Genomic DNA, 57,671 nt, shown 5'->3' with positions numbered 1-57,671 from the left:
GACGGGATCGTTCAATCTCGCGCTGCATGCGATGATCCTCGCGTTTGTCGGCGCGGCGGCCCTCGTCGCGTCGCTCGGCCGCTATCCGGAAGAGCCTGCTGCGGACGCTCCTGGAGCCGCCGCATGACCGTCAGCCGCGCCATGGTCCAGACCGCCGTGCGCCATATGGAAATGGCGCACTTCCCGGTGCCGGAAGCAATCGCACCTGGCCAGATCTTGCTGCGGGTCGAGGCGAATGGAGTCTGCGGCAGCGATGTCAGCCACTATGCCGGATCGTTCGGCGCCGGAAGCGACCGGGAATATCCGGTGGTGCGCGGTCACGAGGCGGTAGGCCATGTCGCGGCGATCACGCCCGAAGCGGTGGCGCGATGGGGTGTCGCCACGGGCGATCGCATCGTCGTCGAACCGGTCGCCCCCTGCCGCCGCTGCGGCCGATGTGCGCGAGAGGCTCCAGAGCTGTGTGAGCGCCGTTTCGTCTACGGGCGCCGGCCGATCGATGCGGATGGTGCGCTATGGGGCGCGTTCTCGGAATATATGCTTGTCCACCCCGGGTCGCGGGTCCACCTGATCCCCGACTCCATCCCGATTGCCGAGGCGGCCCTGCACAATGCGCTGGCGGGCGGCTTTGAATGGACCGTGCGCGCGGCCGGCACCGAACCGGGCGATGATGTCGTCATCCTCGGCCCCGGCCTGCGCGGGATCGCCGGTGCGATGGCCGCGCAGGAAGCGGGCGCCCGCAACATTGTGATGATCGGGCGCGGGGATCCCCGCAAGGCCGAACTGGCCCGTGCATTCGGCGCGACGCACGTGCTCGATTCCCGGACCACGGACATCGTCGCCAGCGTGCGGGAAATCTGCGGCGGTGGCGCGCAGCGGATCGTTGATCTTACGCCCCACGCACCATGGGCGATGAACGCCGCGATCGACATGGCGGCGCTAGGCGCGACCATCGTCGTCGTCGGGGTGAAGGGAGCGCAGGTCCCGATCGCCTCCGATCAGCTTTTGCACAAGGCACTGACCGTCCGGGGCGTGAACGGGCCTGGCGACTGGGGCTATGACCGGGCGATCGAAACGATCGTGGCGCGGCGGCGCCCGCTGCACCTGCTGCATACCCATCGCTTCAGCCTCGACCAGGCCGATCGCGCAATCACAACATTGGAAGGGGGCGGCGCCGATGAGCTCGCGCTTGGCGTCTGTGTCACCGCCTGAGCCGCAACCCGACGATCAGGGATACAAGATGCCGGTCACCGACTATCTCGCTGGACCCGAATGGCGCGAACTCGAACGGACAATGGCGCACGGCCGGCCGATCCTCGCGTGGAAACAGCGCCTGCGCCACGTTCTCGACCTGTGCGATCTGGCGCCCGATCGCGACGATCTCGACCTGATCGTGCAGGGCGACCGGCGGATCAGCTTCTCGGCCTTTCATCGCGCGGTGGCCGCCGCCGCCGAGCGGCTCTCGCGTCTCGGGGTCGCACGTGGCGAGCGGGTGATGATGATCCTCTACAATTGCCCTGAAATCCTGCTGCTCCAATGGGCGGCGTTCCGGATCGGTGCGGTCCCGGTCTTTGGCAATCGCTGGTGGAGCGAACGAGAGGCCGCGGGCGCGATCGCGCGGATCCGGCCGGCGCTGGTGGTGACCGACCTCGACCTGTCCGAATCGATGACGGGCGCGGAGGCGCCGACGCGGCTGCACCCCGCCGACCTTTCGGGCTGGTGGCATGCGCGCGTCGAAGGGCCGGTCGATGATCCGCGCCCGCACACACATGAAGACGATCTTGCCGCGATCGTGTTCACTGCCGGCAGCACAGGTGCGCCCAAGGGGGTCCAGCTTTCGCACCGCATCCTCATCTGGTCGCAACAGACGTTTCACATCCTCCAGAACGGCCGCGCGCCGATCCCGGACGGACCCGGTGGGCAGCGGGTGTCGCTGATGACGACACCAATGTTCCACAACGGCGCGCTCGTCACCGGTATCGCGAACCTGATCGACGGCAACCGCATGGTACTGCTCGAAGGAAAATTCCGGCCCGAAGAGGCGCTCGCCCTGATCGAGCGCGAACGCATTACCGCGTGGCAGGCGGTGCCGACGATGTTCATGCGGTTGATGCAGCATCCCGACTTCGACCGCTACGATACCGACAGTCTCGTTGCGCCGAGTTCGGGCGGGATGCACATCTCCGACACGCTGCTCGCCCAGGTTCGCGCGCGGCTTCCCGCCGCCGCCGACCGTTTCGCCAGCGGCTACGGCATGACGGAGCATGCGTTCATCACGCTCACCACGCTGCCCCAGATCGTCGAGAAGGGCGGCACGGTGGGCAAGGCGATCCCCGGAGTGGAGGTTCGCATCGCAGACCCCGATGCCACGGGGCAGGGGGAATTGCACGTTCGTTCGGCGGCGCTGATGATCGGCTATTGGGAAACCGGCGTGCAACCGATCGACGCCGAGGGCTGGTACGCGACCGGCGACCTGGCCCGGATCGATCCGGACGGATTCATCTTCATCACCGGCCGGGCGAAGGACATGATCATCCGGGGCGGCGAGAACATCTCGTGCGCGCATGTCGAGGCGGCGATGCTGGAACATCCCTGCGTCGCCGAGATCGCGGTCGTCGGCACGCCCGACGAACAGCTTGGCGAAACCGTGGTCGCGTTCGTCCGGCTGCGACCGGATACCGTCGCGACGGCGGACGAACTCTCTACCTTCGCGCGTGAACGTCTCGCCTATTTCTGCGTGCCGCGTGAATGGCGGTTCGAGCGCGAACCGCTTCCGGTGCTCGCAACCGGCAAGCTCGACAAGGTCGCGCTGACCGCGCGCGCCGCATCGGTGCGCTGAGGTCGCTCGGCAATCCGGCGATTGCGGCGGTCGCCGCGCGGACCTAGGGTCGGGCGCGCCGGCGGCGGGCCGGTATCGCGGGATTGCAACAGAGGTGAAGACGCGGCCGCCCACATCGTTCGACGTCGCGGCGCTGGCGGGCGTTTCGCAGCCGACCGTGTCGCTCGCGGTGCGCGATTCGCCGCGGGTCAGCGCGGAGACGCGCGCGCGCATCCTGCGCATCGCACGGGAAATCGGCTATGTTCCCGACCGGCGCGCAATGCGGCTTCGCGGTGCGCGGACGCGGTGCATCGCGCTGGTGATCCTGTTGCCGGACGATCTGAAGCCGCGCGAGGTCAATCCGCTCTATTGGGATCTGATCGCCGCGATCGAGACGGCGGCCGCCGCGCGCGGCTATCGCATCCTGTTGTCGCTTCAGCCCAACGGATCGGACCGCAACTGCGATTTCGAGGCGGAGCGTGACGCGGACGGCACCATCGTTCTCGGCAGTGTCAGCGCCGAACAGGGGTGGGCGCGCTTCGCGGCGCTGAACGCTGAGGGCAGGCGGATCGTCGCCTGGGGCGCGCCGGACATGCGCATTCCCAGCATCCGTTGCGACAACCGCGCCGCCGGCGCACTCGCGGCCGGCCACCTGATCGCCGGTGGGTGTCGCCGTGTCGCGTTCATCGGGCCGGGTCATGCGCACCATGTCGCCTATCAGGATCGGCGAACGGGCTGTGCCGTGCGGCTGGCGGAGGCGGGGCTGGAGCTGATCGACGTCGATCAGGCAGCGACCGGCCCGCGCGAGGCGCAGGGGCGCGCGGCGATCGAGGGCCTGCTCGAGTCCGGAACCCGTTTCGACGGCGTGTTCGCGGCGGGCGACCTGCTCGCCATCGGCGCGCTTTCGGCGTTGCGCGATCGCGGTCTGGCGGTGCCAGAGGATGTCGCGGTGATCGGCTTCGACGGCATCCGCAGCAGCGCGCATGCACGTCCGTCCCTGTCGACCGTCGAACAGGATACCGAAGCCGCCGGCCGCATGCTCGTCGCCGCATTGCTCAGGCGCATCGACGATCAGCCGGCGGAGGACGCCGACGTGCCGGTCAACCTGCGCCAGCGGGCGAGCAGCAGGTCGCCGGGCTGACCCCGGTCAGGCCAGCGCCTCGAACCGGAAATCGGTGAAGCGCGCTTCACCCGCACCCGCCGAATACAGGCCGGGGCGCAGCATCAGGAATCCGCCGCGCACATTGTGGTGGTAGCCGGAAACCTCCATCCCCCGGTCGAAACGCGTCCATGTCCTGCCGCCATCGCCGCTGGTGTCATAGGTGACGATGTGCCGATCGTTGGTCACGCGCATCCGCATCCGGCGGCCATGGGGATTGGCCGGGCGCGCCCGTTCGATGCCATATTGATGGGTCACGAAGCGATCGGCGTCAAAGCCGAGGCCGCAATAGAGCCGGTCGTCATAGAACAGGATCAGACCCGCCGTGCCGCCCGCCGCGACCTCGATCTCGCATTCGAAGCGATAGGCCTGATCCCCCGCGATCAGCAGCAGCGGCGAGGATGAGGAGGGCGCGGTGCCGCGCGCGGCGAGGAACAGCGAACCGTCGGCGACACGCGCGCGCCCGGCCTCGTCAGGCGCCGGTCGGAAGAAATTCCATTTGCGGCCAAGTTCGAGCGTTTGGAACGGGTCCGACAGTGCCATGCCGTGCGGCCCCGAGCGGCTGCCCCCGCGCGGGGCGGGGATCGGCCGGGACAGGTCGCCGCCGCGCATCGCGAACCAGCCGTCCGCCGTCCATTCGACCGGGTCGAGCAGCGTCTGCCGGCCAAGCGTCCAATAGCCATTTTCATAGCCATGATACACGCTCCACCAGTCGCCCGCTGGCCCCTCCACCAACGTGGCGTGGCCGCGCGACCACCATTTCTCCTGCGACGAGGTGGTGCGGACCAGCGGGTTGTGCGGGCAATTCTCCCACGGGCCGTGGAGCGAGCGCGACCGTGCGGCGATCACCATATGGCCGGTCGGCGGCCCCGCGGTGCCGCCGACCGCCGTGACGAGATAGAACCAGCCATTGTGCCGGGTGATCTTGGGTCCCTCGGGCGAAAACCCCTCGACGATCGCGCCGGCGGGATAGCGCCATGGGTCATGGACATGTTCGGGTTCGCCGATCCGGCGCAGACCGTCATCGGACAGCCGCACCCGATCGCCGCCGGACAGGAACAGCCAGCGCGATCCGTCCTCGCCCACTGCATGGCCGGGATCGATATGGTTGGGCAGGTTGAGATCGACCGGATCGCTCCACGGCCCCTCGATCCGGTCGGCCCAGATCACCCAGCTGGTGTTCGGCCCCTTGGTCGGCACGTAGAGGAAATAGCGCCCGCCATGCTTGCACAGTTCGGGCGCCCAGACCGATCCGATATTGCGGGTCAGTGCCGCGCCCACGGGTTGCCAGTTCAACAGGTCGCGCGAATGCCAGATGACCAGACCCGGATAGGAATCAAAGGTCGAGAAGGTCATGTAATAGTCCTTCCCGTCCTTCAGGATCGTCGGGTCGGGATGGTCGCCCGCCATCAGCGGGTTGAGGAAGCGGCCGTCGCCAAGGTCGGGAATGCGCTGATTGTCGAACCCCCGGCGCCGCTGCGGTGCGGCGTCCGCCGTCCTGGCACGGGCAGGTGCGAGTGCCGCGCTGCCACCCGCCAGCGCCGCCCCGATCATGCCGCGTCGGTCGATCCGCATGTCCGCCCCTAAAGGATGAGGCCGCTCGCCCATTCGATGAACAGATCGGGCCATGCCGCGACCGGCTTGCCCAGTGCCTTGCGCAACCCGAAGCCATGGCCGCCATGGGTGAAGAGATGCGTTTCTACCGGTACGCCGCGCGCCCGCAGCGCCGCGCGCAGCATCAGGCTGTTTTCGACCGGAACGACATCGTCGTCCTCGGCATGGACCAGGAAGGTGGGCGGGGCATCGGCCGGCACGTTGAGATCGGGGGAATGCGCCCGTTCGAGCGCCGGAGCCGCATCCGCGCCGACGAGCAGCGCGCGTGAGCCGGGATGGGCATAGGGCGCGCGCATGCTGACGACCGGATAGATCGGCGCTGCCGCCGTCGGGCGGGCCGACAGCCGGTCCGCCGCATCGACCGGCCGATAGGTCGGTGCGGCGAAGCGGGTGAGCAGATCGGCACAGACATGCCCCCCCGCGGAAAAGCCCATCGCCGCGACGCGTGCCGGATCGACGCCATAGTCGCGGGCGCGGTGGCGGATCAGGCGCATCGCGCGCTGCGCGTCGGACAGCGCCACATCCGGTCCCGCCGCCCAGCCTTCGCCGGGCAGTCGATAGAAGAGGACGAAGACGGTGAACCCGCGCGCCGCCAGCCAGCGGCCGAGCTCATATCCTTCCTTGTCGATGACGACCCAGCGATATCCGCCGCCCGGGGTGATCAGCACCGCCGCACCGTTGGGGCGCACCGGGCGGAACACGGTCATGCGCGGGCGGGTGATGCCGAACACCGCGCGATCGGTCAGTTGCTTGTCGGTGCTGCGTTCGTTGACCGTCTCGACCGGGGGGGCGGCCGGCATCCCCGGCGCGCCGCCCGGCCACAGGTCGATCGTTTCGCCCGGTTCGGGCAATCCCGCCGGACCGGGTTTCCCGGCGCCCGGCGGCGGTGTCTGCCCCCGCGCGATCGCGGGCAGCAGCGCGCCCGCGCCGGCGGCGGCAAGGAAGACGCGGCGGCCGGAATCGATCATCGCCCGCTCCCGGTTCGCCATGTCCCCACCTTTCCTCACATCTTGATCCGGGCGCCCAGCAGGAAGGTGCGGCCGAAATGGTTGTTCTCGTAATTGCGCTGGGCGTTGAGGTCGGTCCAGCGCTTGCGATACGCGTCGGTCAGGTTGGTCCCCTCGAGCGAAACCTCGAGATAGTCGGTCACCTTGTACCGCAGCGACGCATCGACGTTGGTGATCGCCTGATACCCCTCGAACACGTTGCCGGTACCCGATCCGCCATCGGTAAAGGGGCTGCGATAGCTGATCGACGCGCGCGCCGAGAACTTGCTGTCCTCATAATAGAGCGTGGCGTTGTACTGGCGCTTCGACAGGCCGTAGAGCGTGTTTTCCACCGTCGTCGATTGCAACGCGCCACCCGCGGTGATCGCGGGCCCCTGCTGCGTATAGTTCGCCGTCGAATCGACGAAGGTCGCGTTCACGATGCCACCGAAATTGGACAGGAAGCCGGGGAGGAACTTGAACGGCGCCTGCAACGCGATCTCGATCCCCTTGAGCGAGGCGCCGGTGCCGTTGCCGGTGGTCGCGATCGTCCAGATCGGCTGCGATTGGAGCGCGGGATTGAGCGCGGCTGGCGACGACGGCACCAGGACCGAGGGCGACAGGCCGGTTTCGGTGAAGGTGCCGGTGCGGGTGATCGACACCGGGAAGCTCGCCACATCCTTCTTGAACAGCGCGACCGAGAAGATCGACTGCGGCGCGAAATACCATTCGAGCGCGACGTCGTAATTGGTGGCGCGGAACGGATCGAGGAACGGGTTACCGCTGGTGACCTTGTAGTTGAAGCCGTCCGCCGACCCGCCCGGCGTCAGATTGCCCAGCGACGGCCGCGTCATCACCTTGGCGATCGCGCCGCGGATGATGATGTCGCGCGAGGGATAGAGCGCGAGGTTGAACGCGGGCAGCCAATCCTCGTAATCGCGCTTCACCGTCACGGTCACGCCGCTGTTGATGCCATAGGATGACTGGTCGGTGCGAACATAGCGGATGCCGGCGTTGACGGCATAGTCGAGGCCGAACAGATCGCCCTTGGCATCGAATTGCAGATAGACGCCCTTGCTCTCCTCCTGAACGCCGCGATTGTTGCCGGTGTCGATCTTCAGCGCGCGGCTGTACAGGTTGGTATAGGCCGCCGCCGCGTCGAGATTGGGGATCAGCCACTGGGTCGTCGTACCGCTGGGCGCGTCCGCCCCCCGGAGCGTGAACAGCTCCGACAGCGCGCTGGTCACCGGGAAGCCATAGACCGCGCTGGGTCCGAACGCCGAAGTCGCCGAACAGGTGATGGTGCCGAGCACCAGGTCGGTGCCGCCATTGCCGCACACCGCCGTGTCGCGGGTATAGGCGACCAGGTCGAAATTGTAGCGCCGCCACACGCCGCCCAGCTTGACCGTAAAGCCGTCGGTCACGTCCCATTCGGTGCGCAGCTGCGCGGTGCGGAACTGGTTCACCACGTTCGAGGGGCGATCGCGGATTTCGGCGAGCTGGAAATTGCCCGGCGTCGTCACGCTGGTCCCGAAGGTCAGCTTGGGGAACCACATGTCGCTATAGTCGAAGCTGTAGCCCTGCGCATCGCGATCGTCGAAGATGATCGTGGTTTCCACCGGCACGTCGGCCTTGGACCGCGAGTAGCCGCCCAGCATGGTGAAACGGAAATTGTCGCCGACTTGCTGGTCCCAGGTGCCGCCGATCTGATAGAATTCGGTCGAGCTCTTCTTCAGATAATGTTCGGTGCGCACCCAGGCGTCGTTGAGCGTCGCCGAGATCATGTTGCCGTTGCTGTCATAGGTCGGATTGACCACGTCGATCGACCGCTCGTTGGAACGCAGCAGCACCTCGCCCCATTTTTCGCGGCGGTCGTCCTTGAACTTGGAATAGAGCGCGTCGATCGACAGCTGGGTCTTGTCGCTTGGCGCCCACTGGATCGAACCCGTCAGGCCCAGACGCTCGCGATAGTGCGACACCTCGCCATAGCGCGGGATACGCGGGTGAAAGGCGAGAGCTGCGGTATCGCACGCGGCGACCCGACCGGGCGTGTAGACGCCGCCCGAATTGGCGACGCCGATGCCGCTGGTCGCGGTGGTGGTCCAGCAGGGCGTGCCGTTCACCGAATCGAACCGCGCCTGCGCCCAGCGGACAGTGTTGTTGCCGATCTCCCGCGTGGTCGTCTTCTGATAGGCGGCCGACACCGATGCGCCAAGCGTGCCGTCGGGCGACTTCCAGCCCAGCAGGCCGGCGACGCGCGGCCCCCAGGTCTTGGCGAGATCGTTATAGGACCCCTGGGCCGATGCGGCAAAGGTGAAGCCTTCCTTGCCCTTCAGCGGGTTGCCGGTGTTGAGATCGACCACCGCGCCGAGCGAGCCTTCGTCCAGATCGGCGGAGGCGGTCTTGTGGACGACGATCGAGCTGAACAGCTCAGACGCGAAGACGTTGAAATCGAACGCGCGGTCGCGATTGGCAGAGGCGCCGTCGGAGCTGGTGGTGATCGTTTCCAGTCCGTTCACGCGAACCCGGGTGAATTGCGAGCCAAGGCCGCGAACGGTGATCGCGCGTCCTTCGCCGCCGTCGCGCTGGATCGCGATGCCGGGAATGCGCTGGAGCGATTCGGCCAGATTCTGGTCGGGAAACTTCGCGATGTCTTCGGCGACGATCGCATCGACCGCAGCTACCGAATCGCGCTTCACGTTGAGCGCGGCGTCGAGCGACGCGCGAAATCCGGTGACGACGATGCCGCCATCTTCGGCCCCCTGGTCCGCAGCGGCGGGATCCTGCGTCGCCGGGGCATCCTGTGCCTGAGCGGCGGTGGCGATGACGAGCGCGGACGCGGCGATGAGGAAACGGGCGCCATTGCGGCGATACTGAGTGTCTCGCATTCTAATTCCCCTCTCAGACGGCGTCGATGACACCGTTCGCATTTTTGCCTCGAAACGCCTTGGCCGCGTCGAAGCGAAACGATGGAAAGAGGGAGCCGAGCGCAGGGATCGCGTCGTGCTCAGGCCATCCTCCTCCTGTACCGCCATGTGCTCATGGTCGGGTCCCGGCGTCCGACAACAGAAACCGGTGTCATTACTTTTTCCGCGATTCCTCGGCGCAAGTCAAGTTTGCCCCTGATCGGACCTCGGTAGCAGCGAAAATGACCGCGAAAGCGCCGGATTTCCATCAGCTTCGTTCCGAATCTCGCCCGGGTGAACGAACGGGATTGAAATGCGGCGACAGCGCTGATACCGGTGTCATTCAACGGGCGGTCCACATGCCCGAAGCCGATAAGATTTCGAGGGGGAGGTTCTATGTCATCGGGGCATTTTCGTTTCGCGTGCCGGTCGTCGGCTTTTGCGCTGGCGCTGGGCATGGCGTTCGCCGCGCCGGCCTGGGCGTCGGGCCAGACGGGTGGCGAACCGCAAAAGCCGGCGGCCGAGGACGCGACCGCGCAGGATGAGGACAAGGCCGATGGCGGTGAGCTCGTCGTCACCGGCTATCGCGCCAGCCTCGCCAGTGCGCTGAGTCAGAAACGGCGCGCCGACCAGATCGTCGATTCGATCACCGCCGAGGACATCGCCGACTTCCCCGACGCCAATATCGCCGAGTCGATCCAGCGCCTGCCCGGCGTGTCGATCGATCGCGACAATGGCGAGGGGCGGACGATTACGGTGCGCGGCCTGGGCGGTGATTTCCAGAGCGTGCTCCTGAACGGGGCGGACGCGCAGAATGTTTCGGGCGGCAATCAGTCCGACGCCGGGGCAAACCGCTCGCGCGGGTTCGATTTCAACACCTTCGCGTCCGAACTGTTCAGCGGGGTCAAGATCAGCAAGTCGGTCACCGCCGCCAATGAGGAAGGGTCGCTCGGCGCGATCATCGATCTCACCACCGGCCGGCCGCTCGCCTATAAGAAGGATCGGCTCGCGCTGGGCGTGGAAGCCGAATATCGCGAGAATGGATCGACCTGGAACCCGCGGCTGACGGCGCTGGTCTCAAAGCGGCTGGCGGACAATTTCGGCGTGATGGCGACCGTCGCCTTTCAGGACCAGGGTCAGCAGATCGACAGCTATCGCCGCAATCCCGGCCAGTTCGAATATGCCTATCGTAATGCGCAGCATGCCGGCAAATCGCCGAACGTGTTCGGCTTCGCCCAGCCGGCCGGCGCCGGCACCGGGGCGACCTATGGGTCGAACCCCGCCGCCTATGCGCTGATTGCGCCCGATACCATCATTCCGGCGCTGCCCTCGATCGGTCGGCAGGAACTGGACTATGACCGGCTGGGCATGACCTTCACCGCCCAGTGGCAGCCGAGCTCGCGGACGGAAATCGTCGGCGACTTCGTCTATTCGCGGTATCGCCAGACGTCGAACTCGCTCGGCATCACCACGATCGGCCTCAACCGCAACGGAACCAACACGCGGGCGCAGCAGAATACGCTGCGGGCGATCAACACGGCGAACGGCCTGGCCGACCGGCGTGCGCTCTATCCGCGCTGCGACGCCAGCGCCGCGCTCGATTGCGGGCAGCAGCTCTATGGCAACACGCTCGTCGCCGGCACGCGCGCCAGCTACAATCCCTATAATCTGGACCCGTTCGACTATTACAACGCGACGGTTTCGCCAGGCTATATCCCGAGTGCCAACGGCACCGCTTATTATGACGAATTGATCGGCCGCCCCTCGACCAAGATCCGCGAGGCGCATGTCAATGCGGCGGGACAGGCCGATTATCTCGTCCTCGACGATGTCGACTGGCGCAGCTTCGCCGATTCGCAGACCGGCCAGACCGATTTCAAACAGGCGACGATCAACATCAGTCACGAATTCTCGGATCGTCTGCGGGTCGAGATGACCGGCGGCTGGTCACGCTCCGAATTCCGCGGCGTCGGCCTGCTGGCCGAATTCAACGCGATCGATCGCGACGGCTATGTCTTCGACGACCGCGCGGGCGGGAAGATGCCGGTGTTCAACCCCGGCTTCGACGTGTCGGACCCCAATCAGTGGACGCTGGTCAAGGGGCTGTCGACGATCCGCTACTTCACCAACGAGGTGAACAACGAATTCCGTGTCGGCCGCGCCAACTTCGCCTGGGAACTGAACGATCAGTTCAAATTGCGGTTCGGCGGCACGTACAAGGAATTCGCGTTCGACAGCGCGCAGGGGCGGCGCAATTCGGGGATCGAGGCGATCAACCCGACGCTGCTCGAGGCGGGGCTGAAGATCACAGATCTGGGCAAGACGGTCGGTTTTGGCCAGGGGCTGACGGTGCCGGCGGGAACGCCGACCAGCTTCTATGCCCCGGACCTCGACAAGTTCCGCAGCTATTTCTCGATCGACTGCAACTGCATCAACAAATGGGGCGACTATCGCGCCCAGGCGGACGGGCGTGAGCGCAACGCCGTGACCGAGCGCGACATGGCCGGCTTCGTCCAGATGGATTTCGACATCGACCTGATGGGGCGGCGGCTGCGCGGAAATGTCGGCGTTCGCGTCGCCAATACGCGGGTCGATGGCACCGGCTCGGTCGGCGGTGCGGCCAATGGCGCGCTCGGCACGATCGTGACCGCGCGCAACGAATATACCGACATCCTGCCGGCGGGGAACCTGACCTGGGAGGTGGCAGGCAATTTCCTGATCCGCGCGGCGGCGGCCAAGACGATGTCGCGGCCACAGCTTTCGGCGTTGACGCCCGGGACGACCTCGTTCCCGAGCGGACTTACCGTCGGCGGGTCGGCGCCGTCGATCACCGTCGGCAACCCCTATCTCAGCCCGTTCCGATCGACCAATCTGGACCTCAGCTTCGAACATTATTTCGGTTCGAACGGCTTTCTCGGCCTCGCGCTGTTCCAGAAGAAGATCGATTCCTTCCCGCAGCAGGTGGCCGGCGAGTTCGCGTTGCAGGACGTGTATGAACAGGCGATCGTCGATCAGATCCTGGCGAATGTGACGAGCCCGACGCTCGCCCAGTACATCACCGATGGCGGGGTGTTCGCGGTGCGCCAGTTCAACGACGCGCCCGGCGGCACCATTCGCGGGCTGGAGGTGAACGTTCAGTCGAACTTCTTCTTCCTGCCCGGCTTCCTCCAGCGGTTCGGCGTGACCGCCAACTACACCTATATCGATTCGAAACTGAGCTACCTCACCGGGACCGCGCTCTCGACCACGCAGGGTCAGACCGGATCGACGGCGGTGAACAGCTTTGCGAGCGCGCCGTTCCTCAACACGTCGCCGCATTCGTTCAACGCGACGGTCTATTATGAATATGGGCCGCTCAAGGCGCGCGTGTCGGGCGCCTACCGGATGCGCTACGTCAACCGCTTCCCGCTGTCGTCGGGAACCTGCGCGGTCGGCACCACCACCAATGCGGGCGGTCCCTGCAACTCGCCGGTGGTCGCGGATTTCGGCTATAACGAGGATACGTTCAATCTCGACTTCTCGATGTCCTATGCGATCACGACGGCGCTCAGCGTCTCGCTCGAGGCGCGCAACCTCACCAACACCCCGCAATACCGGACGATGTACGAAGCGAACCCGGTGACCAACAGCTATGCCAGCACCGGACGGATCGTCACCATCGGCGCGCGCGCGGTGTTCTGATGCCGGTCGCGCTCCTGCTCCTCGCCGCGGCCGCGACGACGGCGGTGCCATTGCCCGCCTTTCCGGGTGCCGAAGGGGCAGGAGCCATCGCGCTCGGCGGGCGCGGGGGCCGGGTGCTGATCGTCACCAGCCTAGAGGACGATGGCGCCGGCACCCTGCGTGCGGCGGTGGAGGCTGTGGGACCGCGTATCATCGTGTTTGCGGTTTCCGGCACGATCCAGCTCAAAAAGCCGCTGGTCGTGCGGGCGGGGCGGGTGACCATCGCGGGGCAGAGCGCCCCGGGCGATGGCGTCACCCTGCGCGATTTTCCGCTGATCGTTCAGGCGGACGACGTCGTGATCCGCTTCATCCGTTCGCGGCTGGGCGATGAATCAAGGACGCAGGACGATGCGATCTGGGTGCGTGACGGTCGGCGGATCATCCTCGACCATGTCTCGGCAAGCTGGTCGGTGGACGAAACGCTGTCGGTGTCCGGCAACTATGCCCGGCCGGACGAGGGCTGGTACGACGTCACCGTGCAATGGTCGATCATCGCCAATTCGCTCGCCCATTCGCTTCATGCCAAGGGTGCGCACGGCTATGGCAGCCTGATCCGCGGCGGGCGTGGGGCGCGGGCGAGCTTTCACCACAATCTGTGGGCGAACCACAGCGCGCGGATGCCGCGGCCGGGCAATTACGCATCGGCCGATGCCGATCCCGACGGCGCCTATTTCGATTTCCGCTGCAACCTCTTTTACAATTGGGGTGGCGGACGATCGGGCTACAATGCCGATACGTTGAGCCTGTCGCGCTATAATTTCGTGGGTAACGCCTATCTGCGCGGCCCGCAGTCGGCAAAGCCGATCGCGTTCGACGAGGGCGATCCGCGCGCGAAATCCTATTTCGCCGACAATGCGATGGACGGGAAGGTGCCGGCCGATCCCTGGTCGCTGGTCACCGGCATCGTCGATCCCGCGCAGAAACTCGCGGCGCCCGTGCCGATGCCGCCGGTCAGCTGTGCCGGGGCGGGGACGGTCGAGGCGGCGGTGCTCGCCAGCGCGGGCGCGTCGCGCAGCCGTGACGCGATCGATGCGGCGGTGATCGCCGGCGTGCGCAGCCGCACCGGAAGCCATATCGACAGCCAGCGCGAAATGGGCGGCTGGCCGGCGCTGCGCTCGACCGCGCCGCCACGCGACAGCGATGGCGACGGCATGCCCGACGCCTGGGAACGCAGGCACGGCCTGGATCCCGCGCGCGACGATTCGGCGGGCGATCGCGACGGCGACGGCTACACCAATATCGAAACCTATCTGAACGAGCTGGCGGGCGGATAATCCCCCCCTCCCACCGGCCAGTGTAGAGGAGTATCAGGATGAAGCTCATATTCGCGACCGCGATCGCCGGCGCCGCCATGTTCGCGGCCGTCACCGCCCCGGCCAATGCACGTCCCGGCACGCCGCCCGCTGCGACCGCCAGCCCCGCCTTTCCGGGCGCGGTGGGCTGGGCGGCGGTGACGCAGGGGGGGCGCGGCGGCAGGATCATCCGCGTCACCAACCTCAACGCGGACGGCCCCGGCAGCTTCAAGGCCGCGCTCGACGCGAAGGGGCCGCGCATCGTCGTGTTCGAGGTCGGCGGCGTCATCGACATGGGGCTGAAGACCTGGGAGGTGAAGGAACCCTATCTCACCATCGCCGGCCAGACCGCGCCGTCGCCGGGCATCACCCTGATCCGCGGCGGTATCGACATGAAGGCGCATGACGTGATCGTTCGCCACATCCGGATTCGCACCGGCGTGGATGGCCAGGCCCGGATGAGCGGATGGGAGGCGGATGCCTTTTCGACGGTCGGTGGCGCCTATAATGTGATCGTCGATCATTGCACGATGAGCTGGGCGGTGGACGAGAACCTGTCCGCTTCCGGCCCCCGGTTCAACGGCAAGGACGTGACCGAGTGGCGCAGGAATACCAGCCACAACATCACCTTCAGCTACAATCTTCTCTCGGAAGGGCTCGCGAATGCCAGCCATCCCAAGGGCGAACATTCAAAGGGGTCGCTGATCCACGACAATGCGACCGGCATCCTGATCTATCGCAACATCTATGCGCATAATGTCGAGCGCAGCCCGCTGCTGAAGGGCGGCGTCCAGGCGGCGGTGGTCAACAACCTGATCTATGATCCCGGCCGGCGAGCGGTACATTACAACCTGATGGCACTCGAATGGGCGGGCCATCCCTATGTCACCGGCGAGCTGTCGGCGGTCGGCAATGTGATGCGCGCCGGCCCCTCGACCGAGGATGGGCTGCCGTTCCTCATGCTGGGTGGGGACGGCGATCTGCGTTATCACGGCAGCGACAACATCGCGGTGGACAAGCATGGCAAGTCGCTGCCGATGTTCGGACGCTATGGCGAGACGCGCGCGCGGCTGATCGAGGAAAAGACCCCGCCGGTCTGGCCGGCCGGCCTGCCGGTGATGCCGACCCGCGACGTCGAAACGCATGTGCTCGCCAATGCCGGCGCGCGGCCCTGGGATCGCGACGCCAACGATATCCGCGTGCTGTTCTTCGTCGCCGAGGGACGCGGCGACATCATCGACGATGAGAAACAGGTCGGCGGCTATCCCAAGATGGCCCCCAGCCAGGCGCCCTTTGTCGAGGCCGACTGGAACCTCGATACGATGGAGCCGAAGTCGGGTCGGTATCCGGGGCAGAAGGGGCCGATCCAGGAAAGCCTGTCGCCGCGTGACAAGGCGATGCGCAACTGACCGGAGCGTGACGCCCCGACCGCCGCGCGCATGCCGGCCTTGGCGGGGGCTGGGGCTGGGGCTGGGGTGCCGGCACGCCCGAACCGGGCGACCGCCGGCGGGCATTTCCGCCGGGATGACGGACGACGCCGCGCGTTCGGGGATCGACACGTCCGGTAAAGAATGCGACGGTGCGCGGGTGATGACGTTCCCTACGGTCGGCCACCCGGTTCGGGTCGCGAACACCCGGTCGCCCTTTGCCCCTTTGCGCACATGATCGACCCGTCCGACCATTCCGGCGATGCGATTCCGGTGCTGTTCCGCACGGCGATGCGGCGGCTCGCCTCGACCGTCGCGATCGTCTGCGCGCGCGGCGACGATGGCCCGGTCGGCATGGCGGCGACGTCGATCACCTCGCTCAGCGTCGATCCCCCCGCGGTCCTGGTGTGCGTGAACCGCGCGGCGTCGCTCCACGCCCTGCTGGTCCCGGCCGCCCCGCTCTCGGTCAGCCTGCTCTCACGCGATCAGCATGAAGTGTCGGCCGCATTCGGCGGCGGCCTGCCCCGTGACGAGCGGTTCGGCGTCGGCAGCTGGGTCGAGGATGCGAGCGGCCTGCCCGCGCTTGAGGGGGCGCAGGCCAATCTGCGCTGCGTGGTCGATGCGCTGCTCGCCTACGGAACGCACAGCATCGCGATCGCGCGGGTGATCGGGGTGCGGGTCAGCGATACGGTGGCGCCGCTCATCTATCAGGACGGCGGCTATCTGTAGCCCTATCGGGCGGGCGCGGCGGGTTCAGCTTCCCGGCTGGATATAGGGGACGCGCGCGAACAGGTCGCGCTGCCACCGGCGCGGATCATTCTCGACCCGGCTTTGCGCGTCAAAGATCATCGTCGCCCGATCGGCCAGCATGTGCTTTGGCCAGGCCGGGATGCCCGCGCCGTTCGGGTCACCGTTCGCGGCCAGGTTGACGAACGCCCGCTGCATCGCGGCCGACACCGCCTGCGCGCCCGGCCCGGTTCCCGAGACGGTGCCTTCCGCGCCGATCGTGCCGAACACCAGCGGGATGTCATGGGTGTGCGCCGCGCCGCGTTCGGGCGCGACGGGCGAGGCGAAATCGAGTTGGTACACCCAGGCAGGAACACCGGCCTTTGCCCGCTCCTCCGCCTCGATCACCTGGCCGCGCCAGCTGCGCCCGGCGGTCGTCGCGGCGTAAAACACCTGTTGGGGCGTCCAGCCGGGGAAGCGTGCGCGATATTGCGCGACGACCCATTCGGGATGGATGTCGATGCGCAGCTGTGGCGCCATGCGTTCGGCGAGGTTCGCCCAGTCGAGCGTGCGGACGGCGGGGCCGTTGGGATCGATGAACGCGCGCGTTTCGTCATGGGTATTGCCCAGGATCATCGGAATCGCGTTGCCCAGCGGATTGGCGTCGGGCCAGAAGGGGTGGCGCGTCAGCCACTTCATGTCGAGCACCGGCCCCATATAGACGCCGCCGCCCAGGACCGGATCCTCGGCCGCCAGCCCCTGTTCGACCAGTTTGCGCACCGGCATGTCGATCAGATCGCCGGGAGTGGCATTCAGCTTGGCCAGCAGCGCGCGGGCGCGGGCGGTGGCGTTCAGCGGGCCGCTGGCGGTGATCTGTTGCCCGCTCATCGTCGCGGCGCGGTGGAACAGCCCGGATGCGGCGGGCATGCCCATCAGTGTCGCGATCTTGGCCCCGCCGCCCGACTGGCCGAAGACCATCACCCGCGCGGGATCGCCGCCGAACCCGGCGATATTGTCGCGGATCCAGCGCAGCGCGAGGATGAGGTCGAGCTGGCCCAGATTGCCGCTGTCGGGAAACCGCGGATCGAGCCGCGCGAGATAGAGATAGCCGAGCGCGTTGAGCCGGTGGTTCACGGTGACGACGACGACATCGCCCCGTTCGGCGAGGGTCGCGCCTACGAGCTGCGGCTCGATCACGGTGCCGTTCGAATAGGCGCCGCCGTGGAAATACACCATTACCGGACGTCGCGCGCCCGGCGTCGCCAAGGGGGTCCACACGTTGAGGAACAGGCAATCCTCCGCCTGTCCGGACAGGCTGTTGCGCTGGGGGCAACTGGCCGCGAAGGCGGTGGCGGCCAGCGTCTCGCGCACCGGTGCCGGCGCGCGCGCCGGGCGAAAGCGGGTAGTGGAGGTGTCGGCGCCATAGCGGATGCCGAGAAACGCCTGCACCGCGCCCTCGCGCCTTCCCCGCCAGCGGCCGGTGGTGCCGGTCGCGACGGGATCTTCCCCTGCCATGGCAAAGCCCGGCGAGGCGGCCAGTGCCGCCCCCGCGCCCAGCAGCGTGCGCCGCGCGATCATCGCCGCACGTCCAGCCCGCCCGCCAGAAAGGCGTCGATATCGCCTTGTCCGAACAGGCTGGCATCGCCCGGCAGGGAATGTTTGAGGCAGGCGAGCGCAAGCCCCGATGCCACCGTCGCTTCAAGATCGCGATGGGTGAGGATGCCGTGCAGGATGCCGGCGGCAAAGGCATCGCCGCCACCGATCCGATCGACGATTCCGGCGACCACCACCTCATCGGTCTGATATCCGCGCTCCCGCGTATCGATCCGTCCGGCGATGCGGTGCCGATCGGCATCGTCGATATGGCGCGCGGTCGATGCGATCCGTTTGAGGTTGGGGAAGGCGGCGAACGCCGCTTCGGCGGCCTCGCGCCGGCGGTCGGGACCATCGCCCGAAAAGTCGCGGCCGAGCAGCAGCGAGACATCGCGATGGTTGCCGAACAGCGTGTCGGCCATGCCGACCAGCCGGGTCAGCACATCGCGCGGATCGCTGTCCCATGCCTCCCACAGTCGGGCGCGGTAGTTGCCGTCGAAGCTGATCGGCACGCCCAGGTCCCGCGCGGTCGTTGCTGCGGCGATTGCTGCGGCCGATGCTGCGGGGCCGAGTGCGGGGGTGATGCCCGACAGGTGCAGCATGCCCGCACCGGCGAGGATCGTGCGCCAGTCGAACGCGTCGGCCGGCGCGGTCGCGAAACTTGATCCGGCGCGGTCATAGACGATGTCGGATGCGCGCAGTCCGGCCCCGACCGAGAGGAAATAAAGGCCCATTCGTCCGTCGCGGCGCTGGATCGCGGCCGTATCGACGCCCTGACCCCGAACGAAGCGGACCGCCGCTTCGCCCAGCGGGTTGGCCGGCACCGCACTGACCATCGCCACCGGGTGATCGAGATTGGCGAGGCCGATGGCGACATTCGCCTCCGCCCCGCCGACATGCACGTCGAACGCGCCCGTCTGAAGCAGCAGCTCGCGCCCCGGTGCGGTCAGGCGGAGGAGGAGTTCGCCGAAACAGACGATGCGGCCGTCGGTCATCTTTTCCCTTTCGTGCCGGCTCAGCGCGCCAGCCATCCGCCATCGACGGCGAGGATATGGCCCTGCACATAGTTCGACGCGGACGAGGCGAGGAACACCGCCGCGCCGCCCAGATCCGCCGGATCGCCCCAGCGCGCCGCCGGAATGCGTTCGAGGATCTGGCGGTTGCGGGTCTCGTCGGCCTGCAATGCCTCGGTGTTGTTCGTCGCGATATAGCCCGGGGCGATCGCGTTGACGCAGATGCCCCTTGGCGCCCATTCGTTCGCCAGCAATTTGGTCAGGCCGCCGACGCCGGATTTGGAGGCGGTGTAGCTGGGTACGCGAATTCCGCCCTGGAACGTCAGCATCGAGGCGATGTTGATGATCTTGCCCCCGCCATGGGCGATCATGTGGCGGGCGGCGGCCTGGCTGAGGAAGAACACCGATTTCAGATTGGTGTCGATCACCGCGTCCCAGTCCGCCTCGGTGAAATCGACGCTGTCGGCGCGGCGGATGATCCCGGCATTGTTGACCAGGATATCGAGCCGACCGAGTTGCCCGACCGTTTCGTCAACGATCCGCCGGACCGGTTCGATGGTCGAAAGGTCGGCGGAGACGATCACCGCGCGGCGGCCCAGCGCATGGATTTTCTCCACCGTTTCGGTCGCCGGCGATCGGCCCACGGCGGCGATATCGGCGCCCGCCGCGGCGAGCGCCACGGCGATGCCCTGGCCGATCCCGGTATTCGCGCCGGTGACGATGGCGACCTTGCCGGAAAGATCGAAGGGATTGCCCATCGCGATCAGGCCAGCTGACAGATGTCGAGGACGTTCATGTCGGTATAGTCCTGGTTCTCGCCGGCCATCGCCCAGATAAACGCATAGGATTTGGTGCCGGCGCCCATGTGGATCGACCAGGGCGGGCTGATCACCGCTTCCTCGTTCTGCATCACGATATGGCGGGTCGCCTCGCCCTCGCCCATGAAGTGCATGACCCGGTCGGTGTCGAGATTGTCGAGTTCGAAATAGAAATAGATCTCGCTCCGGCGCTCGTGAATGTGCGGCGGCATGGTGTTCCACACGCTGCCTTCCTTCAACACCGTCAGCCCCATCACCAGCTGGGCGCTGTCGCAGATGCCGGGAATGACCAGCTGATAGATGGTGCGCGCGTTCGATTCGGCCAGGCTGCCGCGATCGAGCGCGTTGGCGTCGGCGATGCCGAGCTTGCGGGTGGTGAAGCCCTTATGCGCCGGGCAGGAGGCGAGGTAGAAGCGCGCGCCGTTGCCCGCGAATTCGACCTGCTGCGCGCCCATGGTGACATAGAGGCAATCCTTGTTGCCGAGCGTGAAGCTTTCGCCATCGACGGTGACGGTGCCATCGACGCTGCCGACATTGACCACCGCCATCTCGCGCCGTTCGAGGAACGGGTGTCCCTTCGCGCTGGCCGGTTCCTCCTGCGCCGGCAGCTGCACCGGCGCCGCGCCGACCGCGACCCCGCCGATCACGAACCGATCGGCATGGGTATAGTTCAGCACGCATTCGCCGTCCCGGAACAGGCCCTGGATCAGGTAGCGATCGCGCAGTTCGTCATTGGAGACGCACTCCATCATATCGGGGTGGGTGGCGTAATAGGTACGATCGAACATGATGTGCTCCAGTCAGGCCGCTGCGGCAGCCGGGGTGAACGGGTCCAGCTTGTACGCCTTGCGCACGAGCGTCGAAGTCAGGTCGAGCGCCAGCTCGGCCGCCTCCCAGTCCTGCATCCGCCCTTCGGCGACGAGGCGGGCGAGAAAGGCGCAATCGACGCGCCGCGCGACGTCGTGCCGCGCCGGGATCGACAGAAAGGCGCGGGTGTCGTCGTTGAACCCGACGCCGTTGTAGAATCCCGCGGTTTCGGTCGTCATCTCGCGGAACCGGCGCATGCCCTCGGGACTGTCGTGGAACCACCAGGCCGGGCCGAGGCGCAGGCAGGGATAATGGCCGGCGAGCGGCGCGAGTTCGCGCGCATAGGTGCTTTCGTCCAGCGTGAAGAGGATGACCGTCAGGTCGCGCGCGTTGCCGACGACATCGAGCATCGGCTTGAGCGCGTTGACATAATCGGTGCGCATGGGGATGTCCGCCCCCTTGTCGCGACCATGGCTCGCGAACAGCCGAGCATTGTGGTTGCGGCACGATCCGGGATGGATCTGCATCGTCATCCCGTCCTCGACGCTCATCTTGGCCATTTCGGTGAGCATCTGGGCGCGGAACAGCTCGGCATCGGCCGCGTCCCAGCTTCCCCCCACGATCCGCGCGAACAGCGCTTCGCATTCGGCGCCGGAGAGGTTCGCGGTCTGGGCGGTCGCGAAGCCGTGATCGGTCGCGGTGGCGCCGGCAGCGCGGAAATCGGCGCGGCGTGCGCGGTGCGCGTCGAGATAGCCCGGCCAGCTATGCACGTCCCGTCCGGTCAGGTCGGCAAAGGCCGCCATCGCGCCGGCGAACGCCTCATGCTCGACATCGATCACCGCGTCCGGGCGATAGGTGGTGACGACCCTGCCGCCCCACCCCGACTGGCGGATCGCGGCATGATGGTGCAGCGGATCGTCCGCTCCCTCCGTCGTCGCCAGGAAATCGATCCGGAACCGTTCGAACAGCGCCCGGGGGCGAAAGGCCGGTGTCGCCAGGGCTTCGTTGATCGCGTCGTAACAGGCGTCGGCGGTCGCCGCGCTCAGCAGGCGGTCGAGGCCGAACACGTCGGCGAAGACATGATCGAGCCACATCCGCGACGGCGTGCCGCGAAACAGGTGATAATGGCTGGCGAAGACCCGCCAGGCCGCGCGCGGATCGGTGGCCGGGACGCCGTCCCTGCGCGGAACCCGCAGCGCGTCGAGGTCGATGCCCTGGCTATAGAGCATGCGGAACACATAATGATCGGGCGCGAGCAGCAGCTCGGTCGCATCCTTCCAGGGATCGTTGGTGGCGAACCAGGCCGGATCGGTATGGCCGTGCGGACTGACGATCGGCAGGTCCGCGACCTGCGCGTAGAGCGCGCGCGCCACGTCGCGCGTGCCGGGATCGGCCGGAAACAGCCGGTCAGGATCGAGGTGCAGCGGATGCACGGGTTCAGGCTTCCTCTCCAAGAGCGCTAATGGTAACCGGTGTCAGATCGGGTTTCAACCGCTTCATTCGGCCGGCGGCGCGACGGACGCGCGCCGGATCAGGGTCGAAACGAACAGCGACTCCGCGCTTTCGTCCGCATCGTCATCCTCTCCATTGGCGATGAGCTTCAGCGCGGCGGCGCGCGCCATGGTGGCGATCGGCCAGCGCACCGTGGTGAGCGGCGGCCACAGATAGGAAGCGATCGCGGTATCGTCGAACCCGACGATCGACAGGTCGCGCGGCACGTCCAGCCCGCGTTGGCGCGCGGTGTGGAGCACGCCGGCCGCCATCGCATCGTTCGAACAGAAGACGGCGGTGGGGCGCGGCGACAGGTCGAGCAGGCGCTCGGCGGCGCGCATGCCCGATTCGAACGTATAGTCGCCCTGCGCGATCAGCGTCCGCTGCATCGCGACCCCGCCATCCTCCAACCCCGCTTCATAGCCCAGGCTGCGCTCCTGCGCCGAACGGAAGCCATGGGGTCCCTGGACCAGGCCGATGCGGCGATGGCCCAGTTCGATCAGATGGCCGATCGCGCCGCGCACCACCTCCCGGTCGTTCGACGCGACCATATGTTCGCCCGCGTCGAACAGCGCGGACCCCATGCGCACATAGCGCGCACCGATCTCTCCACACAGCGCGGCGAGCGAATCATTCTCCGAAATCGGTGGCAACAGCATCACCCCATAGGGCCGCTGGCGTTCGAGGAAGCGGGCAATGTCCTCAAGCATCGTCGGCGATCCGCGATCGACCGGGTGGACGATCAACTCGAATTCGGTGTCACGCAGCACTTCCAGCAGCCCCTGCTGCACGTTCAGGACCATGTGCGGATTGGGGTTGTCGTGGATGAGGCCGATCAGGAAATTGCGGCGCAGCGCCAGCGCGCGGGCCTGCGGATTGGGAACATAGCCGATCTCCGCGATCACCTTCTCGACCCGCTCGCGCGTTTCCTCGTTGAGCAGCGAGGATCGGTTGATGACGCGGCTGACGGTCTTTTTCGACACGCCCGCGAGCCGCGCCACGTCGTTGATCGTCGCCTGACCGGTCTTCTTCATGGCGGTTGCATAGCGCGCACTTGCCCCCTCGCCAAATCGGACGCGCGCGGGTAGATGACACCGGTAGTCATGACCAGCACGTCCGCGCTCCGCATCCACCCCGACGACAGCGTCGCGACGGCGCTGCGCGACCTTTCCGCAGGTGAAGCGGTGCTGGGTATCACGCTCGCCGATCCGGTCCCGCGCGGACACAAGCTGGCGCTCGTCGCGCACCGTGCCGGCGATGTCGTCCGTAAATTCGGCCACCCGATCGGGGTGGCGACGCGGGAAATCGTCGCGGGCGCCCATGTTCACACCCATAATCTCGCGACGGCGCTGGCGGGGGAGGCGGATTATGCCGGCGCGGCGGCGCAGCCCGCGCGGCGCGAAGACGCGGCACCGCTGCTCTGGCACGGCTATGCCCGCGCGGACGGGCAGGCGGGAACGCGGAACGAAATCTGGGTCCTGCCCACCGTCGGATGCGTGGCGCGGACCGCGCAGAAGATCGCCGCGCGCGCCGATGCCCGGCGACCTGACGGGATCGACGGCATCCACGCCTTCATCCACCCCTTTGGATGTTCGCAGCTGGGCGGCGATCTGGACGGGACGCGCGCGGTGCTGGCGGCGCTGGCGCAGCATCCCAATGCTGCGGGGGTCGTGCTGGTCGGGCTGGGCTGCGAATCGAACCAGCTTGCCGCGCTTGTCGAGCGCCTGCCTGTCGATGCGCGCGCGCGTGTGCGGAGCATCGGCGCACAGGCGGCGGCGGATGAGGTGGCGGATGGCGTCGCGGCGGCGCTCGACCTTGCCGGGCGGGCGGGCGGTGCGCGCCGCGAACCGATGGGTCTCGACCGGCTGGTCCTGGGCGTGAAATGCGGCGGATCGGACGGGCTGTCGGGCCTGACCGCCAATCCGCTCGTCGGAGCGATGACCGATCGCGTGACCGCCGCGGGCGGGAGCGCGATCCTGACCGAAATTCCCGAGATTTTCGGCGCGGAGCATCTGTTGATGGCGCGCGCCGCGGATCGCGAATGCTGTGCGGCGATCGGTGCGCTCGTGAACCGTTTCAAGCGCTATTTTCTCGACCATGGCGAGCCGGTTTCGGAAAATCCGTCGCCCGGCAACATCGCCGGCGGCATCACGACGCTGGAGGAAAAGAGCCTGGGCGCGGTGCAGAAGGGTGGGCAGGCGGTGGTTACCGACGTGATCGATTATGGCGCGCGCACGCGGCGGCGCGGACTGACGCTGCTGGAGGCGCCGGGCAATGACGCCGTCTCCTCCACCGCGCTCGCCGCGGCGGGAGCGAACCTGATCCTCTTTACCACCGGACGCGGGACCCCGCTCGGCTTTCCGGCGCCGACCGTGAAGATCGCGTCGAATACCGACCTCGCCGCGCGCAAGCCGGGATGGATCGATTTCGACGCGGGGTGCGTGCTCGACCAGGGCGTGGCGGCGGCGGGGGCGGCATTGCTCGCGCGGATCGTCGCGATCGCTTCGGGTGAGGCGACCGCCGCCGAACGCAATGACGAGCGGGAGATCGCCATCTGGAAACGTGGCGTGACGCTGTGAGCCGGCTGTCGCTCACGACGTTGCGGGATGTGGCCCCGGGCGTTTCGCGTCCCGGCTATGATCCCGCCGCGATCGCCACCGGCGTGGTCCATTTCGGCCCGGGCGCGTTTCACCGCGCGCACCAGGCGGCGGTGTTCGATCGGGTGCTGCATGACGATCCGCGATGGGGGATTGCTGCGGTTTCGCTGCGTTCGCCCGGCACCACCGACGCGCTCGCCGCGCAGGATGGGCTGTACACGCTGGCGATCCGCGACCGCGACCCGGCATGGCGCGTGATCGGTGCGCATCGCCGCTGGATCGGACCGGACGGCGGCGCCGAGGTTTCGGCCCTGCTCGCCGATCCCGCGACCCGGATCGTCACCTCGACCGTGACCGAAAAGGGCTATTGCCTGGCCGGGGACGGAACGCTGGACATGGCGCATCCCGACATTGTCGCCGATCTGAACGGTGGCGAGCCGCGCAGCCTGATCGGCTGGCTGGTTCAGGGGCTGGCGGCGCGACGCGCGTCGGGCGCGCGCGCGTTCCTGACCCTGTGCTGCGACAATCTGTCGGGCAATGGCGGCAAGCTGCGCGCGGCGGCAATCGCGTTCGCGGCGCGGCGCGATCCGGACCTCGCGCGGTGGATCGCGGACACCGCCGCCTTCCCCGACACGATGGTCGATTCGATCACGCCAGCCAGCGACCCGGACTTTCTGACAGCCGTCGCGGCCCGGCTGGGCATGGACGATGCGGCGGCGGTGCAGCGGGAGGCGTTTACCCAATGGGTGATCGGCCCCCATGACCTTGCCGATGGTCCCGATCTGGCCGCCGCCGGCGTGACGCTGACCGGTGATGTGCGCGGATATGAGCGGGCGAAGCTGCGCATTCTCAATGGCCTGCACTCCAGCCTCGCCTATCTCGGCCTCGCCCTGGGGTGCCAGAGTGTTGCCGATGCGATGGCGGTCCCCGCGCTGGCGGATTTTGTGGAGCGGCTGGCGCGCGAGGATATCGTGCCGGTGCTGGGACATGTCCCCGGCCTGGACGCGGACGCCTATACCCGTGCGGTTCTCGATCGGTTCCGCAATCCGGCGATCCGCCATCTTCTGGCGCAGATCGCATGGGATGGATCGCAGAAACTTCCCTATCGCCTGCTCGATACCGTTGCTGCGGCGGCGCGCGCGGGGCGTCCCGTCGCGCGGCTGGCGGTGCCGGTCGCAGCATGGATGGCGTTTCTCGACCGTGCAGCCCGCACGGGGACCGCGATCGTCGATCCGCTCGCCGCCCGGCTGATCGCCGCGAGCGTGGAGGGCGAAGCCGCGATCCGGGCCGGACGATTGCTGGCGATGGGGGCGGTGTTTCCCCCCGAGATCGCGGAAAATCAGGAATTTCGCACCGCGATCATCGGCGGGCTGCGCATGATGGAGGAAGGACGCCTGCACGATCTGCTCACGCGATCGTGATCCCGACTTGTCAATGACACCGGTTTCCGTTAGCTCTGGCGCAAAGAATGAAGTGAGGGGTGGATGAACAGTCTGAACGCGATCGCGGAAGCCTTCGTCGCGGCGCGGCGCTCGGCTTCGGGCCTTTCGCACTATCCCGGTGTGCCGCCCGCCTCGCTCGACGATGCCTATGCGATCCAGGACCATGCCCGCGCGCTGTTCGCCGGCGATGTCGTCGGGTGGAAGATCGGCCGGATCAACCCGCCGACCGACGCCGAACTGGGGACCAACCGGCTGGCGGGGCCGATCTTTGCCGGAAGCGTCCGGCGGTCGGGTGCGGCGATGCCGGTGTTCGCTGACGGGTTCGCGGCGGCGGAGGCCGAATTTCTGCTGCGCATCGGCCGCGCGCCCGATCCGGCGAAAACGCGTTACACGATCGAAGAGGCCACCGCCCTGATCGATGCGGTGCATGTGGGAATCGAGATCGCCAGCTCGCCCTTTGCCGGCATCAACGAGATGGGGCCGCTGGTCACGATTTCGGATTTCGGCAACAATTATGGGCTGGTGGTCGGCCCGGAGATCGCGGACTGGCGCGAAACCGGCCTGCTCGACCGGGCGGTGTCGCTGCGCATCGACGGGGCGCAGGCCGGTGCCGCGACCGCGCGCGCGATGCTCGACGGTCCGCTGGGCGCTGCCCGCTTCCTGTTCGAGGCGATGGCGGCGCGCGGCGTTCCGCTGCGTCCCGGGCAATGGATTTCGTCGGGCGCGGTAACCGGTGTACATCCGGTGCGGGTCGGCGCCGAGGTGACCGCGCGTTTCGATGATATTGAGGTGAGCTGCTCGATCGAAGCGGCCAGACCTGCGTGACAGGAGAGAGAAGATGAGCGCCACTCAGGCAGAGACCATCCGGTCCGGCGCGGTCGCGAATGCCGGCCGCTATCGCTGGGCGATCGTCGCGTTGCTGTTCGCGGCGACCGTGATCAACTATATCGATCGACAGATGATCGGCGTGCTCAAGCCCACGCTGATGCAGGATCTCGACTGGTCCGAACGCGATTTCGCCGGCGTCATCATCTGGTTCCAGATCGCCTATGCGGTCGGCTATATCGGCTTTGGCAAGTTCGTCGATATGGTCGGCGCGCGGCTTGGCTATGCGGTCGCGTTCGTGATCTGGCAGGTCGCGCACATCGCGCATGGCGGCGCCTATTCGATCACCCAGTTCGCGATGGCCCGTTTTGGCCTGGGCATCGGCGAATCGGGCAATTTCCCGGCGGGGATCAAGGCGGTGACCGAATGGTTCCCGGCCAAGGAGCGCGCGTTCGCGATCGGCGTGTTCAACGCCGGCGCGAATATCGGCGCGGTGGTCACGCCGCTCGTCGTGCCGCTGATCGTGGTCGCATGGGGCTGGCGGATGGCCTTCGTCATCACCGGCGTGGTCAGCCTGTTGTGGCTGGTCGCCTGGTGGACGATGTATCGCAGCCCGCGCGAGCACAGCAAGGTGAGCGCGGGCGAGCTCGCCTGGATCGAACAGGACCCCGCCGATCCGGTGACCAAGCTGGGCTATGGCGCGGTGCTGACGCGGCGCGAGACCTGGGCCTATGCGCTGGGCAAGTTCTTCATCGACCCGATCTGGTGGTTCTTTCTGTTCTGGCTGCCCGGCTATCTGTTCAAGCATTACGACCTCAATCTGCTGACCTTTGGCGTGCCGCTGGCGGTGATCTACCTCATTTCCGATATCGGGTCGGTGGCGGGCGGCTGGATGTCGTCGCGGATGATGAAGGCGGGCAAGTCGGCGAATTTCGCGCGCAAGGTGACGATGCTGATCTGCGCCTTTGCGGTGCTGCCGGTGGTGTTCGCCGAATCGATCGACAGCGTCTGGCTGGCGGTCGGGGTGATCGGCCTGGCGACGGCGGGGCATCAGGCGTTCTCGGCCAATCTCTACGCGCTCCCCTCTGACCTGTTTCCACGCGGGGCGGTGGGATCGGTGGTCGGGATCGGCGGCACGGTGGGCGCGATCGGCGGGACGTTGATGGCGTTCTATGCGGGGGAGATTCTCGACCGGCTGGGCGTGTACTGGCCGCTGTTCTGGGTCGCTGGCAGCGCCTATTTCCTGGCGCTGCTCGTCGTCCACCTGCTGTCGCCGCGGCTCGCTCCGGTACGGGTCGGCGACATCGGCTGAGGCATCGGCCGCTGATATTTTGTGTCTTGCAGGCCTCTTGTCGCGCAATGATGCGAGGTTGATGTTGCGCGGCATCGCAATTCACGGCAAGTGCCGGGCATGACCGAGACCCTGAAGCTAGACGCGTTCCTGCCCTATCGGCTCTCGGTGGCCTCCAACCGCGTGTCGGCGGCCATATCGGGAGTCTATCAGTCGCTGTTCGGCCTGCGCATTCCCGAATGGCGGCTGATCACGATCCTTGCCGAATATGGCGCGATGAGCCAGCAGGCGATGTGCGGCCGGACCCAGATGGACAAGGTCACCGTCAGCCGTGCGGCGATCGCGGTTCACGAGCGCGGACTGGTGACCCGCACGCCCAACCCCGACGACCAGCGTTCCCACCTTCTCGCGCTCAGCGCGGAGGGGTGGGCGCTCTATCGACAGGTCGCGCCAAAGGCGCTGGAGATGGAGCGGCGCATCTTCGCCAGCCTGTCCGACGAGGAGCAGGCGCAGCTGCGCACGATGCTCGAACGCGTCGAGAGCGCTGCGGCGATGATCGGCCCCGGGGGTTGATCGCTCCCCCGCGCTTCGCCTAATCAGGCGCCGCCTCCCCGGGCCAGGATCGCATCGCACTGAGGAGGATTTCGATGCCCGCTTATCACGACCGCGCCGGCCTGAAGGTCGCGGAGCCGTTGCTGCATTTCGTCGAGCAGCGCGTGCTGCCCGATATCGGTATCGATGCGGAGGGCTATTGGGCCGGGGTCGCGGCGATCCTTGCGCGCTTCGCCCCCGAAAATCGCGCGCTGCTGGAAACGCGCGACGCGTTGCAGGCGCGGATCGACGCCTGGTCCGCCGAGGATCCGGCGCGCGCCGCCGATCCGGCCGCCCAGGAAGCGTTCCTTCGCGATATCGGCTATCTGGTCGATGAACCGGGCGATTTCACCATCGGCACCCGCGATGTCGATGCGGAGATCGCGACGATGGCGGGGCCGCAGCTGGTGGTGCCGGCGCTCAATGCGCGCTTCGTCCTCAACGCCGCCAACGCGCGCTGGGGCAGCCTGTACGACGCGTTTTACGGCACCGACGCCTTGCCCGGCGCGGCGCGGCCCGGCGGTTATGATGCGGTGCGCGGCGTACAGGTGATCGCCGCCGCCAAGGCGTTTCTGGACGAGGCGGTGCCGCTCACCGGCATGCGCTGGGCCGATTTCGCCGGGGGCGATCTGCCCCTCGCCGATCCGGGCCAGCTGGCCGGCACGCGCGGCGAGTCGCTGCTGTTCGTCCACAACGGCCTGCATATCGAAGTGACGATCGATCGCGATCATCCGATCGGGCGGACCGATCCGGCGGGGATCGCGGACGTCATCCTTGAATCCGCGCTGACGACGATCGTCGACCTGGAGGATTCGATCGCGGCGGTCGATGCCGACGACAAGGTGGCGGCCTATGCCAACTGGCTGGGCCTGATGCGCGGCGACCTGACCGAAACCTTTGACAAGAGCGGCCGGGAAATGACCCGCCGCCTGGCGCCGGACCGCAGCTATCGCCGACCCCAGGCCAGCGATCTGCTATTGCCGGGACGCAGCCTGTTGTTCGTGCGCAATGTCGGCCATCTGATGACCACGCCGGCGCTGCTGATCGGGAATGTGGAGGCGCCGGAGGGCGTGCTGGACGCGATCATGACCAGCACGATCGCGCTGCACGACCTCAACGGGCTGGGCGCGTTTCGCAACAGCCGGACGGGCAGCATCTATATCGTCAAGCCAAAGATGCATGGCCCGGCGGAATGCGCGTTCACCGACCGGCTGTTCGACGCGGTGGAGGACCTGCTCGGCCTGGCGCGCCACACGATCAAGGTGGGGGTGATGGACGAGGAACGGCGGACCTCCGCCAATCTCGCCGCCTGCATCCATGCGGTGCGGAACCGGATCGCATTCATCAATACCGGTTTTCTCGACCGGACCGGGGACGAGATCCACACCAGCATGCGCGCGGGGCCGATGATCCCCAAGGCCGAGATGAAGGCGAGCGCCTGGATCAAGGCATATGAGGACCGCAATGTCCGCATCGGGCTGCGCCATGGCCTGTCGGGGCGGGCGCAGATCGGCAAGGGCATGTGGGCCGCACCCGACCGCATGGCCGAAATGCTGGAGGCAAAGATCGGCCACCCGATGAGCGGCGCGAATACCGCCTGGGTTCCCTCGCCCACCGCCGCGACGCTGCACGCGATCCACTATCACCGCGTCGATGTGTTCGCGCGCCAGCGCGAGATCGCGGGCGAGGCGGCGCCGGCGCTTCGCGGCCTGTTGACCGTGCCGCTCGCGTCCGGGCGCAACTGGACCCGCGAGGAAGTCGCGAGCGAGCTGGACAACAACGCCCAGGGCATTCTCGGCTATGTCGTGCGCTGGATCGATCAGGGGGTCGGCTGTTCGAAGGTGCCGGACATCCACGATGTCGGCCTGATGGAGGATCGCGCGACATTGCGGATCAGTTCGCAGCATATGGCGAACTGGCTGCTCCACGGTGTCGCGACCGCCGCCGATGTCGATGCGGCGCTGGCACGGATGGCGGCGAAGGTCGATGCCCAGAATGCCGGCGACCCGCTCTACCGGCCGATGGCGGGCCATGAAGCCGATAGCATCGCGTTCCAGGCCGCCCGCGCACTGGTGTTCGAGGGTGTGTCGCAGCCGAGCGGCTATACCGAACCGCTGCTCCATCGCTTTCGCGCGGAGGCCAAGGCGCGGGGGTGAAATGCGCGAAATCCGCCGATGAACCTTCCTCTCGCTCGCTCGTTCGATTAGCGAGCGGGTGCGCGCAGGGCGTGCCGCTTTTCGGGAGGCTGGGGGTATTCCGCGCGTGAGACTGCTGATCATTCTGTTGGCAGGCGCCGCACTCACCCCCGCTGCGCACGCGCAGATCGGTGGCAGCGCGGGCAAGCCGGGCCAGGGCGCGCCCTCCGACGATCCCAAGCCTGCGACGCCCGCAGCGCAGGAGCCGATGGCGGCGCCATCGACGGACGAAAAGCCGATCGTGTCGGATGAGGAGTTCGAGACGTCGCTGCCGCCGCTGTCCGACGACATGAGCGCGCCGCTGGAGCCGATGGCCCCGGGCGCGACGGGGCAGGCGCAGGCCGGGCCGGTCGCACCGATCGAACCGATCGAGGACGCGCCGCCGCTCGACCCGGCGGGGCAGGAGGCGGAGATCGCCGCGCCGCTGCCCCCGCTGAGCGCGTTCGACACCACCCCGATTGCCGATATCGCCGCGACCAATGACGAAAAGGCGGTCGAAATCCGCTATGCCACCCGCGTGACGGGGCTGGCCGAGGTGGGGCTGGAGGAGCGGTTCCGCGATCTTTCGGCGCTGGAGGACGGCGACGGTGTCGCCGCCAATGCCGCGATCATCGGCGCGCGGGCGCGGGAGGATGAGGGGCTGGCGGTGCGGTTGATGAAATCGCTCGGCTATTATGATGCGACCGCAGTCTCGACGATCACCCAGACCCCGACCGAATCGCGCCCGGTGACCGCGACGATCGCCGCGGTGCCGGGGCCGCTGTACAAGCTCGGCGCGATCACGATCGATGCCGATCCCACCGTGCCGCCCGACCTGATCCCCGACGCGCTGAAGCTCAGGAGTGGCGAGCCGATCGACGCCGTGCGCGTGCAGGCGGCGGAGGCGGCGGTCAGCCTGGCGCTGCCGCGCAACGGCTACCCCTTTGGCGAGGTGGGACAGCGCGACATCCTGCTCGACGGGGTGACGCATGTCGGGGATTATACCCTGCCGGTGAAGATCGGACCGCGCGGCAGCTTTGGCGGGATTCGCACGGCGGGCGATGCGGTGTTCGACGCGCGGCACATCGATGTGCTGACGCGCTTTGATCGCGGCCGGCTGTATGACAGCGCGATGGTGGACGACCTGCGCGACGCGCTGATCGCGACCAGCCTGTTCTCGACGGTATCGGTCGAGCCGGTGAGGACCGGCGAGGCGGGACCCGACGGCACCGAATATGTCGATCTGCTCGTCCGTCAGACGCGCGGGCCGGCGCGCACCCTCGCCGCACAGGCCGGGTACAGCACCGGCCAGGGGATTCGCGCCGAAGTCAGCTGGACCCATCGCAACCTGTTTCCGCCCGAAGGCGCGTTGATCCTGACCGGCGTCGCGGGAACCCAGGAACAGGGGGCGTCGGCAACCTTCCGACGCTCCAATGCCGGGCGGCGCGACCGGACGTTCCAGCTCATCGCCTCGGCGCTGCGGTCCGACCTCCAGGCCTATACCGGCCTCACCGGCACCTTGTCGGCGCGCATTTCCTATGATTCGACGCCGATCTGGCAAAAGGAATTCACCTATGCCTATGGCGCCGAATTCGTCGGCACCAGCGAGGATCGCTACGACTTCGCGAAGAGCGCGCGCGATCGCGGTGTCTATTTCATCGCGGCGGTGCCGCTCTTTGCCGGCTGGGACAAGTCGGACGATCTGCTGAACCCCACGCGCGGGTTCCGGGTGAAGCTGAACCTCAGCCCCGAAACCTCGGTCCGGGGCGCCGCGCGGCCCTATGTACGCGGGATGATCGAGGGGACGGCCTATTATCCGGTGAGCGACAGCATCGTGCTGGCCGGGCGGGCGCGGTTCGGATCGATCCAGGGGATCGAGCGGAACGACCTTGCCCCTTCGCGCCGCTATTATGCCGGCGGTGGCGGGTCGGTGCGCGGTTTTGGCTATCAGGAACTGGGTCCGCGCGCGCCCGACGGCAAGCCGATCGGGGGCCGCAGCTTCAACGAATTCGCGGTCGAGGCGCGCTATCGCTTCGGCAATTTCGGCATCGTGCCGTTCATCGATGCGGGGCAGGTATATGAAGGCACGCTGCCCCGCCTGACCGATCTGCGCTTCGGCGCGGGGATCGGCGGGCGCCTCTACACCAATTTCGGGCCGCTGCGCGTCGATGTGGCGACGCCGATCGCAAAGAAGCCCGGCGAATCGCGGATCGCACTGTATATTTCGATCGGGCAGGCGTTCTGATGGCGGAACCCGGGGCAACGACCGTGCCGCACGGCGATGACGCCGATATCGAAACGGTGATCGTGCGCACGCCGATCTGGCAGCGCGTCGCCAAATGGATCGCGGTCGCGCTGGCCGGGCTGGCCGGGGCGCTGTTGCTGCTGGTGCTCGGTCTCAATACCGATCCGGGCAAGCGGCTGGTGGTGGACCAGATCGGCAAGTTCACCACCGCCAGCGGCCTCAACATTCGCGTCGGCCGGATCGAAGGGTCGATCTATGGCGCGATGGTGCTGCGCGACGTGCGCGTCAGCGATCCCCGGGGCGTGTTCGCCACCTCGCCGTCGATCGCGGTGGATTGGCGGCCCTTCGCCTTCCTCAACAATCACGTCGATGTGCGTTCGGCGAGCACGCCGCTGGTGCGGGTGATGCGCCTGCCGGAGTTGAAGCCGGGAGACCCCAATGCGCCGATGCTGCCCGATCTGGACATCGATATCGGCCGGCTGTCGATCGACCGGCTGGTGCTCGATCCGCCGGTGGCGGGGCGGCGCTATGTCGCGACGCTGAACGGCGAAACCGCGATCGCGGATCGCCGCGCGCGGCTGATCGTCAACGGGCGCACGCTGGGCAGTGACGGCGGCGACCGGCTGGCGCTGGTGCTGGACGCGGTGCCGGATGCCGACAAGCTCGACCTGCGCGCCGATCTCGTCGCGCCGGCGGGCGGGCTGATCGCCGGCCTTGCCGGGCTCGACGCGCCGCTGCGCGCGCGGCTGGCGGGCAAGGGCGGGTGGAGCGACTGGCGCGGCCGGCTGATGGCGACGCTGGGCGGGGGGCAGCTTGCCGACCTTGGCATCGCCGCGCGCAAGGGGACGATCCAGCTTCGTGGCGCCACCCAGCCGGGGCTGTATCTGAAGGGGCCGGTCGCGCGGCTCACCACCCCGAACCTTCAGGTGGCGCTTGACGCCGCGCTGGACCAGCGGCGCGCGGACACGCGCCTGCGGCTGCGCTCCGACGCGTTCGCGCTGACCACCACCGGCGTGCTCGACCTGGGCAAAAACGCCTTCGACCAGTTCCGGGTCGAGGCGATGCTGCTGAAACCCGGCACGATCGCGCCCAATCTGAAGGGCCGGTCGGTGATCGGCGCGGTCGCGCTCAATGGGCCGTTCGCGACGCCGACCGTCGATTACAAGGTTCAGGCCGCCGCGCTGGGCTTTGGCGAAACGATCGTCGAACGCCTCTATGCCGAAGGGCTGGCGACGGTGAACGCCGACCGGATCCTGATCCCGGTGCGGGCGCGGGCGGCGCGTGTGACCGGCCTGAACGCCGCGGCTGGCGGATTGCTGACAAACGTGTCGATCGCGGGCGACCTGGCGATCACGGGCGACCAGATCCTGTCGGAAAATCTGCGCATCCGGTCCGACCGGATCGACGCGACCGCGATCGTCGCCGCAGACATGAGCAGCGGCCGCTATACCGGCGCGCTGAAGGGGCGTGTCAACGACTATACGATCGACGGGGTCGGGATCGTCAACGTCACCACCGACGCCAACCTCTATGCCGCGCCGGGCGGCGGCTGGGGGATCAAGGGACGGATACTGGGCCGCAGTACCCGCCTGTTCAGCGACGGGGTCCGCAGCTTTCTGGGCGGCAATGCGGTGATGCGGGTCGATGTCGGGCTGAACCCCGATGGCATCGTCACCTTTTCGAACCTCAAGCTGGGCGCCCCCCGGTTCAAGGTGGTGCGCGGATCGGGCCGCTACGATCCCGCCGGGCCGCTGCTGCTCAACGCCGATGCCTATTCGACCGACTATGGCCCGCTGTTCGCGCGCGTCACCGGCACCATGGCCGCACCGCTGGTCGATCTGCGCGCGCCGCGCCCCGGGCTTGGCGTCGGTCTCGCCGATCTGCATGCGCGGGTTCGCGGGCAGGGCGCCGCCTATGCCGTCACCGCGACCGGGGGAACCGATTATGGCCCGTTCAGCGCCGACCTGATGGTGCGCACGGGCCGCCAGATGACGGTCGATATTCGCACCGCGCGGTTCGCCGGCACCGACATTCAGGGGACGTTGCGCCAGACGCCCGCCGGCCCGTTCGCCGGCGCCCTGACCTTTGCCGGGTCGGGCATCGACGGCAAGGTCGATCTCGCCGCAGCCGGGAAATACCAGCAGGCGGTAGTCCATGCGAGCGCCAGCAACGCGACCGTGCCGGGCGATATGGGACTGACGATCGGCCGCGCGGTGGTGGACGCGACGGCGACGCTCTATGATCGCGGCCCGGCGATCACCGGCGAGGCACAGGTCGCCAACCTGTCGCGCGGCGATTTCGTGCTGACCCGCGCGCGGGCGAAGATCGCCTATCGCGACGGCAGCGGCGCTGCCCAGGCGCTGGCCGAGGGATCGTCGGCGGTGCCGTTCCGCATTGCCGCCAATGCGCGGTTCGCGCCCGATGAATGGCGCGTCGCACTGGACGGAAAGGCGAACAATATCGGTTTTCGCACTGCCCAGCCGGCCCGGATCGCGATCGCGGGGCGGAGCTATCGCCTGTCGCCCACGCGGATCGATTTCGACAAGGGAAGCGCGCGGATCGCGGGCAGCTGGGGCGATGGGCTGGTGATGCAGGCACGGCTCGACAAGCTCGACCTGTCGATCGCCAATCTCTTCGCGCGCACCGCCGGGGTCGGCGGCAGCGCCAGCGGCTCGCTCGACTTCCGCCAGCCCGGCAGCGGCGCCTTTCCCCAGGCGATCGCGCGGTTGAACGTCGCCGGTTTCACCCGGTCGAGCATCGGTGGCGTATCGTCGCCGGTCGATATCGCCTTTGTCGGCCGGCTGCTCCCCGATGGCGGTGACGCGCGTGCGCTCATCAAGCGCGGTGCGACGACCATCGGCCGGATGGTGGCGACGCTGCAACCGCTGGGGCCGAATGCGGGAAGCTGGACGACGCGGCTGATGGCGGCCCCGCTTTCGGGCGGCATCCGCTACAACGGCCCCTCGGCGGTGCTGTTTTCCATGGCGGGCTTTCCCGATCAGCAATTGTCCGGGCCGGTCGCGATCGCCGCGGATTTCTCTGGCCAGGTGCGCGATCCGCGCATCGCCGGCCAGCTGCGCGCCGAAAAGCTGGCCTATGAGAACGAAACCTGGGGAACCCGCCTGTCGCAGATGAAGGTCGAGGGCAGGTTCGACATGAACCAGCTTGAGATCACGCAGATGGAGGCGGTCGCGGGCAATGGCCGGCTCACCGCGTCGGGAACGATCGGCCTGTCGGCGGACGAGGGGTTCCCGCTCGATATCACCACCCGCTTCCGCAACGCGCGGCTGGCGCGCAGCGATGCGCTGGGCGCAACCGCGACCGGACAGCTGCGCATCACCAACAGCAAGGCCGATGGCGGCAAGATCGCGGGACGGATCATCATCCCCGACGCGCGCTACCAGATCATCCGCCAGGGCGCGGCCGAGGTTCCCGAACTCACCGGCGTCTATCGCAAGAGCGATCTCGACCCGACCGGCGCCCGGCCAAAGCGTCAGGCGTCGTCGGGCATCTTCAAGCTCGACGTGCGCATCACCGCGGACAACCGGCTGTTCGTATCGGGGATGGGCCTCGAATCCGAATGGAGTGCCGACATGCGCGTCACCGGAACCTCCGCCGCGCCGATCGTGACCGGTGAAGCGCGGGTGGTGCGCGGCACCTACAGCTTTGCCAGCCGCCGGTTCGAACTGACGCGCGGCATCGTCAGTTTCGAGGGCGGTCCGCTCGCCGACCCGCAGATCAATATCGGCGCCAGCACCACGGCAGAGGGCGTGACCGCGATCATCAACATCACCGGCAGCGGGCAAAAACCGCGCATCGCCTTTACCTCGACCCCGACGCTGCCGCAGGACGAGGTGCTTTCGCGCCTGTTGTTCGGCAGTTCGGTCACCAACCTGTCGGCGACCGAGGCGATCCAGCTCGCCGCCGCGCTCAATTCGCTGCGCGGAAGCGGCGGCGGCCTCAATCCGCTCGGCAAGCTGCGGTCGGCGGCGGGGATCGACCGGCTGCGCATCCTGGGCGCCGACGACACCACCGGGCGCGGCACCGCGCTCGCCGCCGGCCAGTATCTGACCGACGACATCTATGTCGAAATCATCACCGATGCGCGCGGCTTCACCGCCGTCCAGCTGGAGATCGCGCTGACCCGGGCGCTCAGCCTGCTCTCCGCCACCGGATCGTTCGGCGGATCGAGCGCGGGAATCAAATATTCCAAGGATTATTGATTCGGCACGGGTCATCCTGACAGTGGACTCGGGCATTGCGGGAGCGTTAGGATCGGCCCACCTGCTTGGGGGAAGGTATGATGAAGCACCTCGCGCGCGTTGCGGCGATCCTGGCACTGGCGCTGACGCCGGTCCTGGCCTGGGGCGATGCCAGTCCCCAGGTGGTGCTGTCCACGCCGGGAATGGGCGATGGCGCGATCGAACGCTACACGCTGCGCTTCAGCCAGCAGATGGTGCCACTGGGCGATCCGCGCGCGGCCGCGCCGGTCAAGGTCAGCTGCGCGATCGGTGGCGAGGGGCGATGGGTCGATCAGCAGACCTATGTCTGGGAATTCGCCACGCCGCTGCCCGGAGGGACGAGCTGCAAGTTCGAGCTGGTCGATAATCTGAAGAGCCTGTCCGGCTATGCCGTCACCGGCAGCCGCGAATTCGCGGTGGAAGCAGGCGGACCGACGGTGAAGGGGTTGCTCCCCAGCCGTTATGGCGGCGAGATCGAGGAGGATCAGGTCTTCCTGGTCGGCACCAACATGCCGGCGACCCGCGAATCGATCGCCCAGGGCGCCTATTGCGCGGTCGAGGGGATCGGGGAGAAGATCCCGGTCAAGCTGCTGGATCCCGGCCTGCCCGCCAAGCTGTTGCCCGAAATGAACGCCGATCGGTGGGAGGTGCGCAGCTTCCTGCGCGATTCCGGCATCGCCGAGACCCTGCCCGAAAATGCCGATGCGCGGGCCAAGGCGCTCGCCAATGTCGTGGCGGTCCAGTGCGGGCGCCCGCTGCCCCCGGGCCGCGACGTGGCGCTGGTCTGGGGCGCGTCGATCGCCGGCGCGGGCGGCAAGACCGCGGGCGCGGACCAGCGGTTCGACTTCACGGTGCGCAAGCCGTTCACCGCGCGCTTCGAATGCGCGCGCATCAATCCCCAGGCCGGATGCAATCCGGTCAAGGAGGCGTGGGTCCGCTTTTCCGCGCGCATCCCGCGCGAACAGGCCGAGGCGATCCGGATCGAGACCGCCGATGGAAAGAAGCTGCTTCCCGTCCTGTCGGACGAGGACAAGCGCGCAAACACGGTCAGCGACGTCAAATTCGCCTCGCCGCTGCCCGCCGCGACCAATGCGCGGCTGATTTTGCCGGCGGGGATCAAGGACGAGAGCGGTCGCGCGCTGTCCAACGCCGAACGCTTCCCGCTGGACGTCCGCTTCGACGAGGCGCCGCCGCTGGTGAAGTTCGCCGCGCCGTTCGGCATCCTAGAGGCCAGGGAGGGCGGGGTGCTGCCCGTCACGGTTCGCAATGTCGAGCCGGCGTTGCAGGGCAAGGGCCTGTCGGTCGCGGGCCAGCATATGCGCGTCGATGCCTCTGACGGCGTGATCGCGCGGTGGCTGCGCACGATCGACGATGCCGACGACTATAAGGTCGATGAGGTCGAGCGTCGCGGCATGACCGTGCGGATCAACCAGACCGGCGCGAAGCCGATCCTGGGCGCGGGTCTGGGTGCGCCGCTCAACATCAACCTGCCGGGCAAGGGCAAGGAGATGGAGGTCGTAGGCATCCCGTTGGGCAAGCCGGGCTTCTATGTCGTTGAACTCGCCTCGCCCCAGCTGGGCAAGGCGCTGCTCGGGCGCGACGCACCGCGTTACGTCGCCGCCGGTGCGCTCGTCACCAACATGGCGGTGCATTTCAAATGGGGCCGGGAAAGCTCGCTCGCCTGGGTGACCGCGCTCGACAGCGGCAAGCCCGTCGGCGGCGCGGCGGTCAAGGTCACCGACAGCTGCACCGGAAAGATGCTGGCGAGCGGCACCACCGATCAATCTGGCCGGCTCGCGGTCGCCAAGGGACTGCCCGAGCCGCAGACCTGGGGCAGCTGTGACGAGGGATCGGAATCGCACACGCTGATGATCTCCGCGCGCAAGGGCGACGATATGAGCTTCACGCTCACCGCCTGGGGCGAGGGGATTCGGCCCTATGATTTCGATCTGCGCTTTGGCTATGACGCCGACCGTACGATCATCCACACCATCTTCGACCGCGCGCTCGTCCGGCAGGGGGAGACGGTGCATATGAAACATGTGCTGCGCCGCCCGGTCGCGGCCGGCTTCGCCTATCCCGACGGCTTTACCGGCACGCTAAAGCTCACCCATCGCGGCTCCGATACGCAGTTCGAGCTGCCGGTGACGATCGGCGCCACCGGCAATGGCGAGACGACGTGGAACGTCCCGCAGGGCGCGCCGATGGGCGATTACGACCTCCAGTTCGTGCGCGGCGAGGACACGATCTGGACCGATCAGTCGATCAAGGTGGACGAATATAAGCTGCCGACGATGAAGGCGTCGGTCGCCGGACCGAAAGAGGCGGCGGTGAAGCCAAAGACGCTGCCGCTCGACCTGTTCGTCGGATATCTGTCCGGCGGCGGGGCGGCGAACCTGCCGGTCGAGCTGCGCATCGGCTATTGGGACCGGTACAAGGCGCCTCAGGATTACGAGAGCTACAGCTTTGGCGGGCAGGCGATCGAAGAGGGGACGAAGCCGCTCAACGGCGACGGCGAAGAGATCGATTCGACGCAATTGCCGCCGATGCAGACGCTGCCGGTCACGCTGGGCCGCGACGGCACCGCGCGCACCACGATCGACGTGCCGGGGACGCTGGAAGGCAACACGCTGATGCGTGTCGAGATGGATTATCAGGACGCCAATGGCGAGGTGCTGACCGCCTCGCGCAGCGTTCCCATCTATGCATCGGCGGTGCAACTGGGCGTCAAGACCGATGGCTGGCTGATGAAGGAGGACGATCTGCGCCTGCGCCTCGTGGCGCTGGGTACGGACGGCAAGCCGGTCAAGGGCCAAAAGGTGCAGGTCGCGCTCTACAGCCGCGAAATCCTGACCGCGCGACGGCGCCTGATCGGCGGCTTCTACGCCTATGAAAACAACATGCGGACCAGGAAGCTGTCCGCATCCTGTTCGACGACCACCGATGCACAGGGCTTCGCCAAATGCGAACTCGATCCCGGCGTATCGGGTGAGGTCTATGCCGTCGCCACCACGACGGACGGCGCCGGCAACGTCGCGCGCGCGACCACGTCGGTATGGCTGGCGGGGGAGGACGATTGGTGGTTCGGCGGCGACAATGGCGACCGCATGGATCTGATCCCCGAAAAGCCGGAATATAAATCGACCGACACCGCCCGCTTTCAGGTGCGCATGCCCTTCCGCGGCGCGACCGCGCTGGTCACGGTCGAGCGCGAAGGGGTGATGTCGAGCTTCGTCACCGACCTGTCGGGTGAGAATCCGGTGGTCGAGGTGCCGTTAAAGGGCGTCTATGCGCCCGACGTCCATGTTTCGGTCATGGCGGTGCGCGGGCGCGTGGGTGGTTGGAAATTGTGGTGGGCGGACCTTGCCCGTCGCTGGAACCTTCCCTTCTTCTCGCGCGAGGGGGCGGCACCGACCGCGACGGTCGATCTCGCCAAGCCCAGCTATCGGATCGGCATGGCAAAGATCCGGGTCGGCTGGGAAGGCCACCGGATGGATGTGCGCGTGAAGGCGGACCGGGAACGCTATGCCGCGCGCGGCACGGCCAAGGTCGCGCTCCAGGTGAAGAATCCGGACGGCAGCGCCGCACCCAAGGCCGATGTCGCCTTCGTCGCGGTGGATGAGGCGCTGTTGCAGCTCGCGCCGAACGAAAGCTGGGACGTGCTGGCGGCGATGATGGGCGATCGCCCGCTGTCGGTGCTGACTTCGACCGCGCAGACCCAGGTGGTCGGCAAGCGCCATTACGGCCGCAAGGCGGTTGAGGCGGGCGGCGGTGGCGGCGGCGACCTGTCCGCGCTCAACCGAGAGAATTTCCAGCCGGTGTTGCTGTGGCGCGGCAGCGTCCCGCTCGATGCGCAGGGCGCGGCGAGCGTCGATGTGCCGCTGTCGGACTCGCTGTCCTCGTTCAAGCTGGTGGCGATCGCGCTGGGCGGCGACGGCCAGTATTTCGGCACCGGCAGCACCGATGTGCGGACCGCGCAGGACCTGTCGATCTTTGCCGGTATCCCGCCGCTGGTGCGCGATGGCGACTTCTATTCGGCGGGCTTCACGCTGCGCAACGGATCAGACAAGCCGATGACGGTGACCGCGCATGTCGAGCTCAGCCCGCGCGTCGCCACCGGTCGCGACCTGACGGTCGAGATTCCGGCGGGCGGCGCCGTGCCGATCGCGTGGAACCTCACCGCGCCCAAGGGCTTTGACCGGTTGCAGTGGAAGGTCACCGCCCGCGATGCCAGCGGCAAGGCGAGCGACGCGATCACGGTCGCGCAGGACATCGCCCCGGCGGTGCCGGTCGAAACCTGGGCCGCGACGCTGGTGCGCGTCGGCGAAGGCGGGCCGGTCGCGATCCAGCCGCCGGCGGGGGCGCTGTCCGGCGTCGGCAGCGTCTCGCTGCTGCTCACCGACAGCCTGGTGCCGCCATTGCAGGGGGTGCGCGATTACATGTCCGCCTATCCCTATGGCTGTTTCGAACAGCGCACGTCGAAGGCCGTGGCGCTGGGCGATACCGGCGCATGGAACAGCCTGGCGGGCGAGATGCCGGTCTATCTCGATAAGGACGGCCTGCTCCGCTACTTCCCGTCGGACGGCCTGCGCGGGTCGGAGGCGCTGACCAGCTATGTCCTGTCGATCACGGCCGAGGCGGGGCTGCCGATCCCCGAAGCATCGCGTTCGCGGATGGTTCAGGCGCTGACCGCGGTGCTCGACGGGCGGCTGCGGCATGACGAATATGGCGATGTACGGTTGCAGAAGGTCGCGGCGTTCGCGGCGCTCGCCCGGCAGGGCGCGGCGCGCGCGGACATGCTGGGCCAGCTGGGCATCACGCCACAGGATATGCCGACCTCGACGCTCGCCGACTATATCGCCGCGCTGGGCAAGGTGCCGGGCCTCGCAAATGGCGCACAGCTGCGCGCGGCGGCGGAGGGCGTGCTGAAGACCCGACTGGTCTATGAAGGGACCCGGATCGACCTGAGCGACAAGGGCAACAGCCCCTGGTGGCTGATGGCATCGGGCGACGAAGCGGTGCTGAAGGCGCTGGTCGCGACGCTGGGCCGGCCGACCTTTGCCGGCGAAGGGCCGAAGATGATGGTCGGCGCGGCGCTGCGGCAGGAACGCGGGCATTGGGACACCACCACCGCCAACGCCTGGGGCGTGATCGCGGCGCGCCGGTTCGAAGCCGCCTATCCGGCCGAACAGGTCGCCGGCGTGACGACGGCGAGCCTGGGCGGGCGCAGCCAGACGCGCAGTTGGCCGCTCGACCCGGCGCAGCGCAGCCTGCTCTTCGCGTTACCCACCGGCCAGGCGCCGCTGACCCTCTCGCAATCGGGCGGGGCGGGGCCGTGGGCGACCGTGCAGGTGAAGGCGGCGGTGCCGCTGACCCAGCCGTTGAATGCCGGGTACAAGCTCACCAAGAAGGTCGAGGCAGTTCAGGCCAAGACCAAGGGGCTGTGGACCCGCGGCGATGTCGTCCGTGTGACGCTGACGATCGAGGCGAGCGCCGATCGCAACTGGGTGGTGATCGCCGATCCGGTTCCGGCGGGCGCGACGGTGATCGGCACGCTGGGCGGCCAGTCGGAAATGCTGGCCGAGGGCGGCAGTGGCGATGCGCCCAGCTATGTCGAGCGGGGTCGCGACGCATGGCGCGGCTATTTCGCCTGGCTGCCGCGCGGCACGCGGACGGTGAGCTACACGATGCGGCTCAACGCCGCCGGCCGGCTTCAGCTGCCGCCAACCCGGGTGGAGGCAATGTATTCGCCGGAAATCCGCGCCGCGATCCCCAACCAGCCGATGGTGGTGGCGCAGCGGTGACGTGATCGAGCGGTTCCAGCGTCTCCTGCATCGTGTTGCCGGGCGCGGCCGGCTGGCGTGGCGCCGTGTCGAGGCGGCGACCCATCGCGTCTGGTGGACCGGGCCACGGATCGTCGTCGCGGCGGTGCTGGGGCTGGCCGCGCTGGTTGCGAGCGCCGACTATGCGACGCTGCCGCCGCATCTTCCCGGCTATCGCGCGACGGTGGCGGGGTGGAAGCCGTCCGAGGCGTGGCTTTACGACCGCAATGGCCGGCTGCTCGATTCGGCCCGGGTCGATTATCAGGCGCGGCGCCTGGCATGGACGCCGCTGGCGCACGTCGCGCCGGCCGCCGCCGATGCGCTGGTTTCGGCGGAGGACCGCCGGTTTCGCGATCATGCCGGGATCGACTGGCTGGCGATCCTGGGATCGGTGCGCGACCGGATCGAGGGAAAGCGCGCGCGCGGTGCATCCACCCTGTCGATGCAGGTCGCGGCCTATCTGTCCCCCGATCTGGCCGCGCCGGGATCGCGCGGGCTTCTCGACAAGCTGCGCCAGATGCGCGCGGGCGCCGCGCTCGAACGCAGCTGGAACAAGGACCAGATCCTTGAGGCATATCTGAACCTTGCCGGCTTTCGCGGCGAGGCACAGGGGATCGGTGCCGCCGCGCTTGGCCTGTTCGGCAAGACGCCCGATGCGCTGACCCGCGATGACGGGCTGTTGCTCGCCGCGTTGCTGCCCAATCCCGCGGCCGGAGCCGGCGAAGTGTCCCGTCGCGCCTGCGCGCTGTCGCACGATGCCGATTGCGCGCGATTTTCCGGGATGGCGGCGTCGATGCTCGGGCCGGCTCGCAGCCTGGCGCTCGACCCCGGTCTGGCGATGCACCTGTCCAACCGGCTGCTTACCCGGCCCGGGCTGAAGGTCGCGACGACGATCGATATCGACATCCAGCAAATGGCGATCCGCGCGCTGCGCCGGCAGTTGCAGGGGCTGGGCGGCACGCGTGCGCGCGACGGCGCGGTGATCGTCGCCGACACCGCGACCGGCGAAATCCTGGCATGGGTCGGCGGCATCGGCGGCGCATCGACGGCACCGTCGGTGGACGGGGCCGCCAGCTATCGTCAGGCCGGATCGACGCTCAAGCCGTTTCTGTATGCCGAGGCGATCGAGAAGGGGTATCTGACCCCCGCTTCGATCCTCGACGATTCGCCGGTGCAGCTCGATACCGCGTCGGGTCTGTACGTCCCCCAGAATTACGACCACGCGTTCAAGGGACCGGTCAGCGCGCGCGCCGCGCTGGCCGGGTCGCTCAACGTGCCGGCGGTCCGCACGCTGTTGCTGACCGGGGTCGAGGCGTTTCGCGACCGGCTATGGGATACCGGCTATCGCGGACTGACCGAAAGCGGCGACTATTATGGCTATAGCCTGGCGCTGGGCTCGGCGGAGGTCACGCTGCTCGAACAGGTCGCCGCCTATCGCAGCCTGGCCCAGGGCGGGATGTGGGCGCCGCTGCGGGTCCGGCAGGACGATCCGCGCCAGCCGCCGCGCCGCACCACCACGCCCCAGGCGGCGTGGCTGGTCGCCGACATGCTTGCCGATCCCAATGCCCGCGCCGGCACGTTCGGCATGGATTCGGCGCTCCGCCTGCCGTTCTGGGCGGCGGTCAAGACCGGTACGTCAAAGGCGATGCGCGACAATTGGTGCGTCGGCTTCACCGATCGCTACACGGTCGGCGTCTGGGTCGGAAACCTGGAAGGCGATCCGATGCGCGCGGTATCCGGCACCAGCGGCGCGGCGCCGGTGTGGCGCGACGTGATGATGGCGCTGCACGCGGATCGACCCGGGAAGGCGCCGCCCCGGCCCGACGGGATCGAGGCGCGCGACATCCGCTTCGCCGGCAATATCGAACAGCCGCGCCGCGAATATTTCCTGGCCGGCACCGCGATGACACGGATCGCCACCGCGCCCGCCTCTGCCCGCCGGCCACGGATCGTCAGCCCGGTGTCGGGCAGCGTCTATGCGGTCGATCCCGACATTCCGATCGAGCGGCAACGGATGGCGCTCAGCGTGTCGGGCGAAGTGATCGGCCATCGGCTCCAGCTCGACGGGCGCGACGCCGGGGCGGCGGATTCGCGGCCGATGGTACTGGCCGGGCCGGGCCGTCACCGGCTGCGCCTGATCGCGCCGGGGGGGCGCGTCGTCGATCAGGTGATGTTCACCGTGCGCTGAACGCGCAGGATCGGGGTGGCGCCGGGCGCCTTCCGCATCGACCATGCCCCACCAGAAGTTGCCACAGGGACACAGGCTTTACGGAAAACGGCCCGGCGCCGGCCGCATCGTACGGGGAAACGAACCAAAGCGATTCCCGCGCGTTGCGGCAATGTCGGTCCTATCCCTTTCGGGACCGGAACACGTATCGGCCGCGCCGGCAGCGTATCCGCCGGCGCGGCCTTTTGTCGCTTACCAGAAGAAATTCCGGATCACGCGGAGCACCACGCCCCGCCGCACGTCGATCAGCAGGACGTCGTCATAGTGACGCACCCAGCGCTGATAGCGGCCGGCCGGCGGCAGGCGATAGCGCCACGGATCGCTGATGAAATAGCGGCTGGTGTAATAGCGCGACGAAATCCGCATGCCGGTCCGGAAGCCGTAATAGCGGAACGGCGCACGCCAGCTGCCACGCGCATAGACGCCGCGATTGGAGCTGCGATAGCGGCGCCAGTCGTCGCGGCCCCAGCGGCGGTCGCGCTCGCTTGTCCGCTGTTGCACCTGGCGGCGGTCCTGGCGATATTCGCGCTGTGCCTGGCGCAGGTCGCCGCGCTCGCGGCGCACGTCACGCTGTGTACCCCGGCGTTCCGCACGGCGCACGTCCCGACGCTGTTCGCGAACTTCCTGGCGGTCGCGGCGCAGTTCGGCCCGCGATTGCGCGCTTGCAGACGCGGGCGCCATCACCGGCATCGCGACGGCGGCGATCAGCGCGCTCAGAAGAATCTTCCTTCGCATTGTCATTCCCTCCTTCGGTTGCACGGGCATCAGCCCGATATGAAGGGGGTATAGACGGGCGCGACTGAACGGCCCGGGAATGCCATTGTCAGCGAAATGAAAGATGCCAGCGAAATGACAGGTCGCCGGCCGGGGCCGGTCGGGCCGCGATCAGGGGCCGTCGCCGGCTCCACCGCCCACGCCGGGGGCGCCCACCGTGCCGATATTGCCGAACAGATCCTCAAAGAAACCGCGCTTGCGGCCCAGCGTCGGCGTCTTCTTGTTCGACGGATTGATCGATACGATCTGCTCCGCGCCGGTACGGGTCACCTCGCGCACGGTCCCCTTGTCATCGAAGGTGATGCGCAGCGTCGTCTGATCGATCGCCTTGGGATCGTTGAACGCGTAATTGCGCGTCGCGCGGCCGACATAATACCATTCGCCCTGGTTGAACTGGCTGGTCAGCGTCGGCTTGCCCAGCGTCGCCAGCACCGATTCGCGATTATCGACACCGGGCTGAACCGAATTCACCAGGTCGGGGTCGATGACATAGCCCTGATAGCCGCGCAGCGGCGCGCACGCGCCTGCGCCCAGCAGGCAAAGGCCGGACATGGCGGCAAGAAGGACACGGGCGGACTTCATCGATACACTCTCCCCACGGGGCAACAGGCCCGCGCATTGCATCGCGCGCCGATCCCCTCAATATGCGGGCGCGTGCCTGCAAACAAGCATGCACTGGATTTGACGCCCCCTGACGGGCGATGGAGCGATCGAAATGGGGTTGTGGCAGCGACTGACCGGACGCGGGGCGGAAAATCCCGCCGCGTCGCTCTATGCCGCCGTGGTGGCGCGGGGCCGGTCGCCCCACTGGTATGAGGCGGGGGAGGTTCCCGATACGGTCGAGGGACGATTCGACATGATCGCCAGCATCCTGGCGATCGTGCTGCTGCGGCTGGAGCGTGACGCGGCGGCGGCGCCGCTGTCGGCGCGGCTGATCGAATGTTTCGTGGATGATATGGACGGCCAGTTGCGCCAGATCGGGATCGGCGACGTCGTGGTCGGCAAACATATGGGCCGGATGATGGGGCTGGTCGGTGGCCGGCTGGGCGCATTTCGCGACGCGTTGGCCGACGATGCGGATCCCGCGGCATTCGCCGACGCGCTGGCACGCAATCTGTATCGCGGTGCGCCGCCCGTGCGGCCTGCGCGCGATCATGTGGAGGCCGGGTTGCGCGCGATGTATGCGGCGCTCGCGCCGGTCTCGCTCGATCGGCTGGCGGCGGGGGACCTTCCGGAATGACGCCCGAATTTTCGCGCCCGGTGCGGCTCGACACGATCGGCGCGGGGGACCGGCACAGCGAGATCAGCGCCGACGTGGACGAGCGCCGGGCGCTGGCTCGCCGCTTTGGCCTGATCGCGATCGACCGGCTCGATGCGCGCTTCGACGTGCATCGCGCGGCGGCCGGGATCGTCGCCCAGGGGCGCCTGTCGGCGGCGGTGGTTCAGCCATGCAGCGTCACCGGCGAACCCGTCCCCGCGACGATCGACGAAGATGTCCGGCTCCGCTTCGTTGCCGAGGGCAGCCAGACCGGCGACGAGATCGAATTGAGCGAGGACGATTGCGACACCGTCTTTTATTCGGGCGGCGCGATCGACCTGGGCGAGGCGGCGGCCGAAACGCTGGCGCTGGCGCTCGATCCCTTCCCGCGCGGTCCGGGTGCGGAAGCGGCACTGCGGGCGGCGGGCGTCCTCAGCGAGGAAGAGGCGGGGCCGTTCGCCGCGCTGGCAAAGCTCAAAAAGACCGATTGATCAGCCGATCGGCGTCCATGGGGGGCGTTCGTCGAGATAGGCGGAGGCGGGATCGTCAAAGGGGAAGCCCTGCGCGGCGACGGTGTTGAGAAGCCGGCGAACATTTTCCAGGCTGTGGGCAGTCACGGCACGGGCATCGGGATGGGACAGCCATGCCGGATTTACGCGGTAGCCTGACCCTGCCCGTATCAGCTGGCTGCTCCGCACCATCGCCGAAAGGCGGCGCGCGGTGGTGGTCGGGGAAAAGGCGAGCGCGCGGGTGATCGCGGCCGCGCTCACCGGCATCTGTGCGACATCGGGTTCGTCGTCGATCGGGTCCGGCCGGCAGTTCGCCGCGACGACGGTCGAAAACAGCACCAGGTCGATCCATCCGTCATGCGTCCCACGATTGGTCTGCGTGATCGCCAGCAGGATATCCACGGCGGCCCGCGCCCCGGTCGTGAAATGATAGGGGACGCCGTGGCGCCGCAGCGGCAGGGTTTCGCCGGTGCTGGCCAGGTCCTCGATGAAGCGGACGAAGCTGTCATGGGTCAATCGCAGCAGGTCCGCGAGCGTCCCGTGCGCCAGCTTCGATCTGCGTACCCGCAGCCCCCGGCCCTGTCGCGCGATCAGCCCCTGCTCGATCATCACATGAACGTGGCGGCGGACGCTCTCATAGGGTTTGCCAAGCGATTCGGCGGCGGCGTGGATCGATATCGACGCTTCGACGGGAGCCGACACAAGCCCGTTCACCCGCGCGAGCAGCGTGTAGATGATGAACCGGTCCAGCCACCCGTCGAACGCGCGAATGCCGGCGCTGACGATGCTGGTCTGCATCTCCGCGAGGCAGCGGGTGATCGGCTGAACCTGCGCGAGTGGCGGGGCGGTCCTGCGCATCTGCGGCTCTGCCTGTTCTGCCGAAGCCTTGGTCAGGGGCAGGGGGGTGGGCAGGTTGGGCAATCCGCGGCTTCGTCGCGCTGCGTGGTGCTGCCGGCGGGGCGGGCGACGCCGCTGGAGGGACTCGCTGTCCTGGGCCGGCAGCTTTGCTCCGGTCGCGACGGCGCGGGTTCGGCCATGGGGGGCGGCATCGCCATGGGCGGCGGGGGCGGCGGCGGCGGAAGGGGCAGGGGCTTCTTTTTGGGACGCGCCGTCGGGGTGGGATCGGGCGACGGGGACGATGTCGCGGTTGGCGTTGGCGTTGGCGTCGATGCGGGGGGCGGGGCGGCGCGGGCCGGCGCGTCGCCGGGCGACTGGATCGGTGCCGCTGGCGCCTTCAGCCCGATGCCGGCATAGGCCGCGCCGGCCGCCACAATGAAGATCAGGGTCCGCATCACCTTCCTCTTCGGCGCAGATTAATGCGATGCGACAACGGCGGCAAATCTGGTTGCATCTGTAACCAGACCGGCCCGACCGGCTTTTACAACGACATCGACGCCCGTCGCAGGTCGGCGACGAAGGCATCATATTCACGGCCCCGCGCGGCTTCGTCGGGCAGGCGCAGCAAATAGCTTGGATGGACGGTGATCCAGCCTGTCGCGCCATCGGCCAGGGCGATCGCCTGACCGCGTTCGCGCGCGATGGTCACATTCCGGCCCAGCAGCGATCGCGCCGCGCTCGCCCCCAGCGCGACGACGACACGGGGGCGGACGAGCAGCATTTCCTGTTCGATCCACCAGCGGCATGCGGTGATCTCGCCCGCATCGGGCCGCGAATGGATGCGCCGCTTCCCGCGCGGCTCGAACTTGAAATGCTTGACCGCATTGGTAAGATAGGCCCGGCCGCGGTCGATCCCTGCGGCGTCCAGCGCCCGGTCGAGTACCTGTCCCGCGGGTCCCACGAACGGGCGCCCGGCCAGGTCCTCCTGATCGCCTGGCTGTTCGCCGATCAGCATCAGCGGCGCATCGACCGGGCCTTCGCCGAACACCGTCCGCGTCGCATGCGCGAATAGATCGCATCGGGTGCAGGTGGCGGCTTCGTGGCGCAGCGCCTCCCACGCCTGTTCGCTGTTTCCGCCCGGTGCGGCGCGTGCGGTTTCCATCATCCGGATCTCCTTCGCCCGCGCGCCGGCAATCAACTCCGGGACCAGCGCGGTCTCGGGCAGGTTCTTCCAGTATTTGCGCGGCATTTCCTTCAGCATCGCGCCGGTCTTCAGCCGGGCGGGGTTGAAAATCGCGGCATAATAGGTCCGCCAGATCGCCTCGGCCGGATCATCCTGTGGCGCATCGCCGCGCGTGGCCCCCGGCCCCTCGCTCAGCGTCCGGCCATCCCAGTGCAGCGAGAGTTCGGGGGTCAGGATCGACCAGCGCATTGTGTGAAAGCGATCGACGAAGAACCGTGCGTTCGCGCGCACGATATGATGCTCCGGTTCGAACCAGGCGACGAACCGGTTTCCGCCCTCATCCGCAACCTCGCGAAAGCGGACGAATGCGCGCATCTTGTGGATGTCGCGCCGTACCGCCTTCGCCATCCGTTCGAGGCGCTGGAGCAGGGGATCGGCGCCATCGTCCATCGCGTGCGGATGGTCGCCAAGGCGCAGCAGGAGCGTATAAAGCAGCGCGAACCGTTCGGGATCGCGGTGCAGAACGGCTTCCCGGGCCAGTTCGACGAACCGGCCCGGTACGCGCAGCGCGCCGCCGCCATCGCCGGCCGGCACCGCCTGGTCGGCGAACAGGTCACCGGGTGCGTCGCCGACCCGCCACACCACGTCGCCGGCCGGCACGCCCGCCGCCGCGAGGGTCCGCGCCGCCGCGCGCCAGCCGTCGAAATCATCCGCTGCGGTCAGGCTCGCGACGCGCACGCCTATCTATTCGCGCGCGTCGCCCGGCATTTCGTCGCCCGCGCGTTCCAGTTCCTTCGGCTTGCGCTTCTCGAACACCGCGGCGATCTTTGCCTTGGTCGCGTCGTCCAGATCCTGTGCGGCCGCGGGGAACATCTCCTCCTCTTCCTCATCGATATGGTGGAGGTAGCGATGCCGCATCGTCTTGAAGCGGGTCAGCCACCCGCTCGACGCCATGTCCATCTCGACCAGTTCGCCCAGCATGTCGTCCACTTCCTTGTGCTCCGACACCGAATGGCGCGCATCGTCGCGCAGATCGGGATCGCCCAGCATCGTGGCGTAGAGCGATTCCTCCTCGGCGGCGGCATGCGCCTGCAATTCCTGGCGCAACGTCTCGAACAGCGTGCGTCGCTCCTCGCTGTCGCCGCTCGTCTCGCCGATCCGGTCGAGCAGGTCGCGTTGCCGGTCGTGATCGCGCTTCAGGTCCTCGAAGATGCGGTCGTCTGCCATCGGTCTGTCTCCTTTGTCCGTCCAACCGCCGAACCGGGAGCTGGTTTCACCCGCGATCGATTCTCACGCGGCGAACAGTTCCAGCTGTTCGCGACGCGGCGCGACGATCGGGCGCAGGTCGGCGCGGTCGGCCAGCATCAGCGGGCGCCAGTCGCTCGCGATCAGGAACGGCTTCATCCGCGCCAGCGACCGCGTCAGCCGGCCGATATCGGCGAGCGCGAGGCGGCGCCAGCGCCGCGTGGCGACGATCCGCTCCACCGCCTTCACGCCCAGCCCCGGCACCCGCAGCAACGCTTCGCGCGGCGCCCGATTGACGTCCACCGGAAACCGGTCGCGATGGCGCAGCGCCCAGGCGAGTTTCGGATCGATGTCGAGCGGCATCATGCCGGTCGCGGGATCGGCGGCGTCCGCCACCTCGCGCGGGGAATAATCGTAGAACCGCATCAGCCAGTCCGACTGGTACAGCCGATGTTCGCGCATCAGCGGCGGTCGCTGGAGTGGCAGCACCGCGCTCGCGTCTGGAATGGGGCTGAACGCGGAATAATAAACGCGGCGCAGCTGATATTTGCCATACAGCCCGGCCGCGCGGCCGACGATGTCGCGATCGGTCGCCGCATCGGCCCCGACGATCATCTGGGTCGATTGTCCCGCCGGCGCGAACCTGGGCGCGGCGCGATAGCGCGATGCGGCGTCGCTGCCATCCTCGATATCGCGCTTCAGGTGGAGCATCGCCCCCTCGATCCGCGGCGCCGACTTTTCGGGTGCGAGGCGGGACAGGCCGGCGACGGTCGGCAATTCGACATTGATCGACAGCCGGTCGGCATGCAGCCCGGCCTGGTGGATCAACCCCGGATCGGCGTCGGGGATCGTCTTGAGATGGATATAGCCGCGAAAATCATGATCCTCGCGCAGGCTGCGGGCGACCTCGACGATCTGCTCCATCGTATAGTCGGACGACCGGATGATGCCGGAGCTGAGAAACAGGCCCTCGATATAGTTGCGCCGATAGAAATCGAGCGTCAGCTGCACCACCTCGGCCGCGGTGAAGCGCGCGCGGCGCACGTTCGAACTCTTGCGGTTGATGCAATAGTGACAATCGAAGACGCAGCTGTTGGTCAACAGGATCTTGAGCAGGCTGATGCACCGCCCGTCGGGCGCATAGGCGTGACAGATGCCCATGCCCTCGGTCGAGCCAAGCCCCTTGCCGCCGGACGAAGTTCGCCGGGTCGTGCCGGACGATGCGCACGACGCATCATATTTCGCCGCATCGGCAAGGATTTGGAGCTTTTCGCGCAGATCGAGCTGGGCCATATGTTCATTATATGTTCCAGATAATCGCCTGTCGAGTCAGCGATCTTCCGATTCATCGCGGATCGCCCATGCGAGGCCGCCGGCGAGCATCGCGGCGATCGCCAGGTAGAGCCACAGCCCGCTCGCCGTCGACCAGCCCCAGAATTCGCTCGGCACGGTACGGATATTGCCGATCAGGAACTGGGGGATGATCTGTTCGGTCAGCGGCGCCTTCAGGAAATCGGGGGCGAGGATTTCCGCCGCCGCGATGGTGAGGTTGATCGCGATGCTGGCGGTCAGGAACACGCCGCCCAGCCATTTTTCGACGCGGTTCGCGTCCTGCCAGAAGGCGGCGAGCGCGACCGCGAGATAGGCGATCGCCGGCACCGCATGGCGCGGGCCGGTCGCATAGCCACCCTCCCAATAGACATAGGCGGCGTTGTAGAGCAGCGCGGCGAGGGCGCCCGCCACCAGCATGACCCCCAAGTCACGCCTCGCCCGGTCACGCAGCAAAATCCACAATCCATAGGGGGCGAGCGCGAGCACCGGCGCCACCCAGATCAGCCCGCGCCGCTGGCCCAGCGTGATTTCATAGAGGATTTCGGGCTTGGGATAGGTCAGGCCGAAAAACCCCTGCTTCATCCCATCAAACCCGACCACATTCGAATAGCCGACCGCCAGCGGATGTCCGAACGCCAGTATGTTATAGGCGAAGAGGGGGATGAGCGCGGCCAGTCCGGCGGCGGCGGCGATGCCGATCGTGCGCCACCGCGCCGGCCGCTCCCAGCGCCGGACGCGCCACAGCGCCCAAAGCGCGATCGGTGCGCCGGTCATCGCGGCGGGATGCTCGACCACCACCGCCCAGCCCAGCGCCAGTCCGGCCAGCGCGGCGAAGCGGCCGGGCGGCCCGCCACCGGTCGCGCGCCACGTTGCCCAGATCGCGATGACGAACAGCGCCGCCACCGGCGCGTGTCCAAAGATCGTGGTGCTCCATCCCCAGGCGATCGTCCCCAGCCCGTAGGACAGGGCGGCGAACAGCCCCGCCCCCCGGCTGCCCGTCATCCGCGTTCCCAGATCGAGCAGCGCGGTCGCGGCAAATGCGGTCAGCACTGCGACGGTGAAGGCGATCACAATCCGCATCCGCAGGCGGAGGAACGCCTCCATCTGCCGGTCGTAAAAGACGTGCGGCTGTTCGGCGGAGGTTTCGCCGGTCAGCGCATTGGTCGCGGCGACGAACGGGATCGCCATCAGCGTGATGCCCGGCGCCTTGTCCATCAGGAAATGGCCATCGACCTCGGCGCGGTCGATCGTCATCCCGGCATATTCGTCGATCCGCGCGGTCCCCCTTTCGACGATGGCGAGCGCGGCGAACAGGCGGGTGGCATTGTTGGGATTGAATGCCCAGGAGCCGAACCAGGTGCAGGACAGCCAGACGATCGCGAACAGCAGCAGCGGCGCCCGCCAGCGCCGGCGCGTTTCAGCAGACATGATATCCATTCCCCGCCAGCGACGTCAGCGGCGCCGATTTAGCGATGGGGCAGCGGGCGCACAATCCACCCGGGACATTCTTGCCGGTTAGTCGGGCAGCACCTTTTCGGCGCGCTTGCGGGCGTCGGCTTCGGCCTTGCCTGCCTGAATCTCGCGGGTCGAACAGCCGATGCCGCCGCCCGGTCCCACGGTGGTGCAGCTGCCGATGCCGGTGTCGCCGGCGGTGAGCGCCGAACGCTGCCGCACCGCCCAGCTCTGCTGCTGCGGGGTCACCGGCCCGTCGCGCAGATCCTTGGGAATGCGGTAACGCTCCTCGGCGGGGCGGCGCACGCACACCACAATCTCCTCGCCATCGGCGTTGGTGGGGCATTTGTCGTCGCCATAGATGATCAGCGTGCCGTTCTGCGCCGCCGCCGGCAGCGGCAGGGCGGCAGGGACCGCCACGATGGCGGTTGCGGCCAGGGCAAACAGGATCCTCGTCATCTTCATCGTCTCCTTCCCCCCGTCATATCCGTTTCGACAGCGATATGGCAGCCCGGCACGCCAGCCGGATCGCCCCGGCGAGCACCGGATAGGCCGGCGCCGTCTCTGCCCCCGCGGCCAGTGCCGACTCGCGATGCTCCACCTCTTCCGCCCGAAACTCCGCCACCGCATCGGACAGGATCGGATCGTCGCTGCCCAGCGCGTCCAGCTGCTCGCCGTAATGGCGATCGATTTCGGTCTCGACCGCCACCGTGCATGCCATCGCCGCCGCCGGCCCCATCGCCGCCGTCGCGGCGCCAAGGGCAAAGCCCGCGACGTTCCACACCGGTTGCAGCGCGGTCGGCCGAACCCCGCGCTCCGCCATCAACGCATCAAAGAAGCGACGGTGCCGTTCCTCCTGATTGGCCATGCCCGAAATCGCGCGCGCGGTGTCGCTGCGATCCCCCATCACCGCCAGCTGGCCGGCATAGATGCGCGTCGCGCCATATTCCCCGGCCTGGTCCACCCGCACCATCGATCGCGGATCGGGTCGCGGATCTCCCGGCTTCCACCTCATGCCCGCCGGCTCCGCAGCATCAGCGCGGCGATCGCGATCGCCCCGCCCAACGAGATGAGCGCATTCCAGCCGGCGAGCGAAATTCCCACCAGCGTCCATTGCGGAACGTCGCACCGGATCAACGGCGCGTTCATGATCGCCGCCAGCGGATCGCCACTGCCGGCGATGGTGGTCGAACAGCGCGTCAGCCCCTCCCACCAGCCATATTCGACGCCGGCATGGAACACGCCGATGCCGCCGCTGATCGCAATCGCCAGCGCCGCGAGCCAGATCAGCGGGCCGCGCGCCGGCCTGACCACGATGGCGAGCAGCGCGATGACGATCGCCGCATAATGGGGCCATCGCTGCCACATGCACATTTCGCACGGGAACAGCCCGCCGACATATTGGCTCAGCAACGCGCCGCTCATCAGCGCGAGCGGCACGCCGAGCGCAAGCGCGAGGGCAAGAACGCGGTCGCGCATCGCGGTCAGCGCCCGCCGCGCTTGCCCGCCGCGCCATCGGCGACGCGCGCGGGCGCGGCGGCGGTGCGGGCGATGGTCTGCAACGCATAATGAAGCTGGAAGTCGTCGATCCCCTTCTTCTTCAGCTCCTCGGGCGTCGCCGCGAACCGCGGATCGGTCTTCGTATCCTCTTCCAGGATCGAATTATCGACCTTGATCTCGTTGATCAGGTGCCGGCGCAGATCCGCCTCGCGAAACACCGGCCGGCTCTTGTAATCGGGGTCCGAAATCTGCGGCACCAGCAGGTCGGGCTGGATGCCCCCTTCCTGCACCGACCGGCCCGACGGGGTGTAATAGCGGGCGGTGGTCAGGCGGAGCAGCGAGCGCGGCCCGAGCTGGAGCAAGGTCTGCACCGATCCCTTGCCGAACGTCTTTTCGCCCAGCACCAGCGCGCGGTGATGATCCTGCAACGCGCCGGCGACGATTTCCGACGCCGATGCGGTGCCGGCATCGACCAGTACGACCAGCGGCAGGCCACGGGCCAGATCGTCCGCCTTTGCGTACCAGCGTTCGATGTCGCTCTTTTCCCGGCCGCGCTGCGACACGATCTCGCCATGCGACAGGAACGCGTCGCTCACCTGGATCGCCTGATCGAGCAGGCCGCCGCCATTGCCGCGCAGGTCGATGACATAGCCCCTGGGCTTGCCGCCCAGCTGTTTTTCGATCGCGGCGATGCCCGCGCGCATTTCCGGCGCCGTGTTGGCGGAGAAGGTGTTGATGTTCAGGACGCCGACGCCGTCCTTCACCTCCCACTTCACCGCCTTCTGGATGATGGTGGCGCGGGTGATGTCCAGATCGATCGGCTTGTCGCGTCCGGGGCGGACGATGCGCACGGTGATCTTCGTACCCGGCGGGCCGCGCATCTGGCTGATCGCCTCGTCCAGCGTGCCGCCATAGATCAGCTTGCCGTCGAGATGGGTGATATAGTCGCCCGGCTTGATCCCGGCGCGCCATGCGGGGGTGTCCTCGGTCGCGGTGATGACCTTGACCGCGCCGTCCTCCATCGTGACCGACAGGCCCAGGCCGCCATAATTGCCGTCGGTCTGGAGCCGCATATTGTCGAATTCCAGATCGTCGGCGAACGAGCTGTGCGGATCGAGCGACGCGAGCATGCCGTCGATCGCGCCCTTGATCAGCGTCTTGTCATCGACCTTTTCGACATAATCGGCCTTCACCCGGTTATAGATGTCCATGAAGACATCCAGCTCGCGATAGCTCGACGTGTCCACCGCCGCCATCGCACCCGTGGTGACGGGAACCAGCGCCAGCGCGCCGACCGCGGCGGTGACCTGAAGAAGGGGGCGGATCATCTTACGCATGTTTTCCTCACTCACCGGCACCGATAGACCGGAATGACGTGACCGCAAAGCGGCGATGGTGCGGCATCAATCGAGCAGCTGGGCCAGATCGACCGGGCGGCCCCGCCGGCGCAGTTCGACGGTGATGCGCGGGTTCGCCGTGTCCGGTACGCGGCCGAGCGGGCTGCCCTGGATCAGCTGATCGCCGACGCGCACCATCACCCGGTCCAGCCCAGCGACCAGCGACGTCCAGCCATCGCCATGATCCAGGATGACGATATTGCCATAGCGCCGGAATCGCCCGGCATAGGTGACGCGCCCGCCGGTCGGGGCGACCACCTGGGCGCCGGGCCAGGTGGCGAGCGTCACGCCACGCGATCGCACGCCTTCATCCGATACCTCCCCCAGCCCGGTCACGATCGTTCCGGCGACGGGCAGGCGAT

At 67.8% G+C, this 57,671-nt stretch carries 42 protein-coding genes (2 of these 42 only partly in view); 21 read left to right on the top strand and 21 right to left on the bottom strand.

Annotation, left to right across the window (positions count from 1 at the left end; translation table 11 throughout):
• The 4 genes from KF783_RS11185 to KF783_RS11170 all read left to right on the top strand — a co-directional run.
• Positions 1-127: the final stretch of an MFS transporter gene (locus KF783_RS11185; protein ID WP_294079321.1), read on the top strand. 1,151 nt of this gene lie to the left of the window's left edge; the window shows 127 of its 1,278 coding nt (coding positions 1,152-1,278); the start codon falls outside the window, past its left edge; the stop codon is at positions 125-127.
• The gene (locus tag KF783_RS11180; RefSeq protein ID WP_294079320.1) at positions 124-1,209 is read left to right on the top strand and encodes an alcohol dehydrogenase catalytic domain-containing protein; all 1,086 of its coding nucleotides are present in this window, start codon (positions 124-126) and stop codon (positions 1,207-1,209) included. The genes KF783_RS11185 and KF783_RS11180 overlap by 4 nt, the downstream gene beginning before the upstream one ends.
• The gene (locus KF783_RS11175) at positions 1,175-2,836 is read left to right on the top strand and encodes a class I adenylate-forming enzyme family protein (protein ID WP_294079319.1); all 1,662 of its coding nucleotides are present in this window, start codon (positions 1,175-1,177) and stop codon (positions 2,834-2,836) included. The genes KF783_RS11180 and KF783_RS11175 overlap by 35 nt, the downstream gene beginning before the upstream one ends.
• 94 nt (positions 2,837-2,930) lie before the next feature.
• On the top strand, positions 2,931-3,956 hold the full coding sequence (locus tag KF783_RS11170) for a substrate-binding domain-containing protein (protein ID WP_294079317.1): 1,026 nt from the start codon (positions 2,931-2,933) through the stop codon (positions 3,954-3,956).
• A gap of 6 nt (positions 3,957-3,962) precedes the next feature.
• Here the strand turns inward: KF783_RS11170 and KF783_RS11165 are convergent, their stop codons facing one another.
• The 3 genes from KF783_RS11165 to KF783_RS11155 are packed head-to-tail and all read right to left on the bottom strand — an operon-like array spanning position 3,963 to position 9,462.
• Entirely contained in the window at positions 3,963-5,549 is a 1,587-nt protein-coding gene (locus KF783_RS11165) for a family 43 glycosylhydrolase (protein WP_294079314.1), read from the bottom strand.
• An 8-nt stretch (positions 5,550-5,557) separates the two neighbouring features.
• Positions 5,558-6,556 (bottom strand): alpha/beta hydrolase, encoded by a 999-nt coding sequence (locus tag KF783_RS11160; RefSeq protein WP_294079312.1) that lies wholly within the window; start codon positions 6,554-6,556, stop codon positions 5,558-5,560.
• Between the two features lie 35 nt (positions 6,557-6,591).
• Complete coding sequence (locus KF783_RS11155) at positions 6,592-9,462, bottom strand: TonB-dependent receptor (protein WP_294079310.1); 2,871 nt, start codon at positions 9,460-9,462, stop codon at positions 6,592-6,594.
• A 474-nt stretch (positions 9,463-9,936) separates the two neighbouring features.
• Between KF783_RS11155 and KF783_RS11150 the strand changes: the two genes are divergently transcribed.
• From KF783_RS11150 to KF783_RS11135, 4 genes are all read left to right on the top strand, one after another.
• Positions 9,937-13,161: a TonB-dependent receptor gene (locus tag KF783_RS11150; RefSeq protein WP_294079308.1), complete on the top strand. Its 3,225-nt coding sequence runs from the start codon at positions 9,937-9,939 to the stop codon at positions 13,159-13,161.
• Positions 13,161-14,474, top strand: coding sequence for a pectate lyase (locus KF783_RS11145; RefSeq protein WP_294079306.1), 1,314 nt, complete (start codon positions 13,161-13,163; stop codon positions 14,472-14,474). Before KF783_RS11150 ends, KF783_RS11145 begins: the two co-directional genes overlap by 1 nt.
• A gap of 38 nt (positions 14,475-14,512) precedes the next feature.
• On the top strand, positions 14,513-15,901 hold the full coding sequence (locus KF783_RS11140) for a pectate lyase (RefSeq protein WP_294079304.1): 1,389 nt from the start codon (positions 14,513-14,515) through the stop codon (positions 15,899-15,901).
• A gap of 252 nt (positions 15,902-16,153) precedes the next feature.
• The gene (locus KF783_RS11135; protein WP_294079302.1) at positions 16,154-16,648 is read left to right on the top strand and encodes a flavin reductase family protein; all 495 of its coding nucleotides are present in this window, start codon (positions 16,154-16,156) and stop codon (positions 16,646-16,648) included.
• A gap of 24 nt (positions 16,649-16,672) precedes the next feature.
• Here the strand turns inward: KF783_RS11135 and KF783_RS11130 are convergent, their stop codons facing one another.
• The 6 genes from KF783_RS11130 to KF783_RS11105 form a co-directional block, all read right to left on the bottom strand.
• Positions 16,673-18,223, bottom strand: a complete 1,551-nt coding sequence (locus tag KF783_RS11130) for a carboxylesterase family protein (protein WP_294079300.1) — start codon at positions 18,221-18,223, stop codon at positions 16,673-16,675.
• Positions 18,220-19,233: a sugar kinase gene (locus KF783_RS11125; RefSeq protein WP_294079297.1), complete on the bottom strand. Its 1,014-nt coding sequence runs from the start codon at positions 19,231-19,233 to the stop codon at positions 18,220-18,222. The genes KF783_RS11130 and KF783_RS11125 overlap by 4 nt, the downstream gene beginning before the upstream one ends.
• A gap of 20 nt (positions 19,234-19,253) precedes the next feature.
• Entirely contained in the window at positions 19,254-20,009 is a 756-nt protein-coding gene (gene kduD / locus KF783_RS11120; RefSeq protein WP_294079295.1) for a 2-dehydro-3-deoxy-D-gluconate 5-dehydrogenase KduD, read from the bottom strand.
• Positions 20,010-20,014: 5 nt separating this feature from the next.
• Entirely contained in the window at positions 20,015-20,857 is an 843-nt protein-coding gene (gene kduI, locus KF783_RS11115; protein ID WP_294079293.1) for a 5-dehydro-4-deoxy-D-glucuronate isomerase, read from the bottom strand.
• A 12-nt stretch (positions 20,858-20,869) separates the two neighbouring features.
• On the bottom strand, positions 20,870-22,309 hold the full coding sequence (gene uxaC / locus KF783_RS11110; RefSeq protein WP_294079414.1) for a glucuronate isomerase: 1,440 nt from the start codon (positions 22,307-22,309) through the stop codon (positions 20,870-20,872).
• 63 nt (positions 22,310-22,372) lie between these two features.
• Positions 22,373-23,401 (bottom strand): LacI family DNA-binding transcriptional regulator, encoded by a 1,029-nt coding sequence (locus KF783_RS11105; protein WP_294079291.1) that lies wholly within the window; start codon positions 23,399-23,401, stop codon positions 22,373-22,375.
• Positions 23,402-23,470: 69 nt separating this feature from the next.
• Between KF783_RS11105 and KF783_RS11100 the strand changes: the two genes are divergently transcribed.
• From KF783_RS11100 to pbpC, 10 genes are all read left to right on the top strand, one after another.
• A complete protein-coding gene (locus KF783_RS11100; RefSeq protein ID WP_294079289.1) occupies positions 23,471-24,946 on the top strand; it encodes an altronate dehydratase family protein in 1,476 nt (491 codons plus the stop codon).
• A complete protein-coding gene (locus KF783_RS11095) occupies positions 24,943-26,385 on the top strand; it encodes a mannitol dehydrogenase family protein (protein WP_294079287.1) in 1,443 nt (480 codons plus the stop codon). Before KF783_RS11100 ends, KF783_RS11095 begins: the two co-directional genes overlap by 4 nt.
• A gap of 63 nt (positions 26,386-26,448) precedes the next feature.
• On the top strand, positions 26,449-27,231 hold the full coding sequence (locus KF783_RS11090) for a 2-keto-4-pentenoate hydratase (RefSeq protein WP_294079285.1): 783 nt from the start codon (positions 26,449-26,451) through the stop codon (positions 27,229-27,231).
• A gap of 13 nt (positions 27,232-27,244) precedes the next feature.
• Positions 27,245-28,543, top strand: coding sequence for an MFS transporter (locus KF783_RS11085; protein ID WP_294079283.1), 1,299 nt, complete (start codon positions 27,245-27,247; stop codon positions 28,541-28,543).
• 99 nt (positions 28,544-28,642) lie between these two features.
• Entirely contained in the window at positions 28,643-29,095 is a 453-nt protein-coding gene (locus tag KF783_RS11080; protein ID WP_294079281.1) for a MarR family transcriptional regulator, read from the top strand.
• 74 nt (positions 29,096-29,169) lie between these two features.
• Entirely contained in the window at positions 29,170-31,269 is a 2,100-nt protein-coding gene (locus KF783_RS11075; protein ID WP_294079279.1) for a malate synthase G, read from the top strand.
• Positions 31,270-31,516: 247 nt separating this feature from the next.
• Entirely contained in the window at positions 31,517-33,532 is a 2,016-nt protein-coding gene (locus tag KF783_RS11070) for a BamA/TamA family outer membrane protein (protein ID WP_294079412.1), read from the top strand.
• Positions 33,532-37,755, top strand: a complete 4,224-nt coding sequence (locus KF783_RS11065) for a translocation/assembly module TamB domain-containing protein (protein WP_294079277.1) — start codon at positions 33,532-33,534, stop codon at positions 37,753-37,755. The genes KF783_RS11070 and KF783_RS11065 overlap by 1 nt, the downstream gene beginning before the upstream one ends.
• A gap of 80 nt (positions 37,756-37,835) precedes the next feature.
• Positions 37,836-43,577 (top strand): MG2 domain-containing protein, encoded by a 5,742-nt coding sequence (locus tag KF783_RS11060; RefSeq protein WP_294079275.1) that lies wholly within the window; start codon positions 37,836-37,838, stop codon positions 43,575-43,577.
• Between the two features lie 124 nt (positions 43,578-43,701).
• Entirely contained in the window at positions 43,702-45,783 is a 2,082-nt protein-coding gene (gene pbpC / locus KF783_RS11055; protein WP_294079410.1) for a penicillin-binding protein 1C, read from the top strand.
• Between the two features lie 231 nt (positions 45,784-46,014).
• On the opposite strand, the gene KF783_RS11050 is transcribed toward pbpC, so the two are convergent.
• Both KF783_RS11050 and bamE read right to left on the bottom strand, forming a co-directional pair.
• Positions 46,015-46,557, bottom strand: a complete 543-nt coding sequence (locus tag KF783_RS11050) for an RcnB family protein (RefSeq protein WP_294079273.1) — start codon at positions 46,555-46,557, stop codon at positions 46,015-46,017.
• A gap of 150 nt (positions 46,558-46,707) precedes the next feature.
• Positions 46,708-47,178, bottom strand: coding sequence for an outer membrane protein assembly factor BamE (gene bamE, locus KF783_RS11045; protein ID WP_294079271.1), 471 nt, complete (start codon positions 47,176-47,178; stop codon positions 46,708-46,710).
• Positions 47,179-47,311: 133 nt separating this feature from the next.
• Between bamE and KF783_RS11040 the strand changes: the two genes are divergently transcribed.
• Positions 47,312-47,836, top strand: coding sequence for a ubiquinol-cytochrome C chaperone family protein (locus KF783_RS11040; protein WP_294079269.1), 525 nt, complete (start codon positions 47,312-47,314; stop codon positions 47,834-47,836).
• Positions 47,833-48,345: a DUF177 domain-containing protein gene (locus tag KF783_RS11035; RefSeq protein ID WP_294079267.1), complete on the top strand. Its 513-nt coding sequence runs from the start codon at positions 47,833-47,835 to the stop codon at positions 48,343-48,345. Before KF783_RS11040 ends, KF783_RS11035 begins: the two co-directional genes overlap by 4 nt.
• Here the strand turns inward: KF783_RS11035 and KF783_RS11030 are convergent, their stop codons facing one another.
• Complete coding sequence (locus KF783_RS11030; protein WP_294079265.1) at positions 48,346-49,221, bottom strand: hypothetical protein; 876 nt, start codon at positions 49,219-49,221, stop codon at positions 48,346-48,348.
• Positions 49,222-49,461: 240 nt separating this feature from the next.
• Between KF783_RS11030 and KF783_RS11025 the strand changes: the two genes are divergently transcribed.
• Entirely contained in the window at positions 49,462-49,617 is a 156-nt protein-coding gene (locus KF783_RS11025; RefSeq protein WP_294079263.1) for a hypothetical protein, read from the top strand.
• 124 nt (positions 49,618-49,741) lie between these two features.
• On the opposite strand, the gene KF783_RS11020 is transcribed toward KF783_RS11025, so the two are convergent.
• From KF783_RS11020 to KF783_RS10980, 9 genes are all read right to left on the bottom strand, one after another.
• Positions 49,742-51,121, bottom strand: coding sequence for a UdgX family uracil-DNA binding protein (locus KF783_RS11020; RefSeq protein WP_294079262.1), 1,380 nt, complete (start codon positions 51,119-51,121; stop codon positions 49,742-49,744).
• A 6-nt stretch (positions 51,122-51,127) separates the two neighbouring features.
• Entirely contained in the window at positions 51,128-51,610 is a 483-nt protein-coding gene (locus KF783_RS11015; protein ID WP_294079260.1) for a hemerythrin domain-containing protein, read from the bottom strand.
• Positions 51,611-51,673: 63 nt separating this feature from the next.
• The gene (locus tag KF783_RS11010; RefSeq protein ID WP_294079258.1) at positions 51,674-52,921 is read right to left on the bottom strand and encodes a putative DNA modification/repair radical SAM protein; all 1,248 of its coding nucleotides are present in this window, start codon (positions 52,919-52,921) and stop codon (positions 51,674-51,676) included.
• A 36-nt stretch (positions 52,922-52,957) separates the two neighbouring features.
• Positions 52,958-54,388: a hypothetical protein gene (locus KF783_RS11005; protein WP_294079256.1), complete on the bottom strand. Its 1,431-nt coding sequence runs from the start codon at positions 54,386-54,388 to the stop codon at positions 52,958-52,960.
• Positions 54,389-54,475: 87 nt separating this feature from the next.
• Complete coding sequence (locus KF783_RS11000) at positions 54,476-54,871, bottom strand: hypothetical protein (RefSeq protein ID WP_294079254.1); 396 nt, start codon at positions 54,869-54,871, stop codon at positions 54,476-54,478.
• A gap of 22 nt (positions 54,872-54,893) precedes the next feature.
• Positions 54,894-55,427, bottom strand: a complete 534-nt coding sequence (locus tag KF783_RS10995; RefSeq protein ID WP_294079252.1) for a demethoxyubiquinone hydroxylase family protein — start codon at positions 55,425-55,427, stop codon at positions 54,894-54,896.
• On the bottom strand, positions 55,424-55,891 hold the full coding sequence (locus tag KF783_RS10990; protein WP_294079251.1) for a disulfide bond formation protein B: 468 nt from the start codon (positions 55,889-55,891) through the stop codon (positions 55,424-55,426). Before KF783_RS10990 ends, KF783_RS10995 begins: the two co-directional genes overlap by 4 nt.
• Positions 55,892-55,896: 5 nt before the next feature.
• Complete coding sequence (locus KF783_RS10985; protein ID WP_294079249.1) at positions 55,897-57,240, bottom strand: S41 family peptidase; 1,344 nt, start codon at positions 57,238-57,240, stop codon at positions 55,897-55,899.
• Between the two features lie 75 nt (positions 57,241-57,315).
• Positions 57,316-57,671 carry the 3' portion of a peptidoglycan DD-metalloendopeptidase family protein gene (locus KF783_RS10980; protein ID WP_294079247.1) on the bottom strand. Its footprint extends 841 nt past the window's final position, so only the last 356 of its 1,197 coding nucleotides appear in the window; its start codon lies off the right edge, out of view; the stop codon is at positions 57,316-57,318.

Source organism: Sphingomonas sp., assembly GCF_019635455.1.
Lineage (GTDB): Bacteria > Pseudomonadota > Alphaproteobacteria > Sphingomonadales > Sphingomonadaceae > Sphingomonas.
The sequence above is the reverse complement of the archived record's forward strand: the minus strand, read 5'-3'. Positions and strand labels throughout refer to the sequence as shown.

What these genes read in the sequence shown, in the direction of transcription:
- KF783_RS11180 (WP_294079320.1), top strand. Translation starts at nt 124, where the DNA reads ATGACCGTCAGCCGCGCCATGGTCCAGACCGCCGTGCGCCATATGGAA.
- KF783_RS11175 (WP_294079319.1), top strand. Translation starts at nt 1,175, where the DNA reads ATGAGCTCGCGCTTGGCGTCTGTGTCACCGCCTGAGCCGCAACCCGAC.
- KF783_RS11165 (WP_294079314.1), bottom strand. Translation starts at nt 5,549, where the DNA reads ATGCGGATCGACCGACGCGGCATGATCGGGGCGGCGCTGGCGGGTGGC.
- KF783_RS11160 (WP_294079312.1), bottom strand. Translation starts at nt 6,556, where the DNA reads ATGATCGATTCCGGCCGCCGCGTCTTCCTTGCCGCCGCCGGCGCGGGC.
- KF783_RS11155 (WP_294079310.1), bottom strand. Translation starts at nt 9,462, where the DNA reads ATGCGAGACACTCAGTATCGCCGCAATGGCGCCCGTTTCCTCATCGCC.
- KF783_RS11150 (WP_294079308.1), top strand. Translation starts at nt 9,937, where the DNA reads ATGGCGTTCGCCGCGCCGGCCTGGGCGTCGGGCCAGACGGGTGGCGAA.
- KF783_RS11145 (WP_294079306.1), top strand. Translation starts at nt 13,161, where the DNA reads ATGCCGGTCGCGCTCCTGCTCCTCGCCGCGGCCGCGACGACGGCGGTG.
- KF783_RS11140 (WP_294079304.1), top strand. Translation starts at nt 14,513, where the DNA reads ATGAAGCTCATATTCGCGACCGCGATCGCCGGCGCCGCCATGTTCGCG.
- KF783_RS11135 (WP_294079302.1), top strand. Translation starts at nt 16,154, where the DNA reads ATGATCGACCCGTCCGACCATTCCGGCGATGCGATTCCGGTGCTGTTC.
- KF783_RS11130 (WP_294079300.1), bottom strand. Translation starts at nt 18,223, where the DNA reads ATGATCGCGCGGCGCACGCTGCTGGGCGCGGGGGCGGCACTGGCCGCC.
- KF783_RS11125 (WP_294079297.1), bottom strand. Translation starts at nt 19,233, where the DNA reads ATGACCGACGGCCGCATCGTCTGTTTCGGCGAACTCCTCCTCCGCCTG.
- kduD (WP_294079295.1), bottom strand. Translation starts at nt 20,009, where the DNA reads ATGGGCAATCCCTTCGATCTTTCCGGCAAGGTCGCCATCGTCACCGGC.
- kduI (WP_294079293.1), bottom strand. Translation starts at nt 20,857, where the DNA reads ATGTTCGATCGTACCTATTACGCCACCCACCCCGATATGATGGAGTGC.
- KF783_RS11105 (WP_294079291.1), bottom strand. Translation starts at nt 23,401, where the DNA reads ATGAAGAAGACCGGTCAGGCGACGATCAACGACGTGGCGCGGCTCGCG.
- KF783_RS11100 (WP_294079289.1), top strand. Translation starts at nt 23,471, where the DNA reads ATGACCAGCACGTCCGCGCTCCGCATCCACCCCGACGACAGCGTCGCG.
- KF783_RS11090 (WP_294079285.1), top strand. Translation starts at nt 26,449, where the DNA reads ATGAACAGTCTGAACGCGATCGCGGAAGCCTTCGTCGCGGCGCGGCGC.
- KF783_RS11085 (WP_294079283.1), top strand. Translation starts at nt 27,245, where the DNA reads ATGAGCGCCACTCAGGCAGAGACCATCCGGTCCGGCGCGGTCGCGAAT.
- KF783_RS11080 (WP_294079281.1), top strand. Translation starts at nt 28,643, where the DNA reads ATGACCGAGACCCTGAAGCTAGACGCGTTCCTGCCCTATCGGCTCTCG.
- KF783_RS11075 (WP_294079279.1), top strand. Translation starts at nt 29,170, where the DNA reads ATGCCCGCTTATCACGACCGCGCCGGCCTGAAGGTCGCGGAGCCGTTG.
- KF783_RS11070 (WP_294079412.1), top strand. Translation starts at nt 31,517, where the DNA reads ATGGCGGCGCCATCGACGGACGAAAAGCCGATCGTGTCGGATGAGGAG.
- KF783_RS11065 (WP_294079277.1), top strand. Translation starts at nt 33,532, where the DNA reads ATGGCGGAACCCGGGGCAACGACCGTGCCGCACGGCGATGACGCCGAT.
- KF783_RS11060 (WP_294079275.1), top strand. Translation starts at nt 37,836, where the DNA reads ATGAAGCACCTCGCGCGCGTTGCGGCGATCCTGGCACTGGCGCTGACG.
- KF783_RS11050 (WP_294079273.1), bottom strand. Translation starts at nt 46,557, where the DNA reads ATGCGAAGGAAGATTCTTCTGAGCGCGCTGATCGCCGCCGTCGCGATG.
- bamE (WP_294079271.1), bottom strand. Translation starts at nt 47,178, where the DNA reads ATGAAGTCCGCCCGTGTCCTTCTTGCCGCCATGTCCGGCCTTTGCCTG.
- KF783_RS11040 (WP_294079269.1), top strand. Translation starts at nt 47,312, where the DNA reads ATGGGGTTGTGGCAGCGACTGACCGGACGCGGGGCGGAAAATCCCGCC.
- KF783_RS11035 (WP_294079267.1), top strand. Translation starts at nt 47,833, where the DNA reads ATGACGCCCGAATTTTCGCGCCCGGTGCGGCTCGACACGATCGGCGCG.
- KF783_RS11030 (WP_294079265.1), bottom strand. Translation starts at nt 49,221, where the DNA reads ATGCGCAGGACCGCCCCGCCACTCGCGCAGGTTCAGCCGATCACCCGC.
- KF783_RS11015 (WP_294079260.1), bottom strand. Translation starts at nt 51,610, where the DNA reads ATGGCAGACGACCGCATCTTCGAGGACCTGAAGCGCGATCACGACCGG.
- KF783_RS11010 (WP_294079258.1), bottom strand. Translation starts at nt 52,921, where the DNA reads ATGGCCCAGCTCGATCTGCGCGAAAAGCTCCAAATCCTTGCCGATGCG.
- KF783_RS11005 (WP_294079256.1), bottom strand. Translation starts at nt 54,388, where the DNA reads ATGTCTGCTGAAACGCGCCGGCGCTGGCGGGCGCCGCTGCTGCTGTTC.
- KF783_RS11000 (WP_294079254.1), bottom strand. Translation starts at nt 54,871, where the DNA reads ATGACGAGGATCCTGTTTGCCCTGGCCGCAACCGCCATCGTGGCGGTC.
- KF783_RS10995 (WP_294079252.1), bottom strand. Translation starts at nt 55,427, where the DNA reads ATGAGGTGGAAGCCGGGAGATCCGCGACCCGATCCGCGATCGATGGTG.
- KF783_RS10990 (WP_294079251.1), bottom strand. Translation starts at nt 55,891, where the DNA reads ATGCGCGACCGCGTTCTTGCCCTCGCGCTTGCGCTCGGCGTGCCGCTC.
- KF783_RS10985 (WP_294079249.1), bottom strand. Translation starts at nt 57,240, where the DNA reads ATGATCCGCCCCCTTCTTCAGGTCACCGCCGCGGTCGGCGCGCTGGCG.